Origin of the sequence: Caldibacillus sp. 210928-DFI.2.18, assembly GCF_020554505.1 — a bacterium.
GTDB classification, from domain to species: Bacteria; Bacillota; Bacilli; order Bacillales; family Caldibacillaceae; genus Caldifermentibacillus; species Caldifermentibacillus hisashii.
The window spans coordinates 57,672-104,497 of record NZ_JAJCHL010000003.1; the positions used below are offsets into that span (position 1 = coordinate 57,672).

At 37.4% G+C, this 46,826-nt stretch carries 32 protein-coding genes and 1 pseudogene (1 of these 33 only partly in view); 11 read left to right on the forward strand and 22 right to left on the reverse strand.

Going from position 1 to position 46,826, the window contains the following annotated elements; all coding sequences use genetic code 11:
- Together hisC and LIZ98_RS01725 are read left to right on the forward strand one after the other, a co-directional pair.
- Nucleotides 1–326, forward strand: the 3' portion of a protein-coding gene (hisC, locus tag LIZ98_RS01720; protein WP_227091696.1) for a histidinol-phosphate transaminase. 748 nt of this gene lie to the left of the window's left edge; only the last 326 of its 1,074 coding nucleotides appear in the window; its start codon lies beyond the left edge, outside the window; its stop codon occupies nt 324–326.
- A 205-nt stretch (nt 327–531) separates the two neighbouring features.
- Nucleotides 532–1,752, forward strand: coding sequence for an EAL domain-containing protein (locus tag LIZ98_RS01725; RefSeq protein WP_095141559.1), 1,221 nt, complete (start codon nt 532–534; stop codon nt 1,750–1,752).
- Between the two features lie 310 nt (nt 1,753–2,062).
- Here LIZ98_RS01725 and LIZ98_RS01730 read toward each other — a convergent pair whose 3' ends face one another.
- A complete protein-coding gene (locus LIZ98_RS01730) occupies nt 2,063–2,509 on the reverse strand; it encodes a DUF6114 domain-containing protein (RefSeq protein ID WP_227138850.1) in 447 nt (148 codons plus the stop codon).
- A 27-nt stretch (nt 2,510–2,536) separates the two neighbouring features.
- On the reverse strand, nt 2,537–3,136 hold the full coding sequence (locus LIZ98_RS01735; RefSeq protein WP_041845772.1) for a DUF6230 family protein: 600 nt from the start codon (nt 3,134–3,136) through the stop codon (nt 2,537–2,539).
- Nucleotides 3,137–3,367: 231 nt separating this feature from the next.
- On the opposite strand from LIZ98_RS01735, the gene LIZ98_RS01740 reads away from it, so the two are divergent.
- A complete protein-coding gene (locus tag LIZ98_RS01740) occupies nt 3,368–4,897 on the forward strand; it encodes a response regulator transcription factor (RefSeq protein ID WP_041845771.1) in 1,530 nt (509 codons plus the stop codon).
- Between the two features lie 134 nt (nt 4,898–5,031).
- On the opposite strand, the gene LIZ98_RS01745 is transcribed toward LIZ98_RS01740, so the two are convergent.
- Together LIZ98_RS01745 and LIZ98_RS18170 are read right to left on the reverse strand one after the other, a co-directional pair.
- Nucleotides 5,032–7,527: a YhgE/Pip domain-containing protein gene (locus LIZ98_RS01745; protein ID WP_227138851.1), complete on the reverse strand. Its 2,496-nt coding sequence runs from the start codon at nt 7,525–7,527 to the stop codon at nt 5,032–5,034.
- Nucleotides 7,528–7,983: 456 nt separating this feature from the next.
- Nucleotides 7,984–10,406: pseudogene (locus tag LIZ98_RS18170) on the reverse strand (Lon protease family protein).
- Between the two features lie 628 nt (nt 10,407–11,034).
- On the opposite strand from LIZ98_RS18170, the gene LIZ98_RS01760 reads away from it, so the two are divergent.
- The gene (locus tag LIZ98_RS01760; protein WP_227138852.1) at nt 11,035–11,856 is read left to right on the forward strand and encodes a purine-nucleoside phosphorylase; all 822 of its coding nucleotides are present in this window, start codon (nt 11,035–11,037) and stop codon (nt 11,854–11,856) included.
- Between the two features lie 150 nt (nt 11,857–12,006).
- Here the strand turns inward: LIZ98_RS01760 and LIZ98_RS01765 are convergent, their stop codons facing one another.
- Complete coding sequence (locus LIZ98_RS01765) at nt 12,007–13,392, reverse strand: MATE family efflux transporter (RefSeq protein ID WP_227138863.1); 1,386 nt, start codon at nt 13,390–13,392, stop codon at nt 12,007–12,009.
- 417 nt (nt 13,393–13,809) lie between these two features.
- Here LIZ98_RS01765 and LIZ98_RS01770 point away from each other — a divergent pair, with 417 nt between their 5' ends.
- The 5 genes from LIZ98_RS01770 (at nt 13,810) to menC (ending at nt 20,036) form a co-directional block, all read left to right on the forward strand.
- Nucleotides 13,810–14,292 (forward strand): ribonuclease H-like YkuK family protein, encoded by a 483-nt coding sequence (locus LIZ98_RS01770; protein WP_227202915.1) that lies wholly within the window; start codon nt 13,810–13,812, stop codon nt 14,290–14,292.
- Between the two features lie 446 nt (nt 14,293–14,738).
- A complete protein-coding gene (locus tag LIZ98_RS01775) occupies nt 14,739–16,136 on the forward strand; it encodes an isochorismate synthase (RefSeq protein WP_227138853.1) in 1,398 nt (465 codons plus the stop codon).
- 66 nt (nt 16,137–16,202) lie between these two features.
- Nucleotides 16,203–17,948 (forward strand): 2-succinyl-5-enolpyruvyl-6-hydroxy-3-cyclohexene-1-carboxylic-acid synthase, encoded by a 1,746-nt coding sequence (menD, locus tag LIZ98_RS01780; protein WP_227138854.1) that lies wholly within the window; start codon nt 16,203–16,205, stop codon nt 17,946–17,948.
- On the forward strand, nt 17,938–18,738 hold the full coding sequence (gene menH / locus LIZ98_RS01785) for a 2-succinyl-6-hydroxy-2,4-cyclohexadiene-1-carboxylate synthase (RefSeq protein WP_227138855.1): 801 nt from the start codon (nt 17,938–17,940) through the stop codon (nt 18,736–18,738). Before menD ends, menH begins: the two co-directional genes overlap by 11 nt.
- Nucleotides 18,739–18,920: 182 nt before the next feature.
- Nucleotides 18,921–20,036, forward strand: a complete 1,116-nt coding sequence (menC, locus tag LIZ98_RS01790; RefSeq protein WP_095141568.1) for an o-succinylbenzoate synthase — start codon at nt 18,921–18,923, stop codon at nt 20,034–20,036.
- 285 nt (nt 20,037–20,321) lie between these two features.
- On the opposite strand, the gene LIZ98_RS01795 is transcribed toward menC, so the two are convergent.
- From LIZ98_RS01795 to LIZ98_RS01825, 7 genes are all read right to left on the reverse strand, one after another.
- The gene (locus tag LIZ98_RS01795; RefSeq protein WP_227202917.1) at nt 20,322–20,570 is read right to left on the reverse strand and encodes a hypothetical protein; all 249 of its coding nucleotides are present in this window, start codon (nt 20,568–20,570) and stop codon (nt 20,322–20,324) included.
- Nucleotides 20,571–20,708: 138 nt separating this feature from the next.
- The gene (locus LIZ98_RS01800; protein WP_034768556.1) at nt 20,709–21,074 is read right to left on the reverse strand and encodes a Na-translocating system protein MpsC family protein; all 366 of its coding nucleotides are present in this window, start codon (nt 21,072–21,074) and stop codon (nt 20,709–20,711) included.
- Nucleotides 21,075–21,212: 138 nt separating this feature from the next.
- Nucleotides 21,213–23,801, reverse strand: a complete 2,589-nt coding sequence (locus LIZ98_RS01805) for a DUF2309 domain-containing protein (protein ID WP_375293558.1) — start codon at nt 23,799–23,801, stop codon at nt 21,213–21,215.
- Nucleotides 23,802–23,821: 20 nt separating this feature from the next.
- Complete coding sequence (locus LIZ98_RS01810; RefSeq protein WP_095142453.1) at nt 23,822–25,357, reverse strand: NADH dehydrogenase subunit 5; 1,536 nt, start codon at nt 25,355–25,357, stop codon at nt 23,822–23,824.
- A 748-nt stretch (nt 25,358–26,105) separates the two neighbouring features.
- The gene (locus tag LIZ98_RS01815; protein ID WP_034768551.1) at nt 26,106–26,927 is read right to left on the reverse strand and encodes an ABC transporter permease; all 822 of its coding nucleotides are present in this window, start codon (nt 26,925–26,927) and stop codon (nt 26,106–26,108) included.
- 7 nt (nt 26,928–26,934) lie between these two features.
- Entirely contained in the window at nt 26,935–27,636 is a 702-nt protein-coding gene (locus LIZ98_RS01820; protein ID WP_034768549.1) for an ABC transporter ATP-binding protein, read from the reverse strand.
- Nucleotides 27,633–28,001 carry a GntR family transcriptional regulator gene (locus tag LIZ98_RS01825; RefSeq protein ID WP_034768547.1) on the reverse strand — a complete coding sequence of 123 codons (369 nt, stop codon included), beginning with the start codon at nt 27,999–28,001 and terminating at the stop codon, nt 27,633–27,635. The genes LIZ98_RS01820 and LIZ98_RS01825 overlap by 4 nt, the downstream gene beginning before the upstream one ends.
- Before the next feature lie 840 nt (nt 28,002–28,841).
- On the opposite strand from LIZ98_RS01825, the gene rsgA reads away from it, so the two are divergent.
- A complete protein-coding gene (rsgA, locus tag LIZ98_RS01830) occupies nt 28,842–29,861 on the forward strand; it encodes a ribosome small subunit-dependent GTPase A (RefSeq protein ID WP_227139633.1) in 1,020 nt (339 codons plus the stop codon).
- Between the two features lie 453 nt (nt 29,862–30,314).
- Here the strand turns inward: rsgA and pulA are convergent, their stop codons facing one another.
- The 9 genes from pulA to LIZ98_RS01875 all read right to left on the reverse strand — a co-directional run bounded on the left by pulA (nt 30,315) and on the right by LIZ98_RS01875 (nt 45,895).
- The gene (gene pulA / locus LIZ98_RS01835; protein ID WP_227139634.1) at nt 30,315–36,683 is read right to left on the reverse strand and encodes a type I pullulanase; all 6,369 of its coding nucleotides are present in this window, start codon (nt 36,681–36,683) and stop codon (nt 30,315–30,317) included.
- A gap of 833 nt (nt 36,684–37,516) precedes the next feature.
- Nucleotides 37,517–38,773: a hypothetical protein gene (locus tag LIZ98_RS01840; RefSeq protein ID WP_227139635.1), complete on the reverse strand. Its 1,257-nt coding sequence runs from the start codon at nt 38,771–38,773 to the stop codon at nt 37,517–37,519.
- A 252-nt stretch (nt 38,774–39,025) separates the two neighbouring features.
- Nucleotides 39,026–39,271, reverse strand: a complete 246-nt coding sequence (locus LIZ98_RS01845; RefSeq protein WP_034768535.1) for a hypothetical protein — start codon at nt 39,269–39,271, stop codon at nt 39,026–39,028.
- 86 nt (nt 39,272–39,357) lie between these two features.
- The gene (locus LIZ98_RS01850) at nt 39,358–40,338 is read right to left on the reverse strand and encodes an aromatic acid exporter family protein (protein WP_227139636.1); all 981 of its coding nucleotides are present in this window, start codon (nt 40,336–40,338) and stop codon (nt 39,358–39,360) included.
- 203 nt (nt 40,339–40,541) lie between these two features.
- Entirely contained in the window at nt 40,542–41,642 is a 1,101-nt protein-coding gene (locus LIZ98_RS01855; protein ID WP_108897654.1) for an ABC transporter permease, read from the reverse strand.
- On the reverse strand, nt 41,639–42,892 hold the full coding sequence (locus tag LIZ98_RS01860) for an ABC transporter permease (RefSeq protein ID WP_227139637.1): 1,254 nt from the start codon (nt 42,890–42,892) through the stop codon (nt 41,639–41,641). Before LIZ98_RS01860 ends, LIZ98_RS01855 begins: the two co-directional genes overlap by 4 nt.
- 17 nt (nt 42,893–42,909) lie before the next feature.
- Nucleotides 42,910–43,842 carry an ABC transporter ATP-binding protein gene (locus tag LIZ98_RS01865; protein WP_227092504.1) on the reverse strand — a complete coding sequence of 311 codons (933 nt, stop codon included), beginning with the start codon at nt 43,840–43,842 and terminating at the stop codon, nt 42,910–42,912.
- A gap of 307 nt (nt 43,843–44,149) precedes the next feature.
- The gene (locus LIZ98_RS01870; RefSeq protein WP_227139638.1) at nt 44,150–44,779 is read right to left on the reverse strand and encodes a response regulator transcription factor; all 630 of its coding nucleotides are present in this window, start codon (nt 44,777–44,779) and stop codon (nt 44,150–44,152) included.
- Between the two features lie 33 nt (nt 44,780–44,812).
- Entirely contained in the window at nt 44,813–45,895 is a 1,083-nt protein-coding gene (locus LIZ98_RS01875; RefSeq protein ID WP_227139639.1) for a sensor histidine kinase, read from the reverse strand.
- Between the two features lie 507 nt (nt 45,896–46,402).
- Here LIZ98_RS01875 and LIZ98_RS01880 point away from each other — a divergent pair.
- Nucleotides 46,403–46,639 (forward strand): hypothetical protein, encoded by a 237-nt coding sequence (locus LIZ98_RS01880; RefSeq protein ID WP_227202919.1) that lies wholly within the window; start codon nt 46,403–46,405, stop codon nt 46,637–46,639.
- On the opposite strand, the gene LIZ98_RS01885 is transcribed toward LIZ98_RS01880, so the two are convergent.
- The coding region (locus tag LIZ98_RS01885; protein ID WP_227202921.1) for a hypothetical protein at nt 46,636–46,826 on the reverse strand (191 nt) is incomplete at its 5' end. The two genes, LIZ98_RS01880 and LIZ98_RS01885, sit on opposite strands and share 4 nt — an antisense overlap.

Below are 46,826 nucleotides of genomic sequence, written 5' to 3' on the forward strand. Positions count from 1 at the left end.
ATACTTCAACATTTGCTCAACAGGCAGCCCTCGCCGCACTTGAAGACCAAGACTTTGTCAAAAAATGTGTCCGGAAAAACGCTGAATGTCTGAGAGATTTTGAACAAACTTTACAGAGACTGAATGTTGAATATTACCCGTCCCAAGCTAACTTTATCTTTGTTCGAATGGCTTCACCAATGGAACTGTTCAACTTTTTCTTGAAAAAAGGTTATATTGTCCGTCCGTTTCCAAACGGGGTTCGAATCACCATAGGGACAAAAGAGCAAAACAAAGAAGTTTTAGCCGCCCTTGAAGATTATGTGAAAGGCCATGTTTTCAACTAGAAAACGAATTTTTGCAATCATATTTTTTGATATAACCGTGCTGCTGATTGGACGATCATTGTATGTCGAGGTTTCCTATTTAACTGTTGAAATTCATTAATATAAATGGACAACCTTATGAATTTTCAGGAAAATTTCGTTTAAGTAGCATCCACCTCCATACTGTAATAAAATGTGTTTATGAGAATACTGCGGAGGTGAGGCCATGGATCCGGTTGAAATTATGTTACATGAAAACCGTGTTGTTCCCTATTACCGTCCCGTCATTAGTGCCGAAACACAATTGGTGGTTGGTTACGAAATTGAAGCATTTTTTCATGAAGAGGATGGTACCGTACAAAGTATTGACTGGTTTTTCAAAGATTTGTCCATTCCTGATGAATTTCGTCTGGAACTAAGTCGCCTTTTACTGGAAAAAGCGATCGAATATCAAATGAAAACAGATCCTTCCATGTACATATTTTTCAATTATGATACGAACTTGCTTATGAAAGATCGAGGCGAATGTTTAGAAAAATTTCTAGACATATATACAAAAAAAGGATTCGATATAAATAAACTAATCATCCAGTTAAAGGAAGAGTTTAAAACAGAAGAAATGGATTCAGTCCGAATTTTGTTCAACTATTTTAAATCAATAGGCATTCGAATCGCTCTTGATGATATCGGTGAACGGAGCGGCAGTTTTGATCGCTTAGCATATTTGAAACCCAGTGTGGTAAAAATTGATGTTGGATTTTTAAAAGATAATGATTCGCCGCATCTATACAGAGATGTACACCATTCACTTTCATTATTATCCCAAAAAATCGGGGCAACTTTAATGTTCAAAAATATATCTACTTACCATCAATTAAATCATGCTTGGCGTAATGGGGGTCGATTTTATCAAGGCAATTACTTAATCAGAAGCGGACAAGAGTATGTTCCCATTGATTGCTGTCAAGAAAAAATGAAAAAAGACTTCCAGTTATTTGTTAATTATGAGCGAAAAAAAATTAAGGCGCAAATGACGTTAACAAATGCAATCAATCAACAATTAAAATCAATTTTAACGTCTATTCATTCGGATGATCCGCTTGATGAAACGATCTTGAAAATCGGAAAGGCATGCTCCGATTATGCATTTCGTGTGTATATATGTAATGAAGAGGGTTTGCAACTTTCCGCCAATGCTGAGAAAGATAATGACGGCAATTGGAGTTTAAAAGAGGAAATCCGTAATAAAAACTGGAGCTGGCGACCGTATTTTTTTGAAAATATCGCCCGGATGAACATAGAGAAAAAAGGCATTTTATCCGATTTATATACAGATATCGAGAAAAACGAACAAATCCGGACATTTTCCTATCCAATATCCGATACACTATATGTTTTCCTTGATATTCCTTATGCCTATTTATATGAGCAAGAAGGTCTATTGTAATATGATGAAACTTGGGGCTGTCCTAAAAGTACAACTTCTATAATTTTATTGCTAAAAGAATAGGTTCGGTTGACTTTCGTTTTGGTGGCGGACGCTTTCCGCGGGCACGGCCTCAGCCGCTTCGTCGCTCGTTTCCTCGCTCCTGCAGGGTCTTCGGCTCGCGCTGTTCCCGCAGGACTCTGAATAATCTTCCTCGAATTTGCATCGCACTAAGGAAAATGCGACTAGCATTTTCCGAGGAGGAGCCGCCACCCTCACTTCAATTAGCCTATACAAATTGGATTAATTTTTGACTTTCTGGACAGCCCCTTCATTCATTCTGCAGCTTTTGTTCAGTGGAACTTGCCGCCACTTCAGACAGCGTATAATTTGGATAATCCTTATCTCCCTCTTTCACCGGTTGATCGACAACTCTCCATGACAATAATAATGAGCCACCGATAATCCCCAATAATGTACCTACGAATAATCCCCCGAGGGCACCTAAAATCGATGCAATAGATAAAAAGATCGTAATAATACCAAAAATAATGTTTAATCTTGTATAAAAATAACTCAGAATTCCTATAATCGTCATTAGTCCCCCAAACAGAAGACCTAACACGACAAAATTTCCCGGGCGTAATGCCACTTCAAGCAAATGAATCGGCATATACAGAATAATTAAGCCAGCAAGGAGCGAAAATGTCGCTCCCCAAAACGGCCTGCTCATCCGCCATCTTTTAAATTTTTTTCTAAAGTTTTGAAATTTGTCCATCATTAACACTCCCAGACAAACAGGCTATTAATTTTTCACAAACTCAACTTTTAATCCCGGCAATGTGACCATTTCTTGGAATAAATAATGGGTTTCAATGTTACCGTTTTTAATTGTCACCGTACTTGCTCCTTGTGTAAACCCTTTCTTAACTGCTTCAGGATCATTGGCTTCTACATAGTTTTCCGAAATATCCATTTTGGTAAATACTGCATCCCCTTGTACGAGTGCAGCTTTTTGAATTAACCCTTTAATTTCTACCGGGGTACCTTTATTACCGGCGGAAATTTTGACGGTGTACTTCCCTAAAATTGGAATATCCACATTTTTCGAAATGACCAGATCTGTAATTTTTGCATTTTGAATATCATTGACAAATACCGGTTTTACGTGTGCTTGGGAATTTTTACTTGGATCACCATACAGGTCGCCATATAATTTAAAACCGGTACCTGTCATCTCAGTAAAGGAAACATTAAACTTACCAATTCCGCCAACCCCCGCTGCGTAAACCACACCGTTAATTCCTAATGTAAAGAACACCCCCCCTAACAAAATGAAGCTTGCCAATAAAGCGGAGAAAAACCATTTTTTAGAAGTTTTTCCTATTAAAATAGTCTCACTCATTTGAATACCTCCTCCCATTTTTAAATGAAACCGCTTGATGTTTTCAGTTTATTATAATTATTATAAAAATATATTCCTAACTTTGTCGGTAATTTATTTTTTGGACCTACAAAGGTAGGAAACAATCAGGATAAACGTGAATTGAAAAATTAACAACGTTTACTGTACCAAAAAATGATGAATATGATATAAATAGGTTAATAAAGGTTAGAAAAGAGGGGAGGCAAGAATATGTCACAATCACTGAATTACCATATGAATATGGTTATGATGCAAGGAATCAATCTTTTAAGGTCAAATGAAAAGCAAATTATTTATGAATGCAAAAAAATCTTGGATTACTTGAAAAATACTCATAAAAGGACGGCGGAGTCTTTTGAATTCGCTTATAACTATTTCCTGAAGTTTTTTCAATCTGAAGAGCAGTCTTTAGAAAATATTATTGAAGAAATTCGCTCGGAATGGATGAAAACGTTTTACCGTCCGCCCGAAACACACCAATTAATCTATATTTTAACTTTACTTGAAAACGCGGTGCATAAAGCAATTAAAGAAAATAATGAACCTTCTTTTCGCCAACCGTCCGTTCAGTATTTATTTGCAAAGATCTATGAAGACTTGATATTAATATCAAAAAAGGATAATTTTCATATTGATCATTTCTGCCATGAACTGGTCATGTCAAAACAGCTTCAAATTGATTGGGTAGCAAGAATTCAACATGAAGAAAAAGGATATCGTTTGAAAAATGTAATTGGAATTTCCGAGAAATCCATTGATCCTCTTTTATTTAAACGAATTGAGCCAACATGGTTCTGGATTTCAGAGTCCTTATTAAAAATTACAGGGGAAAATCAATCGATAAAACGCGATGTTTTTCCAGTCCCATGGCAAAATGAAACATTGATTTTTTGTATACGAGATAAAGATGTGTCATCCATTATACCGTTTCTTACCTATGCTATGCATTTACTGGAAATTGTCAACGAAGAACATTTTGGACCCAATGCAAACCAACATTGGAAAGATGCAGTTATTTTATTTAATGATTGGATTATGCGTTCGAAAAGTTTAAAAGAAGCTATTCCGAATATTTTGTACGGATATATCCAATATTTACCTTTTGAACGCTGTGCTTTTTTCTATTATTCTCCCGATCATCAGATGGGGGTAGGTGTGTATAGTTACCATTTTAACTATGAAGAAATCCAAAAGTTAAAAGTCTATGTACAACAAATCCCAACCTTATCAAAAAGTCTAAGTAAAGAGGCAGGAAGTTCTGATCTTTCCGGTCATTTCCAACCGATTTATATTGCAGAAGCTGCCGATGAAATTCCTGCGCAATATGTGGAACGATTCCAACTTAAATCGCTCGTTGTTGCACCGATCTATGTGCCTTCAGAAGGAAAATTAATTGGCGGTGTCATTTTAGATCAAGGTCCTTGGAAAACATTTAAATTGGATCGAAGTACATTTTCAGCATTATTGAAATTTGGCCGAAGTTCCGGGGAATTATTATCAAAGTTTTTAAATGGATTTGAGTGGGACTTAGAGCAAATAGAATTAATGAAATTATCTCAGCGGGAAATTGATATTTTGCAATTATTGGCTGAAGGTGCTTCCACGACTGAAGCGGCAACCTTGCTAAATTTAAGCGAATATACCGTTCGTGATTATATTTCTCAACTTATGAAACGATTAAATGCTAAAAATCGGACAGAAGCCGTTGTGAAAGCAATCCGGTTAGGATATATTCATTAAGTTATAAAGCTACAACGTTATATTTCTAACTATTATTTTTCAAGTCAAAGGGAAAAGTGGAATTATTGAAATTATAAAAAATTCAAAAACCAGTGTAATCCAAAACAGGAATACACTGGTTTTTTTCATAAAAATTATGTTGTTAACTGTGGCTGTTCATCGGATGTATCTGCATGGTTTTTATATTTAACTGTAAACACGATGAACGCCAAAACTGCAAATACAGCTAAATAGATTAGTAGGATGAACATATCTGCAAATACGCTTCCAAGATCACCGAGAATAATAATGTTACGGAAAGCATCAATCGAATACGTTAACGGTAAGAAGTTGCTTAATGTACGAATACTCTCCGGTAACATGTCAATCGGTAGGCTTGTACCTGTCGTCTGTACTTGCAATAGAATAAAGGCAAGTGCGATAAACCGTCCGATATTTCCTGCAGCCGCGACAAGAAAGAGCACAATCATCAGGAAAGTTAAGCTTACGAAAATGGAGAATAATATAAGCATAACCCCATTCTCTACATGCATTCCTAAACCGAATAATACGAATAAAGATAGGACAATAGCTTGGATAATCGCTAAAACTCCTAGCTTCAACGTTTTTCCAGCAAACAAAGCCAGTCCGGAAGCAGGTGCAACTGCCGGTTTCTCAAACGAAACAACCAGCGACATAATGAGTACCCCGACAAATAGCGCCAGTGATAAAATGTAAGGAGCATTTGAATCTCGGTAGTACGGATAAGCGTTTAGTACTTCACTATCAACATCGACAGGTTCAGCAAACATTTTGATGTTGTTATCGCTTACTTTTAATTGTTCCGTACTTTCGGCACCGCCTTGTAATCCTGTCATTAGTTCGCTGCTGCCGTCCTTCAGTTTCAACAGTCCTTCATCTACTTGAGTTACACCATCCGTCAGCTGAGTCCAACCTTCTTTAACTGATTGGTTCCCGTTACTGATTTGGCTTGACCCATCATGAAGTTTTGTCGCTCCGGCCGTCAGTTGAGACCATCCGGAAGCAACTTGAGCATTGCCGTCTTTTATTTGCGTTGTTCCGGCATGTAGGGCGGTAGCTCCAACCGTTAACTCTTTCCATCCGTTAGCGACTTGGACATTGCCGTCTTTAATCTGTGTTGCTCCGGCATGTAGTTTTTTCGCATTTGTTGCCAACGTACCAACTAGTTGTTGATTACCGAAAGATACTTGAGCAGCTCCTTGAGCAAGTTGGTTTGCTCCCTCGCTTACTCTTGTTTGCCCGTCAACTAAGGCGTTCAATCCGCTATTTAGTGAAACGAGCCCTTTGCCAAAATCACCTTTTTCAACATCGAGTCCATCACGTAATTTTTCTGCACCTTGTTTTAACTGCTCCAATTTCGCCTGTTTTGCATTTACCACTTCATCAGCTAGGCTTTGATTAAGCATAGTAATCATTTGATTTAAAGTTTGTTTAATTGGTGAGCCCTCAAGAACAGCTTGATTTATTCGTAATAAGCCATCCCGCAACTCCTTCATTTGGTTAATGGACTCCTCAACACCTATTTTCGCCTCTGCCACACCGGCAGCAAGCTGTTGACTTCCGGGTATTAATTGTTGTGTAAGCCCCGCATAAAGCTTTTCACTTCCGACTTTCGCCCCTTTTAATCCATTTAATACTTCCCCTGCACCGGCATTTAGCGTATTTGCACCGGTTTCTAAAGTTTTTGCGCCATTGATTAGTTTTGCAACATCACCTTGTTGGTCGGTAAGTGCTTGTACGAGTTGACCGGTACCGGCATTCAGTTCTTGGGCTCCCGCTGCCAGTTTGTTAATATCACCGGATTTTCCGGTCAAACTGTTTAAAAGTGTTCCGGTACCGGCATTTAACTCTTGGGCTCCGGCGGCTAGTTTGTTAATATCACCGGATTTTCCTTTTAAGTTGTTGAGCAGCTCTCCGGTTCCTGCATTTAGCTGTTTCGCCCCGTCTGCCAGTTTTGCAATGTCAGCTGATTTTTCATTCAAGGAAGTTAAGATTTGTCCGGTACCGTCTTTTAGTTGCCCGGAGCCGTCATTAATTTGTTTTGACCCGTCAGCCGCCTCTTTGAAACCGTCGTTCACTTGTCCAAGTTGTGCGAACAATGTTTTCGTGTAAGTCTCAGTCACTTTTGTATTCAACTGAGCTTTAATGGTTTCAATGGCACTATCGGTGACGGTTGCCCCCATGAAATGAAGTCCTTCATTTTGCCTAAATTTTAATTGGGCTTTTTTTGGTGACGGTTCCAGTACTGATGTTACATTTTCCGAAAAATCTTCCGGTATTTCGACAACCATATAATACTTGTTATCCTTTATTCCTCGGTCGGCCTCTTCAGATGTGACAAACTCCCATCCCAATGTTTTGCTCGCTTTTAATTCTTTCACTAAATCATCGCCGACCTGAATTTGGGAGCCATTTAATTCTGCCCCCTTGTCGTTATTCACGACAGCAACCGGTAAGTTGTCAATATTATCTTTCGGTCCCGCTTTAGAAGATAAAAGAATAGCTGCATAAGTTAACGGGACAAGGAGCATAAGTACGACGGAAATAAGGACGGTCTTCTTTTCTGCCAACTTACCCATTTCTGCTTTAAATAATTGAAATGCGTTCATAATTACCCCCTTTATTTGCTTTTTTTATATTAAATAGGTTAACAGTCTTAATTATTTGGGGTTATGATTACTAACTTTTTGTCTGCAAATCTGCTACAGTTTTTGCAACAAGAGTAGCAAATTCCCCTCCGACCATTAACCTATTTATTAACTAGTTCATGTGTCCCCCTAAATTCTTAGTAGTATTATTAGTCTATTAAAAAGATTACGAGAAAAATAGTCCTAATTTTATCGTAATTTTTTCTATTTCATACCTACAAAATTAGGGTAATTAAATGAAATTTCAATCAGTATGACGATTTGTTGAACAAATGGGCGCATGTTAACAATTTTCCTCATATTTCTAGTTTCCTGCTGCTGTACTTCCTGAATGGTTGGTTAATAGAGGAATAATTTAAGCGTTAAAAAAAGCCCAAAACCGACTTTATTCGGTTTGGACTCTACGAAAAAATCCACTTATTTCTTTTGTTCTTTCAATGATTCATACATTTTTTTAAAGCGGTCTTCAACTTTTGCGAAGATCGTGTTTGAAGGATATTGGCCATTTTCATCACGAATATTTCCGGCGCGAACACCTGTTAAAATTTCAATACCTTCTGCAATATGTTCAACCGACCAAACATGAAAACGTCCTTCCCTAACTGCTTCAACAACTTCATCTTCAAGCATTAGATTTGCGACATTTTGTTTTGGAATAATAACCCCTTGTTTCCCTGTTAAGCCACGTTCTTTACAAATATGATAAAATCCTTCAATCTTTTCATTTACACCGCCAATCGGTTGGATTTCACCCCACTGATTGACCGAACCGGTAACCGCAATCCCCTGGTAAATCGGGACTTCACCCAAAGAGGACAACAGCACATACAATTCCGTACTTGAAGCACTATCCCCATCAATCTGTGAATATGTTTGTTCAAAAGTAATACTTGCCGATAAAGGAATGGGTCGATTTTTTGCAAATTCTCCTGAAAGAAATCCGGTTAAAATCATCATTCCTTTATTATGAATCTGCCCGCTTAGTGCAGCTTCCCGTTCAATATTCATAATGCCACTTTTACCGACATAGGTTTGGGCTGTAATTTTTGTCGGAATGCCAAACACCGAATCTCTTGTGCCCATGACAGCCAATCCGTTAATTTGCCCGATGCGATAACCGTCTGTTTCAACCATAATCGTTCCATTCTTTATTAATTCTCGATACTGTTCAATCACATGATTGGAACGGTTTGACTTTTCCGTAAGAGCTTTTACTACATGCGGTGCATCAACATATTGACAATTTTCTCTTTTAGCCCAATAGCTCGACTCCACCAATATCTTGGAAATTTCTTGGAATTGGGTCGACAATTTTGTTTGATCCTCGACTAAACGCGAACTATAATTAATCACTTTTGCGATTGCACGACGATGAAACGGTAGTAACCCTTCTTTATCGGCAAAGTTTTTTACAAATCTTGCCATTTTCAGACAATTTTCTTCTGTCTTCTCCATCTCGGTGCCAAACTCAACTTTTACTTTGAAAAGCTTATGGAAATCTTCATCGAGGCAGAAAGTAAATCGTATAAATAGTAAGGACCGATAATAATCACTTTCAAATTGAGCGGAATCGATTCCGGCCTTAGTCCACTTGTCGGAATGGCTGCACGGTCTTCATATGGATTTTCGATTTGAATACTGTTTGTTTGCAATGTCCTTTTTAACCTTGTCCATGCATTAGGTTCTTGTAACAACTCGGTAGCTTGTAAAATTAAGTAACCTCCATTAGCAAGATGAAGAACACCCGGCTTAATAAAAGTAAAATCCGTGATCCAATTCCCTAGTGCACCTTGATATTCAACTTTGCCAAATAAGTTATGATAGGTTGGATGTGTTTCATAAATGACCGGAGCACCTTTTATATTCCTGTTATTCACAAAGAGATTAACCGTATAACGATTTAGTTTTTTCTCCGTGGACGTGCCAACTAGGGCATGGATAATGTTTTGGTCATCTTCGCCATCATCAAGAAAAAATGAATAATGTTCAACAACATCATAAAAATACGAATCGAAATACCGGAGTACTTTTTTATGATGCTGATATTTTTCTCTAAGCGGCTGAAAAAGACCTTCTATTGCATATGCAGCGGTTTCTCTCATAAATTTATTCATCGTTTTCCGCAACTGTTCATCCAGTTTACGTATTTGATAAACTGTTTCTTGGATTTTTTCTTCAACTAGCCTTTCCCGTTCTTTCAACATTTCTTTATTTGAGTCTGATAAGCTTTCATATTCCTGCATGGTAATCGGTCTGCCAAGATATAATGGAATAGTGTTTAACCCTTGGGGTGTCCGCTCTATTTTCACTTGATTTTGGAGGGCAAACTCATCGATTTTCTCCCATAGTTTCCCCATCTTTGTCCGGATCTCTTCAATAATATTTCGTTTATTCTTTTCAAATATCTCACTGTTAAAAGCCGATTTAAGCTCTCGTTCAATATCAATTAATAATATTTCCATCTCCCGTTGAAACTGTTGTCCGGTACCGGCAGGAAACGGAATAACCATGGGCATGTCAGGGTTTTCAAAATTATATACATAGCACCAATCATCCGGTACTTTTTGTTGTTTTGCTAATTTCGTAATACTGTCGAGCGTGTATGTCATTTTTCCGGTTCCGGCCGGACCAACAACAAACAGATTATAACCGCTTTGTTCTACAGATAAACCAAATTCCATTGCCTGTTCAGCCCGATTTTGCCCGATCATTTGATTTGGCATTTTTTCAAGATCATCGGTCGTTTCAAAGGAAAAAGATTGTTCATCAAAAGACGAGTGTAATTTTGTTACCGGTACACGGTGTAATGCTAAAACATTTTGATATTCTTCATAATTCATATAAAATCCCTACTTTCCAAATTATTTTCTTGGAAATCTTGGATGGACATGCTTCTTGAGGTAAATAAATGGTTTACAACGCTTACATACATCCTATTTATTCGACAAAGTTCTTCCTTTCTCCTGCCATTTTGAAAATCATTCACAAAAATAAAGAAAACTAGGCGACTGCCGAGCCTTTAGGCGTTGGCAGAGCCGTAGTCAGCGAAAATACATTTTCGCTTGCGAGGTAATGCTACCGAAGCTTCTCAAGTTCACCGAAAAAATATAAAATTTTTTCGGCTGCGATGTATTCCAGCGAAGCTTTCCTTGTGCACTTATGCGTTAGGAAAGTAGAAATTGAAAAATTTCTACTTTCCTATTAGCCGAAAAATACTATCTTCTGTCGAACATCATAAAGTTACACATACTACATTTTTGCTTTTTTTGACAGTCACCTCGTCCTAGGTTAAAATATCGGTATTTAATCAAAGCTTTGGTTAAAAAAGAACGAGCCTGGAAGCCCTCGGAAGCTACGGCCCTCTATGCTTACGGAGCATATTTTTCGCACATGATAAACTCCAGAAAATTTTTCGCTTTTTTTACTTTTTGAATCACGCAAAGAAATTCTGACATGAGGTGATGGACCATGCATCAAACGGAACATATTTTACAAGCCAAAAATTACATAATGGAAAAAATAAATCTCAAGCCGGAAATCGGACTCATTCTTGGCTCCGGACTTGGCGTGCTTGCCGAAGAAATTGAACATGCGGTAACCATTCCATATGATGAAATTCCCTATTTTGCAAAGTCATCCGCCTTTGGACATGCCAATGAACTTGTTATTGGAGAATTGATGGGGAAAAAAGTAGTTACGATGAAAGGGAGATTTCATTATTATGAAGGATTTACTTTGGATGAGGTTACTTTTCCCGTTCGGGTTATGAAAGCACTCGGTGTTGATTCTTTAATTATTACCAATGCCTGTGGAGCAGTTAATACGAGTTTTCAACCGGGAGATCTTATGCTCATTTCCGATCATATTAATTTGGTTGGGACAAACCCGTTGATTGGACCAAATAATGATGAACTCGGTATACGTTTTCCGGATCTCTCTCAATTGTATACACCTGAACTTCGAAATTTGGCAAAAAAAGTAGCCGCTGATTTAAACCTCCCTATTCAGGAGGGTGTATATGCATGGTGGAGCGGCCCAACCTATGAAACTCCGGCAGAAATCCGCATGATACGGACGTTGGGAGCAGATGCCGTCGGGATGTCAACCGTTCCTGAGGCAATCGTTGCCAGGCACAGTCATATGCAAGTATTGGGGATTTCATGTTTAACCAATATGGCCAGCGGAATTTTGAACCAACCGTTAAGCCATGATGAAGTTATTGATGTAGCAGGGAAAGTGAAGGTAAAATTTATTTCCTTGATAAAAGAGATTTTAAAAGAAATGAAATAAGGAATTGCCGCGGGACCCGTTTTGAAAACTTCCTTTCAATAAAGGAGTTCTTGTCTATGGGTCCCTTTTTTCAAAAATTTATTTCCGTTTTATTCTAATCGATAAAATCAAATGCGATTGAAAAAAAGATTTGCCCGCTAGCCTCTTCATTCACACTAACTTATGCTGATACCATTTTTCCCCGCGAAATCTTAAGTAAAAGACTATACCGCGGACAGACCACTCAATGATCATAGCAGCCCACACACCGATAATCCCAAACCCTAGCGTTATTCCTAAAATATAGCCAAGAACAACCCGGACAAACCACATGGAGAGCAATGCGGCTACCGAAGTAAAATTCGAATCCCCGGCTGCCCTCAATGCGGCAGGCATAATAAATGCACCTGACCATAATATTGGTTGAGCGATAGCTGACATAAGTACGATAATAAAAATCGTGTGAATAATTTCATTCGGTGCACTGAACATTTTCATCAACAATGGGAAAAGTGGCATTAACACGGCGGATGTTACAATATGAAACAGTGATGACAAACCAATGAAAGACATAGTAAATCGCCTTGCATCGCGAATGTTTCTCCTGCCAATACATTGCCCAACGACAGTAACAATCGCAATACTGAGTGCATTCGGACCGATTTGAAACAGTAACGTAATCGAACCGGCAATTGCATTTGCAGTCAAAGCCAGCGTCCCTAATTTAACGATAAATGTTTGGGTGATCAGCTTTCCGCCATTGAAAAATAATTGTTCAGCAGCAAACGGGATGCCGATAAACATCACCTTTTTTAAAATGGAAAAATCCAAGTGTAAAGCCTCTTTGATTCGAAACCGGATCGTGTGATTATATTTTATAATATAAAGTAAGGAAGCGGCCATCCCTATGATTCTTGCCGTGATAACAGAAATAACTAAACCTAAGACGCCTAAATCAGCAATTATGATTAGAATAACATTCAAAATCGTATTAACAAGATTCATTAGTAAAGAAAGCACCAGAACCGGTTTCGTTTCCCCAACTCCTCTTAATCCGCCGCAAACAGCTTGATAAATGGCGATGAAAGGATAAGAAAAACAACTCCCGATTAAATAAAGTTTCGCATTATGCAAAACATCGGCTTCTGCATCCCCAAACAACAAATTCAATGTGGGTCCATGAAAAATGATAACGAGGACACTAAGTAAAACGGAAAAAATGGTTACCGCTGATACTGCTTGTGTCGCAGTCTTGGTGACCATTTTCCGATTCCCGATACCTTTATATTGAGCAACGATGACCGTACCACCAGTAGCAATGGCAATAAATACGTTTACTAAAAAAATATTCAGGGAGTCAACCATATTAACGGCACTAACTGCAGCAACTCCGGCTGAGGCAACCATCGCCGTGTTCAGTAAGCTCATGAAAATTAAAAAGGCCTGGTCCACTAAAATCGGGATGATGATCGAGATAACTTCTTGATAGCGAATGGAGTCACCGGTAAAGTATTTATTTAGTAAATAGATCGTTTTTTGTTTTAATTTTGTTCGCATGCGGTTTTCATTTTGAGCCGGCAGTTGACGTCGGCTCTTTTGAACCAATTTTCTTTTATTCATTAATCAACACTTCTTTGTCACGTATTTATAAATAAAACCATTAATTTAATAATAGAACATGGACTATTTATTATAACATGTTCTATTATGGATTACAGGGGTTTTTATGAAAAATTTCGTAAGCTTTTGTCTTCAAAAAATTGGGCTCCCCGCTCCGTAAATCATCTTTCCTTACTGGATAACACATTTTCATGTAGTTTTTCAAAAGTTTACTTTACTGAAATGAAAAATCAGGTTCCTGTTGAATATACTAAAAATAGAACTGGCTATTTATACTGGCTATTTATATATGAAAGGAGTATGAGAAAATTCCCTGTTTTCAATGACAAATTTCAAAATTTGACAGAAAAAAACATGTCTTTTGAAGATGTGTTTCAACATATTATCCGGTTTATGCAAAGTGATCCGACCGGAAACTATCGACTTATGTTCGGTACAGATTCCCAAGTTCATAAAGATGACACGAGATTCATTACCGGAATTGTCATTCAGCGTGAAAGAAAAGGAGTCTGGGCATGTATTCGTAAAGTGATTGTTCCAAGGAAAATGACAAATTTACACGAACGGATCTCTTTTGAAACAACTTTAACAGAGGAAGTGGTTTCGTTATTTACTGAAGAAAAGAAAAACCGATTGATTGATATTATCTTGCCAAATATATACAGAGGAGCCAGTTTGATCATTGAAGGACATATCGATATAGGTGCAGGTCGGAAAAATAAAACAAGAAAGTTTGTAAAAGAAATGGTTTCCCGTATGGAATCGATCGGGGTAGAACCGAAAATAAAACCGGAAAGCTTTGTCGCAAGCTGTTATGCGAATCGCTATACAAAATAACGGTAGTGTACTTGGACTTGGTGAGTTTTTAATAGTCGCTATACAGATAACTGTATGAAACATCTAGTGTACCGGGATTGTTGGAGTTGCAAGCAGTTTTGCGAATTGATATAAAAAATAGCGGTATAACATCTGCTGTACCTAGATTGATGAGGTTTTTACAATTGATATAAAAATCATGCTTATCAGGAGTCTATCCGATCGCCATTGTGAGTACACACCGATATAATCAGAGAACGAGTCAACTATCATAAAATTGACGGATAGACTCCAATGTATTTACTAAAAAATTTCTGTGTGCAACGAATGATTTTTCTTACAATGAGATGCCTCCCCGGAATCCGCCACTTTTACTTTCAACTTTCCAATAAAAGCTAATCCTCCAATTATGAGCAGATTTAAGATATAATATTATCGATAATAATTCTAGATTGGAGCCTTGAGAAATGTTACTAGCGGAAAATCAAGCTATTGCACATTCTAATATAATCAAACAACTTGAAACAAAACAAAAAACACTATTTAGTTTAACGACACCGATTGATCCATTTGATCCGGTTGTCTTTTATAAACAGGGCACTCCAATTACAGAAGGAAAACGATTTTTCTGGAAGAGTGCTAATGAAGATTTTTATTTAGTTGGCGTTGGAGCTGCTTTACTATTTTCCAACCTGGCTAAAAAAAATCGTTTTGATGATATTCATCAATTTTGGAAAGATATCGTTCAAAATGCTGAAATAGAAGGTTCCTCGATAATCGGAACGGGACCGCTTCTTTTCGGCGGCTTTTCTTTTGACCCGGATACAGGAATAGAACAAGAATGGAGCGATTTTGGAGACACCTTCTTTTATTTGCCAAAATACATGCTGACAATCGTAAATGGTCAACATTTTTTAACCTTTAACCAAATCATGGACCCAGCTGGGGAAAACAAAACTTCCCTATATAAACATATAGAGGAATACATGAACGATTTATTGGCTCGGCAATCGACTGTTGCTGTTGAACAAGTCTCGATTACTTCATGTACGGAAATAGGACAAGCCGAATGGGTGAAAGCAGTTGAAGAAATTGTAAACCTGCTAAAATCCACCGATATAAAAAAAGTCGTTTTGGCAAGAAAAATGATCATTGAGTTTTCAAAATCGCCTTCCATTGCAACAGTTTTGGAACAACTAAGAAGAAACCAATCCGGTAGTTTCACGTTTGCATTAGAATCCGGTTCCAGCTGTTTTTTGGGGGCATCGCCGGAACGATTAGTGAAAAAAACCGGTGAAGAAGTATTATCCACATGTCTAGCCGGATCTGCACCAAGAAGCAAAGATCCGGGTGAAGACGAATGGCTCGGTAAGAATTTATTAAATGACGCAAAAAATCGATATGAACATCAGCTGGTTGTAAACATGATCAAAAATGCACTAAATCCCATTTGTACGAACTTAATTGTCCCGGAAGAGCCGATTTTAATGAAAACACCGGCCATTCAACATTTATATACACCAATTACAGGAAGGGCCAAAGCAGGACAATCGATTTTCAAAATGGTCGAACGGCTTCACCCAACTCCTGCTTTAGGGGGCGTACCTACGATAGAAGCATTGAGAATAATCCGTGAAAAAGAAAAAATGGATCGCGGACTCTATGCCGGTCCAATCGGTTGGACAGATTTTCGAGGCAATGGCGAATTTATCGTTGGCATACGTTCCGGCTTAATTCAAAATAACAATGCAATATTATATGCAGGTTGTGGATTAGTCCGGGATTCAAATCCGCAAGATGAATTAATCGAAACACGAATAAAGTTTCGCCCTATGCTGCATGCGCTGGGAGGAGAAGAAAAATAAATCATCAAGAAGCATTATTTTATCGATGAAATTGATTTATGAGTGGTTTGAGGAAGGAGAAAAACAATGAATCATCAAGAAGCACTAACCGAATATTTAGCCGCATTCGTTTCCGGTCTTGTTCAAGCAGGAGTAAAAGATGTTGTGATTAGTCCCGGGTCTCGCTCAACCCCTCTTGCTTTACTAATTGCAGAAAATCGCGATTTAAATGTGTATATGAATATTGATGAACGATCTGCCGGATTTTTTGCACTCGGTATGGCAAAAGCTTCCCAAAGACCGGTTGCTTTATTATGTACATCCGGAACCGCAGCAGCCAATTATTTTCCTGCTGTTGTCGAAGCAAATCTATCAAGAGTTCCGCTAATCATTTTAACGGCAGACCGGCCTCATGAACTAAGGGATGTCGGTGCCCCGCAAGCCATTGACCAAATTCATCTATACGGAAATCATGTTCGTTGGTTTACTGACTTAGCCTTACCTGAAATTGGACAAGAACAGTACACATTTAATACCGCTGTACGGGCGGTAAAAGAAGCAACAGGCCATTTACAAGGACCGGTTCACCTCAATTTTCCATTGCGTGAACCGCTCCTACCAATACTAGAACCATATCCTTTCACTGAAAAAATAAAAGAATTGAAGATTAGTCAAGGAAATCTTACTATATCCAATGAAACAGCACGTGAAATAGCTGAGCAAATCCAACAAATTGAAAACGGTCTGATTATTGTCGGTGATATCGATAAACCTGAATTGGCCGAGGCGATCCATCAATTCGCCCAATTAACCGGCTACCCAATTATTGCAGATCCGTTGTCCCAATTGCGTGGCAGCACAGCTACCGATTCTCAAGTCATTGATAATTACGATGCGATTTTGAAAAATGAACAAGCCGTAAACATGCTGAGACCGGACCTTATTATTCGCTTTGGGAGTATGCCTGTATCGAAACCGCTCACTCTATTTCTAAAAAAATGGCGGCATTCACCGCATATTATTGTCGATGGCGGTTCCGGCTGGCGTGACCCGCAAAACTTGGGAACAATGATGGTTCAATGTGATGAAGCAATATTCTGTCACACAATCAAGGCGTTTTTTATAGAAGCACGGCAGACACAATATTTTTCAACTTGGAAAGACTTAAATCATATTGCGAAGGAAACTATCGCTTCTTACTTAAAAGCAATGAATGATCTTGATGAAGGAAAAGTTATTTATGAACTAGCAAAAATGATCCCGGAAAACAGTACCATTTTTGCCGGAAACAGTATGCCGATTCGTGATGTGGATACTTTTTTCCATCAAACGAGAAAAAATATACATCTAATGGCAAATCGCGGAGCAAACGGAATTGACGGTGTCGTCTCCACGGCAATCGGAGCCGCTGTATACAGAAACCCACTTTATCTTGTGATTGGGGATTTATCGTTTTTCCATGATTTAAACGGGCTGCTTGCCGCAAAATTGAATGATATTTCCATCAATATTATTTTAATCAACAATGACGGTGGCGGTATATTTTCATTTCTCCCGCAATCCAAGCTTGATAGGCATTATGAACTGTTATTTGGGACACCAATCGGCATTGATTTTTCCTATGCGGTGAAAATGTATGGCGGAGAATATTGTAAAATAACCAATTGGGGAGAATTTGACCAAGCAATTGAAGCAACGACCAAAAAAAGCGGGATTCATGTTATTGAAGTTCAAACCAATCGGCAAGCGAATCTTGAATCCCATCGCAATATGTGGCGACTTATCGGGGAAGAAATAGACCGGTATTTTGAGGCGATGAAAAATGGTCATTAATCTAAACGGTGTCAACTATTATTACGAAATAGCCGGTCAAGGGGAACCTCTAATGCTATTGCATGGATTTACAGGAGATGTTTCAACCTGGAAGCTGTCCCGATTATCGGATTCCTTTAAAGTTATTACAATTGATATTACTGGTCATGGTAAATCGGACGCACCGGCCGATCCAAATAGATACACAATGGAAGCTGTGGCAAAAGATTTATGCGACATGTTAAATATTCTGGGCATCAACCGAATTCATTTGCTGGGTTATTCAATGGGCGGCCGGCTTGCTCTAAGTTTTACCATGTTCTATCCGGAACGTGTAAAAACATTAATTCTTGAAAGTAGCTCCCCTGGTTTAAAAACCGAGGAAGAAAGAAAAAACCGCATCCGGCAAGATGAGCATTTGGCAAATACTATTTTAGAGGACGGAATCGAGCATTTTGTCAATTATTGGGAAAACATACCGCTATTTAAAAGTCAAACCCAGTTGCCGCAACAAGTGCAAAAATCGATCCGCAAACAACGCTTAAAGAACTCCCCGCTTGGATTGGCAAACAGTTTACGGGGAATGGGCACAGGGAGACAACCTTCTTGGTGGGATCGTCTCCAGAAATGCGAAATCCCTGTACTTTTGTTAACCGGTGAAATTGATCAAAAGTTTTGCCAAATTGCCAAAGAAATGGAAGCTGACTTACCTAATTGTCAGCGCATTGTCTTCCCGAATGTCGGACATGCAGTGCACTTGGAAGACCCAGTATCATTCGAGCAATCAATTTTACGCTTTTTAAGTAAATAGAGTGCCTAAAATGTTTTTTGCTTGTTTCAGCTATCATTTGAGCAATCGGTTTTACGTTATTTATGCATTTAGAGTACCAAAAATTGGTTATTACTCGTTTCAACTATCATTCGTTCAAACGATTTTTTCAGCTAATTTAATTAGGTTTTTTATAGAACAAATTTCATAAGAAGGTAAATTACATGGAGATTGAAAAAGTAATATTAAGGGTTATTGAGATGCCGTTAAAAAAGCCTTTTACAACTCATCTTGCAACAGTTACAACAAGAGAGTCAATTATAGTTGAAGTAGTTGATAAAGACGGGTTATCAGGATTTGGCGAAGTGGTGGCTTTTTCCTCCCCATGGTATACGGAAGAAACGGTACAAACCGCCTATCATATATTGCAAGATTTCTTGATTCCAATCCTATTTCGCACAAAAATTGAACAGCCGCAAAACGTATCTCAATTATTTGCCAAAATTAAAGGAAATCATATGGCAAAAGCGGGACTGGAAACAGCGATATGGGATTTATATGGAAAAAGAAACAACCGATCCATTGCAGAAATGATCGGGGGAGAACGAAAGCAAGTTGCCGCCGGAGCAGTCGTTGCCGCTAAAAACAAGATAGAAGCGATTGAACAAATAGGAAAATTCCATGACCTTGGATATCAGCGAATAAAGATTAAAATTCAGCCGGGGCTTGATTATTCCTATATTAAGGTGATTCGCCATCAGTTTCCCGATCTTCCGTTAATGGTCGATGCTAATTCTGCTTATTCATTGGATGATGTAAAAAAATTGCAGGCTCTTGATGAATTTCAGTTGATGATGATTGAGCAACCATTGGGGGACGATGATCTAGTCGAACATGCGATTTTACAAAAACAAATCCAAACACCGATTTGTTTAGATGAAAGTATTGTCAGTTTCCATGATGCAGAAAGTGCGATTCAATTAGGCAGCTGTCAAGTGATGAATGTGAAAATTGGACGTGTCGGCGGATTGCAAAATGCACTGGATATCCATCATTTATGTAGAAAAAATCAAATTCAATTATGGTGCGGCGGCATGATTGAGTTTGGGATTTCAAAAGCGTTTAACCTTGCTCTCGCCTCATTACCCGGATTTACCCTTCCCGGCGATATACCTGCTTCAACAAATTATTGGGAAGAAGATATTATCGAACCGGAAATTGAAGTAAACAACGGGTGGATTTCTGTACCTAACAAAGCGGGAATCGGCTTTTCCATAAATCAAAAACGAATGCATGCAGTGACAGTATATAGGGAAATTTATCAAAAACGTGCTGTTTAGGAAACAGGGCCGCTTTGTGCGCGACGTACAAACTGGTTGGCAAAGGCTGTTCATCATTATTTTCATTCTTATTTGAGATTCGCATAATAAAGACGGCTAGGATGTTTCATCGATATAAAAGAGGATTTTTTATCAAAAATTCGCAATGAGATTTAGGCTCGTCGCCAAAAAATAGAGTTTCCCGCCTCTAAACGACGACGAGAATGGGTCTCGTCGCCAAAAAATGATGTTTTCCACCCAAAAATGGTGACGAGAACAGGGCTCGTCGCCAAAAATAAGCATTTTTCACCCAAAAATGGTGACGAGAACTGGGTTCGTCGTCAAAAAATAGAGTTTCCCGCCTCTAAACGACGACGAGAACGAGTTTCGTCGCCAAAATTGAGCATTTCTCACCTCAAAACGACGACGAGAATGGGTTTCGTCGCCAAAAAATGATGTTTTCCACCCAAAAATGGTGACGAGAGAACGGGGCTCGTCGCCAAAAAATAGAGTTTCCCGCCTCAAAATGACGACGAGAACGGAGCTCGTCGCCAAAATTGAGCATTTTTCACCCAAAATTGGCGACGAGAATAAGTTTCATCAATTTATATGCTCTTCTAAGTGCGAAACCAAGATAGAACAAAACAAACAGGCTGTTCAAAAGAAGAATCCACTTTTGAACAGCCTTTCTTTTTAGTCAAATTTACTTTGTAAGTCTTCCGCTAATTTAAAAACCATGATTCGTTCGCCGGTGTTTGTACTGATATCTGTGTAAAAACTTGTAACTTCATGACCGGTAATTTCAAAAATGATTTTTTTTAACTCATCTGCACCCGATTCTACCAAACTATTGCGATTCTCTTTGACAGACAGCAATCCTTCCTTATCTTTACAAAGTGAATATTCGGCTGGGGTTAAAATCCCACGCAACGAAACAATAATCATATCACGTAAAATATCTGATTTTACAGAAATGGACCCGCGTCCTAGATATGTTTTTTCCCAATGTGTTAAAGCTTTGCTGATCTCTGCCTCAAGCGCTCCTTTTGTTTTCTCCATCATCTTTTCCCTTTCTTTATCTATATCTCTAAACCATCATGATAAAATTATATCAAATAACGAAATGTATCCATAATTTTTTTCAAACTTCCTTTTTACTACATTTTTGCAAAAGGAGCAATGCTCAAATTTCAATCATCACGTCCAGCTTATCCATTGGCCGTCCGAATCGATAGAAGCAAGTCGAATCCAACCGTTAGTCAGTTTTTGTTTCAATAAAGAATTTCCTTCAAGTAAACGCTCGATGTATTTTCTTGGGGCTTGAATAACAACAAGCAATCGTAATGGTTCATGAAAATATTCACGATCTGACTGCATAACCGATTGCCATGGCAGACCTGTCAGTAAGTCACTGGCATTCCCCTGCATGACACCAATACCGGCAGTTACAGTCTGGGTTGTTTTATTTCCGCTTCCATAATAATGGGGTGCAACGGTTGAAGCATAGTATTGCAAATTTATCCACTGGGCAACCGTTACCGGACCGGATATAATGTTATTAAGGATGGTGCCGTCCTGGTCCTTCCGCCAATCATAATTGTGTAAGAACGAGCGCCCCTCCAGGTTACAAGCTTCAGTTAATTTCCGTTCACCGATAATAAAACTGGCATTTTTGGCTAACCCCCACTCCGGACGAACTTCACTCCAGTCTTCTGCTAAACGTCTTGCTTCCTTACTTGGGTCTCTATCATTGCGTTTATAAGACGGTATTTGACCTATTCGCTCTGCATTTGCTTCTTCATGAACTTGAGGAAGTGCAGCTTGAACTTGTTCAAAAGCCTCCTTTGCTCTCTCTGAAAGATTTGGTACATCCAACCAGCGTAATTCATCAAGTGATGTAATATGCTCAGCAGCCACAAACACCGTGTCATGTGGAATGACAATTCCTTCTTCAGCTAATGCTTTTCTAACTTCCTGATCGTTACACACTGAAGTTAATACTCTTGCATTAAACCCGCTTGACGCTCCCCCGCAAGCACCACAATCGAGACTTGCCGCATATGGATTATTCGTACTAATACTTCCATGGCCGCAAATAACGATAAGCGGCGCAAACTGGTCCATGAGTCCCATCGTCACTAATGCTTGCCGGGCAAAATGAATTTTTTCCTCCTTAGAAAATCCTGTTGGTATAGACTGTGTAGCTCTTTCCTTCCGATCCAAAGTAAGTTGGGTGGCAGGTTTCTTTGCCCATGATTTTCGCATTTTTCGTAAACTATTTCCGGCTCGTCGTGGCATAAAACTTCTCGCCAACGTTTGTAAACTTAACCAAGGACCGCTAATTTCCGGAAGTAACATACTTGACATTAATTGCTGTTTTAAGTTTTTAAAGGTATGTGAAAAGGAACCGGCTACCTGTTGTCTTTCTAAATAATTTTTTAACTCGGGAACAGCTGACGTTTCCCGAATTTTATATTGTGGCTTAAACATGACCGGCAAAGATGGATGAACATGGTCACTCCCAAGTTCACATGTTTCGATCGGTAGGCCAAAAAACCCGGCAGTTCCAATTGTTTCAAACGGACCGACTTTTTCCAATTTACGTCGGAACGGCTCCGAGCGAACATCGATACAAAAGACAAATTGCGCATTCGGTTTCGTTACATGATTATTAAAAGGATTTTTTCCAGTAATGATTCTCCGCAGCTCATCTTCATACGTTTCCTCCCATGCTTGTAACCATAATTGATTACGGACAATTTCATCAAAATGAAGTGCTAACGAGAGCCTCGATTTTATTTCAGAAAAAGACAAATGAAACCAACTATCGGCAGGCAATTCTCCCCAATTCACCCATGATTGTAATAGTTCTTCCATCATCCCTGTTTGGTTTTGTTTTTGCTCTGGTAAAGGAAGGTACTTTTTGATTAATAGCCATTCGGTCGTAAGTCGAACAGCCAAGTATTCGGTAAGCAAATTTTCCTCACCTTGAACATTTTCTGCTCGCCAAAGCATCATCCCCGCCCACCCCGGTAAACAAAGCAAATGAGCTTCCAAATAAGATTGAATTTCAGAATAAGGAATGCCAAGTTTTAACAAGGCTTCCTCAAGTGCAGTCGTTGCAGCTTCAGGGGTTTGTAATAATTCATCACGATATTGTTTAAAATTTGGATCTAATTGCGCAGAACTTCTCCATGCAAAATAAAATCCATTTTCCCGGTAAGGCATTGACAAAACTGCTTGAGAGCGATCCAAATACAATTTACACCACTTAATCATATATTGATTTAATAGATTCGCGGCTTTGAGGGTGCCAATTTGTTCCAGTTGCTGACTCAAAGTTTTAATAAATAATTTTTCTTCTATATCATGACCGAGCCGTACTAATTTCTTGGCCACTGATTTTATTTCCGGGCTCATATTCTTTTTCTTGCCATCACTGAAATCCATTAATGCTGGCAAACAAAATTTCTTTGCTAGATTATCGGGTAATTCTGTGACATTCCTCTCAAGCCATTGATCAAGCTTTGCAATTAAATGACCTTTATTAATTTTCCCGGATTCCCAAGCAGATTTAATCATTTGTTTATCGGGGAAAATATCTACATCGACAATCCCCTTTAATTTCCTTGCCACTTGTTCAAAAGGAAGAGATTCCATACCGTCCCAAGGATTCCGTGCCGCGAATTTATCAATCGGGCCGTAGGGGGAAATTACTTTTGCAGCAGAACTTACCAATTCAACAAGATTCAGACTTAGTAAATCCGCTTCTTTTTCAACTGTCATTTGTTTAGCTAATGTTGTACTCAACGGAAGCTCCCTCCTTGCAAAGGTATTTGTGCTAAATATTTTGGATGGCTTTCAATTAATTCTTGATCCGGTTCCCCTAATCGAAGCAACCAAAAATAAACTTTTGCATAAAGCGGTGAAGAACGGTGGCTCATTAACCAAGCACTAAATAAACTTCCAAGTGTTAAAATGAGTAAAACGAAAACACCGGCAATAAATGAGGATGTCCCGGCAACCGATTCATGAACTTCATGCAAAATTTCATGAAATCCCCCTTGTACAATCAAATATACCGCTCCCGTTCCGATAAACAGCAACCCGCCAACAAAACGACCCATTTGTTCGTTGCTCCTTGCAACAAGCTGAACCCATGAAAATGCAACCGACCAACCTAAAATAATGGCACTAACCAATTGATAAGAATGATTAGGAGAAGAGAACCAAATGGCAATTCCTGAACCTAAACCAAGTATAATTCCGATAAAAATCAAAACCGGTGAATGATGTCCGGTTGCCAGCTTTATCTTATCTTTATTTTGATCAAAAACAGAACCCGATTGCAGGAATAAGGTAGCTTTAAATAATCCGTGAAGCACCGCGTGGGTAATGGCTGCCGCATATGCCCCTAAGCCGCACTGAATAAGCATAAATCCCATTTGGGCAATCGTAGAACCGACAAGTTGCCGCTTGTAATCGACTTGGACCAGCATGATACCCGTTCCAATTAATATAGAAAAACTGGAAATAACAATTAGAACGGTTTGGGAAAGATTCTCTTGAACAAGGGGGGCAAAACGGGTTAACAACATTCCCCCTGAATTGACAATCCCCGCATGCATGATTGCCGAAACCGGTGTCGGTGCAACAACGGAATTTAGTAGCCATTTCCCAAAAGGCCATTGAGCTGCCGGTATAAGAACCGCTGTAACCAATAACAAGTTCATCCCGGTTTTTTCCCATGAATGTAAAATTTCTGTCTCACTAAGAGCCATTGATAAATGCCATTCACCGGTTTTTTCGCTTAGCCAAATGACCGCTGCCAATAGGAAAAGCCAACTAATCAAAAACATTCGACCGGAACTCAGTGCTGCTTTTTTCGCTACTTGCCATTCCCGCTTCAAACCAATTAGTAAAAATAATCCGAATAAAGTGGCGCCAAAAAAGAACAACAACAGACGGAGATCATCACTAAACCAAGCAAGTGCATTGGAAACAGTCGTCAGTGTAAAAAGAATGAAGTATTTTCGATAAGACCGGTCTCCAAATAAATAACGGACAGAGAACTTTTGTAAAATAAGGCTAATTGTTAGAACAAATGAGGCTAAAACCCACGATAAAGAGTCTAGTCGCCACGGTCCTATGACAATACTTTCATGTAAATAAAATATTGCCAAGAGAGCAATGATCGGCCCCGGTACAAGTAAACACAGGTGGATTTGTAAAAACGATAATGGTATTTTTGGATGCAACAGGATCATTCCGCTTATAATTGGGAATGCAATCATGATAAAAAAGACGTTCATGATGAAATTCGGTTCAATTTGTGCATGCATGGAAATCCCCCCTGTTGCGATATAATTTTTTTCGAAGCTGTCTATCTTTACAGTTCATCCTCATTTATTTCTTTCCTTTCCAACACAACTTTGACAAATAAAAAACCGACAATTTCATCCGTTGTATGGCATTCAATTACCATAAAACGTGGAAATTGTCGGTTTACGATTAACGAACCGGTCCTCGGTTTTTAATCCGTCTACCTATTATTCAATTAATCTGGGCAATAAAAATGACCCGATCTATAATATTATTTCAAATAAAGTACACCGTTCAAAAATGTAATTACCGTTACATCCTTTTTCATACCGCCAATTCATCATTAACGATATGCTAAAGGTTCATTACATTCAAAACATAATTTTATAAGTTATAATACTAATTCGAAAATCATCTGTCAAGTAATTTATTACATTCATTTTTTGTAGGTTCCTTTGCAGCTACTCTATTTCATTAACATGTTCCATACCGGATTAGATTTTTACTTGAGTTTCGCGCCCCAAAGACAGGTTGGGATTTCGTCGTCAAAAATGAGAGTTTCTCACCCAAAATGTCGACGAGATGAGGTTTCGCTGATTTATTTGTTTGACAAGGTGCGAAACTTAAGTTTTATATTATCTTTATCAGAATACCAAAATATAACGAATATTGTTTATATTTTAGATACAATCTGTTAAAATTCCGTAAATAGCCGATTGCCGGGCGAAAACTTCTCACCCGCTAACCGGAACATAAATAAAATTAGGATTACAAGTCGATTTTCTTTTCAATTAAGTAAGCTGTTCCTAAATAGAGTACAATCAATTCAATAATATTATATATACTTGATGCAATATTAAGCTTGAATATGCCTGTTTCTGAACTAATGCTCACCTCGTTACCTATACTTATTTCAAAATTATATAACTCTTCCATCGTTCCCATTTTAAATGTGTTAATATCAAAATAATAAGGAAACAGCTCAATAATTTGGACTTGGATAAATGCTAGAAGTCCGCTTAAAACTAAAAAGATAACAAACCATAAGCCGCCAATTTTTTTATTTCTAAACGTTACTCGGCCAAGTGCCATTGAAAAATAAATTAGAATAAAGAAATTAGCTAAATTGAAGATTCCACCAATAACACCGATAATTATTTCCTTCACTGAAACGACTTGACCTACAGCTTTGAACAGTTCGGAAAAATCAAACTCAGAAGTGCTAAAAATAGAAATCATCATTAAATTATATAAAAAGATGGCCAGCCCTAAAATAAAAAACCAAAACATTGCAACAAGTAACTTCGCCCCAACGATTTGATTTCCCGTTAAAGGAAGCGTAAAGGTTAAGTAACCACGATCTTCATATAATTCATTTTTGAAAGAGCTGACTATATATAAAAAGGTTGCCAAGCTCGTACCAAACAGGACGAGTACAGAAAGTGTCATGAAAATCGCTCCGAAATTCAAGAAATTTGAACTATCTCTTGAATACATATAAATTCCGGTAATTAATATCAAAACCAATGCTAAAATCCCTAATAAAATTTTGTACGTGCCTTTAATTTCATATTTCATTAATTTAACCACGTATAACTCACCCCTCACCAAATATTTCTTTATAAATTTCTTCTATTTGTTTAGCTTTTTCTTCCCTAAGTGCTTCTGCATTTCCAGTTAAAACGATCTGTCCATCTTTTAAGAAAACAACTTCATCAAACATGCTCTCCATATCTCTGACCAAATGTGTCGTAATAATCATTGAGCTATCTTCATTATAATTATTAATAATCGCATCTAAAATCTGGTCTCTAGCTACCGGATCAACACCGGCAATCGGTTCATCCAAAATATACAACTTTGCATTTCTCGACAAGACAAGAGCAAGATTTAATTTTTCATGCATCCCTTTTGATAAACTATCAATTTTCATACTTCTGTTCAAATTCATAAAAGCCAGCAATTCATTAAACTTTGCTTCATCAAAATCTGTGTAAAAATCTTTGTACATATGGCAGGCATCTTCAATTCGCATCCATTTATACAGAAAATTTCGATCAGGTAAATAGGAAACAGCAGATTTCGTTTTCACCCCGACTTTATTTCCGTCAATCAAAACTTCTCCACTCGTTTGCCTTAACAGTCCTGTTAAAATTTTTATCAGCGTCGTTTTTCCGCTGCCGTTCGGTCCTAGGATACCGACCACTTTTCCTCGTTCAATATTCAAGTTAACGTTGTCCAATGCTGTTTTGTTTGCATATTTTTTTGTCAGATTGTTTATTTCCACGATATTGCTCATATGCTCTCCTCCTTATTGGTCCATTCTGAAACCATTTTTTTTATCGCATCTATTCTAAAACCAAGACTTCCCATATCGAGGAAAAACTGATTTATCAGTTCGGCTGCTCGATCCTTTTTCAAGTTTTTTATTATATCTGTATCCTCAGTTACAAACGTCCCCATGCCTCTTTGTGTAAAAACCAGTTTTTCCCGCTCCAGTTCCTGGTAAACCCTTTGAATCGTATTCGGATTTACTTTCATCTCTTTTGAAAATTCTCGTACAGATGGCAATTTATCACCCCCATTTAGTTCGCCCGATGCAATTTTTGTTTTTATTAGGTTCATAATTTGAATATAGATTGGTAAATTACTATTGAATTCCATTTTTTCACCCCCAATACCTCCGTGTCTTAGTGTACTAATCAAATGGTACACTAAGACAATTTCCATGTCAAGAAAATCGAGTCATTTTTTCCCAAAGTCCACTTTTTATTTATTCCTTGACCTTATTGTTTGCCAAACTATAAGAAAAGCGCAGAGCGCCCGCTTAGCGACGTACAAACTGGAGCGCCCCGCAATGAGATAAAGGAAACACGGCGAGTGACGAGCCGATGTTGACTTATCGTAGTGGAGGGGAGTGAAGTTTGCTAGTCGCTGGCGCTCGGAGCTAGACAATAAAACTAATTCCAAGTTATTTACTTGTATTTTTATACTTTCTTATCTTTTAAAGAAAACTCGGCGATTGCCGAGCCTTTAGGCGAAAGCAAAGCCGCAAGAGCACTTATACTTAATTCTTAAAATTTCCAACTACGTCGAATTCGCTTCTTTGCTGGTAATTTATACTTTCTTAACGTATTAAAAAAGAGCCGACCATTTCCGATCGACACCTTTTGTATAGTTCATTTATTTGCGCTGTACTCCCAACGTAATAAGTAAAATGACAAAAAATTTCATTAAATCACTTTACTTTTCCTTAAGAGTCGAATATTATTAAAATACGAATTACCAGAAAGCGAGGGATGTTTTATGAAAAAGCAAGTTATGAAGGATAACAAGCAACTGAACATATTTGCACAGCCCTCGTATCTATTGTTTGTAATTCTCCTTTTTGGGAATGGTAGATATCTTATGGGCAGTGCCGGCTCATAGGGTTTTATTTTTCAAGGACCGTATGTGCGGTCTTTTTATTTTGCCAAAATTTACCTTTCCTAGGAGGAATCGAAATTGAACTTACAAGATTTAGGTTGGAATGAAACACTACAACAGGTTTTTACGAAATATCAGCAAGATGGATTTACTGTAGGGAGAATTACCCTTGAACATAAGAATATGTATCGAGTTATGACTGACAATGGCGAATATTTTGCCGAAGTATCCGGAAAATATCGTTTCGAAGCAATTTCTCGAGAGAATTTTCCTGCAGTTGGGGATTGGGTTATTCTTACTGAGCGAATAAATGAAGAGAAAGCCACGATTCACCACTTATTGCCAAGATTTAGTAAGTTTTCGCGAAAAGTAGCCGGAAATACAACAGAAGAGCAAATTATTGCAACTAATATAAATACAGTCTTCATTGTTCAATCTTTAAACCAAGATTTTAATCCAAGGAGACTTGAACGCTATCTATTAATGGCTTGGGAAAGCGGCGCAAATCCCGTTGTCGTGCTGACAAAAGCTGATTTATGTGATGGTATTGAAAAATATAAAAGTAGTGTAGAAACTGTAGCTTTTGGAGTGCCTGTCCATGTAGTTAGTGTGGTCAATCAAACCGGTTTAGAGGAGATTATGGAATACTTTGAAACTGGAAAAACGGTTGCTTTACTCGGTTCTTCAGGTGCCGGAAAATCAACTTTGACAAATTATCTTTTAGGTGAAGAAAAACAACTTACACAAGAAATTCATGAAGGAGACGGACGTGGAAAACATATTACCACTTACCGCGAGCTAATCTCGTTACCTAATGGCGGATTAATTATTGATACACCCGGAATGCGGGAACTCCAGTTATGGGAAGCAGATTCCGGTCTTTCCGAAAGTTTTAAAGATATTGAGGAACTTGCGAAACAATGCCAATTCCGAAATTGTTCACATCATAATGAACCAAATTGTGCTGTGAAAGCTGCTGTTCAAAGTGGTGATTTAGATGAAAAAAGATTGCAAAGCTACTTTAAATTACAGAGGGAACTCGCTTATTTGGAACGAAAAAATGATAAGCTTGCCCAAGTGGAAGAAAAATATAAGTGAAAAAAATAAATAATCAGAATAATCATAGAAAAAAGCCAATATAATTAAGTTATTTTCATAATTTTGCTCTAAAAAGTACATGGATTGGATGGCCAAACTTGTGAACATTTTGGTCTGGATAGCAGTAAGGTTGGATACAATTGGCAAGCCACCAATTGCTTTACCTAACAGAATTGGTAAATTGGAAAATGCGAGTGACCCAAAGAAAATTTGAAGAAGCTTTCAGTCAAGTTTTTCAACTGAATAAAAATGGAATTGGTGCTATTACAAACCAAAAGTATTTTGGTTTTAGCGCTAATTTCCATTTTCCTTGATTTGGAGCACCTTTGATATATCAATCGCCCTTTGTTAATGAGACCTATACTCAATAAAACAATTTTTTGGGGAAAACATTTATTTTTCCTTTGATTTGTGAAAAAGAGATCCCGTTTAAGTTGGGATCTCTTTTCGTTCTTAACGAATTGATTTAATATATCTTCTCATATAGAGTGCCATCCAACCGAATGCCAAGAGGATTACTCCCAGCACCAACAAATTGTATTCGTTTGTTGCTGTACTTGGAAGTACATACCCTTCTTCCGGCAAAACTGTTTTTGCAGTTAAATCTTGGTCAGATACAGTAAAAGTACTAAAATGTGTTGTGTTAACACTTACTTTTCCTTCTTTATAAACAGCACCCGGAACTAATTCCCATTGTTTTTTTGTTTCGTTAAAGTAGTAAACATTTAGTTCTTTCAAATGATCATTTCCTACCTCAAACGTAATGGTAACCGGTGCACTTAGATTAGTAATTTTCGCTCCGTTTTCATCTAATATGTTAAAATCATATACGGCACTCACTGCTTCTTTTATATCTTTCATCCGCTTCATCTGAACTTTAACCTTGCTGTCAGGAAAGACCGAAGCCGACATTTGAAGTGAAACATCTTCATTAGTTAATAGGATACTAACACCTTTTTCTTTTAATAAGCGAACTTGTTCTTTTGTTAAAACGAATTCAATATTTTTACCGGTTACTTCAACTATTAATATGCCATTTTGTTTTAATATTGTAATTGAATTATCGTCGATTGTCACCTTACCATTTTTCACAGTTGCATTCACTTTAACATTTTCCTTTAACTCTGACTCAGGTGTTTGTTGATCAGGATCTATCGGTTTTTGTCCACCATCCGACGGGTTTTCCGGATCTGTTTGATCAGAATCCCCCGGGTCTGTATCTCCCGGAACCTCAGGTTGTTCAGATTGATCACATGCCAAAATAATCGTTCCTCCAAGGTCTCTTGAAGGCATTTTAACCGTTATCTCACCTTTGTCATTTACTGTATAGGTTTGTCCGCTATACAAATCCGTTACAGAAGCACCTGCAGGATAATCAATCTTAAAAGTTGCCTCTTTAGCTTTCTTAGAAGTGTTTAATCCGACATAGAGAGAATCCCCTAAATACTCCCGTTTAAAAATAGAATATTGTTCTTCGTTCCCACCTCTAACAAATGTTCTTGTTCCTTTAGAAAATATTTTTGAATAGTCTTTTCGAATGTTTAATAGTTTTTTGTAATGATCATGAATGGCTACTGCTGTTTGATCGCCACTTTCATATTTATCCCACGGCATGGAACCTCGGTTTTGGCCAAACTGTTTTATAACATCGCCTTCTTTTTCCCAATCAGCCTTTCCGGATTTTCCTAATTCTTCTCCGTAATAAATGACCGGTTGTCCTTTAGAAGTAATTTGCAAGGCTGCAGCTACTAAGAGTTTACCTACGTCACCGTTAACGTATTCTGATAAAAACCCATTTTGGTCATGGCTACTTAAAAATTGTCCGAATGTTGCAGTATTGTCTATTTTTGCATTACGCTCCCTCAGATATTGTTCTACTCCTTCAATATTCCCGTTTAAAAATTCCTTCGCTTTTTCTTTAAAATCAAAATCTAACAGTGAATCCATTTGTCCTGAACGGAGGTAACCTCCATCATTATTTATACTTGCTCCCCAATATTCACCAATTAGTTTAAAGCCGGGATCAATTGCTGTTAAAGTGTTTTTAAACGCCATCCAAGTCGTTGGGTCGACATGCTTTACCGTATCGACCCGGAAGTAATCGATTGTATCTCCCCGATCCGTTCTTGCCTTTTCCAACCAAGCGGTTTGCCATTCAATGATTTTTGCACGAACGGCAGGATCTTCTGTTTTCAAGTCAGGCAAATGATCGAGTTCACCACGAACAACCGGGTCTTCATCAACATCACGAAGCATCCCTTCAAGACGAGCTCTTTCCACATCAGTCGGTAAATATAGTGCATCTTGTTTCCAAGTTTCTTCAATATCCTTCATTCCGTAACCGGCATGATTCAAGACGACGTCCACCATAATTTTAATGCCACGGTCATGGGCTTTTTTAATAAGTTCCTTAAAGGTATCTATATCACCTAATGTCGGGTCTAATGATGTGAAATCTTTTGCCCAGTAGCCGTGATAAGCAAATTGTTTAGCCTCTAATCCATCGACGGTTTTGAAATCTAATCCTTTATTAAAGTCAATATTATCAACAATTGGTGTAATCCAAATTGTATTAATCCCTAAATCTTCAAGGTAATCAAGCTTTTCTATAATTCCTCGGAAATCCCCTCCATGATAAGCTTCACTGTGGGTAGGGTCATAACCGTGCTCCGGATTATTACTCTTGTCCCCATCATAAAAACGATCGGTTAACATAAAGTAAATCCGAGCCTCATCCCAATCGAAGTCCAGCTCCCCTACCGATGTTCTTGGTGCCACATCAATTTCAACAGTTTGATCATGTTTATTCCCAAATTCATCAACAAGAGTTATTTTAATTTCTTTTTTACCGGCAACAACGGTATCAGCCGCAGCAATTGTTAATGCTTGTAATTGGGGATCAATATTTACTTTCGGTGGACCTCCTAAAGCTGTGAGGTCAGCATACATTTCTTGAAAACCAATCTTTTCCTCCGAGTCAATATCGAAAGAAAGAACTGCATTTTCATTATATGTGATCTTATTTGGACTAGTTTTTGCATTAATGGATACGCTAGGAATCGTGTACGTAATGGTTGATTTTCCATCAATTGTATTTTTCGGATCTGTCACTTCGCTAGTCGTACCATCTTTTGTAACCAGGAAGCTGTATTCATAACTTCCGGGTTCGAGATTTTGTAATGTGTATGAAAAATATTCATTTTTCTTATCATAAACCATCGAATATTCTTTTCCAGCAATTTTTACTTTTACATCATCAATGGTATCCATTGCATCATTAGCGAATAATGTTTCATCTCGATAATAAAAGGTTACATTTCCATCTTCTAAAATTGGCCCTTTTACTGTCGGAACAACATATTGTCCGGGAACTCCTGTAACAACGGTAACTTTTGTTATAATAGAATCCTTGTCAATTTTTATATTGTGATCATCGCTGTCAGGTGAAATTTTTGCCGTATTCCAATCTGTCCCTTTTCGGATTAAGAAACCGATTGATTCCGTTGTAGGAGAAATTTCAATATCTGCAATTGCCGTGTCACCTTCATATTTTTGAAAGTCAATTTGGTCATTTTTAACTCCGGTGTTCCAAACCCAAATGTTCCAATCTGTAAAATCTTTATCAGGTCTTACATATTTAAGACGGACATACCGCTTCACGTCTTCTTTTACAGTAACGGTCAACGTTGCTTTAGCTTCACCGGATGTGGCTGTAATGACAATAGTGCCGGGCTTTTTACCGGTAACTTTACCTGTCCCATCAACAACGGCAACGGATTCATCTGATGATGTCCATTTTATTTTTTCTCCTAACATTTCTTGATCAAATTGGTCACGTACAACAGTAGATAATTGTGTACTGTATGATTCAAAAACAGATGAATCTCCATGAATTGTTATCGTTTTCGGTACTAATTTAGTGACATAAACCTTAATAGTTGCTTCGACATTTCCTGCAGTTGCTGTAAGGATAGCATCTCCTTCATTTAACGCAACAATTTTTCCATTTACAACTTTGGCTACTTCATCATTAGACGAAGACCAAGTAACTTTTTCGCCTGTTAAGATTCGGCCTTTTTGATCTTTTACATAGGGCACGATTGTTTTCGTATCGCCTAGGTTTAAAGCGATTTGATCGATGTTAAAATCGATGGATGAAACTTCCGGAGTGTATTCTTCTTCCGCGTCATCATATAGAACCATCATTGAGAGCGGAGCAACAGATACTTGATTGCCATTAATTGTCCGGATTGTTTCTGTACCTGCCTTTTGATCATCAACGACCACTTTCCATTCAGAGTTAGAAGGCAAGGCAATTTCCTTTGTAGTATTATTAGCATTATAAATAACGATAATATTTTTCCAAGAATCGTTATTGGCAAAATTCTTCAATTCGAATACAACTATATTACCATCTGATTTTATCACTTGAAGATTTTGTTCAATAGCTTCTTTTGTATCTAAACGAAAGGCAGGGTGAGATTTTCTTAATTCAATCAGACCTTGGTAATAATCAAATACAGGCTTATATTGATCTTTTAGTTCCCAGCGAATCATATTGATGCTGTCTGGGCTTTTATAGCTGTTATGGTCACCATACTTACTTCTTAATATTTCTTCACCGGCATGAATAAACGGAATACCTTGTGATGTAAGTACAATGCCATTTGCAAGTAGACTACGTTTTACGTATTCATTATCTAAAACATTGTCTTCGGTAATGATTTCATGAGGACTCTTTGAAACATCGATATTTGCAACTTTCATAATCTTATCCCATAAATTTAAATTATCATGGGCTGTAACATAGTTAATGCTTTCAGATGCCCGGTTCGTAAAATCGTCAATGGCACCTTTTACTCCTTTGACAATATCACCTTCTCTTCCTGCGGCACCGGTGGCAAATCCTGCACTTGCATCATCACTTCCACCTTTAATTGCACTGCGAAAATTATCATTGAAAACAGCATATCCACGATCCTTTTGTGTTCCTTTATAGTTTTGTAAGGAAGAATCTAAGCTTGAAGTTCCTCCTGTCCAAGGCTCCCCATATATTAGAATAGATGGATCAACTTCCTCTTTTAATTCCTTCGTTAATTCAGTCATTGTTTGTTTATCGATTAGGCCCATTAAATCAAAGCGGAAACCGTCAATTCCGTATTCTGAAGCCCAATATTTAACAGAGTCTTTAATGTATTTTCGAACCATCGGCCTTTCAGATGCTACTTCGTTCCCAGTACCGGAACCGTTCGTAATTTTCCCTTTCTCATCCGTACGATAATAATATCCCGGAACGATAAGATCAAAAGGTGATCCTCCCTGTAATTGAGAACTTTCCGGGATATATGTATGGTTATAAACGACATCCATAATGACACGGATTCCTTGATCGTGTAAAGCTTGGACCATTTGTTTAAATTCTTGTACTCGTGCTGTCGGGTTTGTAGGATCAGTAGAGTAAGAGCCTTCCGGAACATTAAAATGAACCGGGTCATATCCCCAATTAAATTTTGGATCTTTTGAATTAGAATTATCCACGGTTAGCTCATTCACAGATCCGAAATCATAGACCGGAAGTAGGTGAACATGAGTTATTCCTAATTCTTTTAACGAATCGATTCCTGTTTTTATTCCGTTCGGTCCGGTTGTTCCTGTTTCTGTAAACGCTAAATATTTCCCTTTATTTTCCTCGCTTATTCCGGAGTTTTTATTAATCGAAAAATCTCTAACGTGAAGTTCATAAATGACTGCATCAGTGGCAGAAACGAATGGTGGCTTCACGTCAGGTTGGAAATTTTCAGGGTCTGTACTGTTAAGGTCGATGATTGCTCCTCGCTGACCGTTTGCAGATGTAGATCTGGCATAAGGGTCTACAGCATAATTTGTTGTACCATCTGCAAATTCCACTTTATACATATAATATTTATTTTTCAGGTCATCTTTCATTGTTACAGACCAAACGCCATTTTCCGCACGTGTCATAGGTGTTTCTCTTCCGTCCGTATGATCGGTTACGAATGCGCCGTCATATTTACCGGCATTTTCATAAATGGCAACGCTTACTTTTTTCGCAGTAGGTGCCCATAATTTAAATGTTGTTTTCTCCGGTGAATATGTATATCCAAGATCGTTACCTTCATAGTAGAAAGAATCATCATTCAATATATTACGCATAATAACTGTTGTACCTTTATAACGATCTGCTTCAACACGATAAATATTCTGAACGTTCACTTGTGTTGGATCTGTGATGGTCAGTGTACCTTGTGTGCTTGAAGTCTTTGTAAAAGTTGTAGGAATTTCTTGATTCGTTTCGTTTTCTATTAATCTAAATTGATCACTGTCTTTTAAATCTGTGTTTACTGTTAAATGGATCGTATCTTTTGCATCCATTAAAGCAACTTCTATTTTTACATTATCTACATTATCTACTAAACTAAAAACAGAATTTCCATCTTTTTGATTAGGGTTTAGCGGATCTGTTGTTGATTGGTCCCAACTTCTGTTATTTAAGATAAACTTATACTGGTGTTCCCCATATGACAAGTCCTTCAGGTTTGCTGTAAATACTCCATTTTCCAAGGTCATTTCAACGGCGGTATTTAAATCCCAGTTATTAAATGAACCAATTACAAATGCACGGGTCTCCCCTTGATTCGGGGAATAGTTAAATGTCACACTCCCGTCTGAATTAATGATTGGGCTTTGAACACCCAACGCTTCTGTGCTAACGTTTGCACTAATTATTGCACTTGAAAACAATTGTAGCACTAAGGTGAAAATCATTGTTAAAGAAAATAGTTTTAATCTCTTTCTCCACAAATCGGCTCCTCCTCCTTGTTTTAATGTTGATTGAGTGATAAGTTTGCCTATTTCCAACAGAAAACATAGTAGTACATTAATTAGGAAAACTAGTGCAAACGTTTTCACTACCCCACATATATTAGATTACCATTTTTTTTGATTTATGGCAATTCTATTTTTAAAAAAAATTATTAATTTGTTATATTTGTCATATTAGTAACTTGGAATTAACTGTTTTTTATTTCATGAACTAAAATTCGATTTCAAAATTGTATAAAGTAAACAATCAATATATTTATGTTCTTAAAATGATTAGATTTTCGCTTCGGATTACTATAACTAATGTAAGATATCTTGTGGTAAAAAATGGGCTATTTAAGAAATTAAAGTAGAAACAACTTCTAAAGCACAGGTAGAAAATCTTTTGGTATATAAGGTCAGAGCCATAGCATACAGCAAAGTGAAACAATGCTTTAGATCGTTACAGACACCTGATGCAGAAAATGACTTAAGAGTAGCAAAAAATTTGTATCAAGAATAAAAGCAAAGGAAAGTGATTTTTTTGGGGATTTATGATGAAATAAAATTACATGAAATTATTGCTTATAGCTTGGTTAATCTGATCTTGCAAATCTTGATGAAATCCAAATTTTTTATTTCCCCATATTCCTACTTATATATTATTATAATTTTGTTAAGTTTCCTGATATTATCTGAATCTCTTGGCATTAAAATTTATAAAGATTAGAAAAGAGCCTATAATAAAAAGGACGTTATTAAGATGAATCAAGATGTATAAAAAATTAAGCTTTCATCTTAAGCGTCCACTTCTATTTATATTCAAACATCAATTATACAGATTCCTCGAAAGTAATTTTTGGCTTATTAACAAAATGGGCAATTCTGCTTTTAAAGATTGGAAAAAAGTATTCTGCTTCTATATAATGCCTCGGTATACTGAAAATAACTTCTTGTCCATAATCATAAAATACAAAATGCCATTTTTTTAACGGAAGAAATAAGAACCTGTCTTGCTTTGCCAACACTTTCTTTTCGAATTTTACTTCAGCAATGCTTTGTAAATCGATGTACTCCCCTTCGTTAAACCAAAAATAATCCAAATAGTAACCTCTTATTCTTGTACGCACATTTTTTTTAATCTTTTTAGCTTGAAAATATTTTAATAAAAGCCATATTGGTGCAAGGATAACTGGAATTATAAACCAATCACTTACCAATACTAAAAAAAACGAAGATATAAATGATATCAATGCTATTGTATTATTCTTTTTGTCAAAAATCGGAATATAATCATAGAAGATTTCATCAATATTCTTCTGATGTTTTTCGCGAAGGAAGTTTTGAAAATCAGTTACGTGTTCATTGAAAGTTTTATTATCCCAAGTTTCAAAATCTGTATAATGATCGTCAAGTCCGACGAGGTTGTAAGAGGTTGGAATAGATCCTGTATGATAAGCTCCTATTAACATTCGCATCCAACCTTTACTTTTAAATACAGGGTCTGCGGACTTAAACCGAACCACATAGTACATCAAGTTCTCATCAAATTCATATTCCTTCCATTCAAAAGAACCCATAATTTCCACTTCACTCGGAAATTTTTCAATTCCATCTTCATGGTTGTAAAAGATAAACCTCGCCGCTTCAGTCACAAAATAATTTTGAAAAACGGGATCTCTTGGTAAAAGTTCAGGCTTATTCTCATTAATAATTATAAAGGCTTCCTGTGAACCATCTGTACTTTTTAAAATTTCCTCTATTTCTTTTATCCCTATTTCAAGACCACGCTTCCACATTAATTCGATGTAAATTAGTCGAATCTGATTATCTTTCCATTTTAAAATGTTCTGTAAGGCATATGCCTCTTTATCCGTGCAAAACGAAAAATATAACGTTAATAAAAATCTTAAATTATACCGTATTTTTAAATACGAATCCTTCCAAACTTCATATGCCAATTCTTGTGTATAGATTTCGTGTTTTTCTAAATAAATGGCAAAAAGCTCCTCAAGTTCATTGTGAATAAATTCTTTATTTAGAGGGTAATGCTCGGCTTTAAAGTATTGTTTTTCAATACCCATTGCCACAAAATAATGATAACACCACTCATACCAAGGATGAAAATACACTTGATGTTCCAGCAAAACATCAAGTAATATGATAGTAGGCTCCTTTTCTTCAAGGATTCGGTTTCGTTCCTCATACTCCGGTACAAGCGAAACATGGTCATAAAACTGATGAAAAGTCTTCTTATAAAGGGAAATAGCTGATTCTGTATTTAAAACCAATAGAAAACTTAACACTTTTATCGCTGCTCTTAGTGAATAGCGTAGAATGTTCTATTCAATAACCGGAACCATATCTTCATGTATAAAAATACAAGCAGCTGTAACTAGAGCATATGATGGATTGTCCCATTCATCCTCACATAACGGTTTTATTTCGGCTGCTTTTTCCAGAAGCAAACACGCATCTTCCAATTCCAATTGATATTCCCATTTCTTCAAAGCTTCTATAGCTTTTTTTCGAATTCCTAAATTTTCTTCTTCCAATTGGTCGAGGATTACCTGCATTTCAGCATTCATCTTAATTATCCACCTTTTGCATGTCATTCAATCTTGATTTAATTTTCTGTAAAATTCCAGTCATAGATGCCTGTTCTAATCCCTATTCAACTTTTCTTATCGCTAAGCAAAATCCCACTTCGAGTATGAAATAATTTTCTTTTAATCATTAAATAGTTTTCAATTTCGTTCATTAAGTAAAATAAGTTTGCTCGCGTCTCAAACTCTTCTCTTGTTGCTGGCAATTCCGTTTTTCGTACCATCTCCCAACAATCTTCCAGTTTTTGCAAAGACAGTTCAGTTGTATCGCCGGAGTGCACATTTTTACTCAAAAACGCTAAAAAGTCAGCAAACATTTCCTTTTGTTTTACCTGGAGCTCCAATGATGAGACAATCGGAAGCATTCGTTTTAACAGCTCCAATTGCCTTTCCCGCATTTCCAAATAAAATAAGTCCTCATATTGTTTCCGAATCAAATGATTTTCGACATCTCTCAGAGCAATATTTTTTGCTTGATTGATAATATCTTCCGCTTCTATTAGTTCTTTTCCATTCCAGTTTCGCTCATGGTTTCGCAAATAAGCTGAAAACTCATAAAGGATAACACTGAACCGCTGCTCAATTTCTTCTTTAAAATTCTGGATATCCTCTTTGACACTTGGCATGTAGCTATTTACTAAAATAGCAATCCCGATTCCAATTAAAATGATATAAAATTCATTTAGCATAATTTGAAAATTCGTCTCCTTCAATGCATAGAGATGGAGGAAAACGACCATACTTGTGACAAAGCCACCTTGAATATGAAATTTGACCAGCAAAGGAACAAATAATAGAATAAAAACTGAAAAAACAATTGGATTATAACCAAAGACCTCTAAAAACAATCCGCCAAGAAGTAAAGACAACAGGCATGAAAAAAACTTGCCTTTAATTGTTTCCAACGACCTTTTCCTAGTTCTCTCAATACACATAATCACAATAATCCCGGCAAATGTAGAAAATTGTAATTGAAATAAATCAGCCAACCAAATGGCAAGTCCTGCACCCACTGCTGTTTTCAATGTTCGATAACCCATCCCAGTCATCCAAACGCCTTCTTCCTATTAAAAAAGTCTTTCCCGATTGGTTTTTTGGAAACTTTATTTTACTATGATAACAGATTTTTAACATATGGCTCAATATCCAATGAACTTACCGGTGGTTCAAAATTCTTTATAAATCCTCAAATCAAAAAAGCAACCAGCGTATGATTCCGGTTGCTTTTTTTCTACTGGTTAAAGCCAAGCATTTAAGTACTTCTCTTTTCCATTACATTAATGCCAATTCCAACAAAAACAACGCCCATTAAGATTAAAATACTCATTGGCTGCAACAATTCACCCCAAGACTCTCCATAAATGGTGGCTCCTTTTAAAGCTTCCATCCCGTACTTAATCGGCATGAAATCCGCCAATTTCAATAAAACCGGTGAGGATACAATCTCAAGCGGCCAGTATGCACCGCCAATCATTGCCATACTGACCGAAATCAATGGGATAAGGGCATTGAATTGCTGGATATTTTTTACAACACCTACAAGAAACATAGATAACGAGACAATTGAAAATACGTATGGTATTAATACAATCAATGTTTTACCGAATCCTCCATAAAAATTTACCCCGGCAAAATAACGAAATACAAAAAATAATAAAGCGACTTGAATGTAACCAAGTAAAAAACTATAAGCAAGATTTCCTGCATACATTTGCCATTTTTTTAACGGGGATAAAATCAGCCGGTCCCAGACCCCCTCCAGTTTTTCTTGCAAAATATGAAGCACATTATAGGAGATCGTATAAATGACAAAAAACAAGGACATTCCAAAGAGAATTTGTAATTGGTTATCGATAATGACCGTCCCTTTTCCCCGGAAGGAATCTGTATGAATAGTAAAAAGAGAGTTATCATTTTTTATTTGTTTGATGATCTCTTTGCTTTTTTCATTGTCGGCAACTTGCTCATTGATCTGTTTTTCAATTGAGAAATCGGAATAGACGGATTGTAAATAGTTTCTAATCAGCGGTAAGTCTGATGTTTTTGCGGCAATGACAATCTCGTACCCATCTTCCATCAATTTCACGGCTGCACCTCGGTCCCCTTCACTTACCTGCTTTTTCGCCTCGGCTTCCGTCACTATGGTGAATTGGAATAATTTTGAATCCTTGAGCTCCTTCCATAAATCAGTTGTCTCAAAATGATCTATATCCGTATAAATAGGGACTGCTATTCTCGAATATTGCGAACCACCTATGAAAAAAGCAAAAAGCATACTCATAGCCGTCATTCCGATAAACAGTAACGGCTTCCTGAAAAATAAACGAAACTTAGTTTGTAAAATACTGATCATATCGCTTCCCCCCTCTTCGGAAAACTAAACGCGGCAACTGACAATAAGACTATTCCAAAAACGATTAAATATAACACATGCTCAAAAATTCCCGTTATACCGGAGCCTTGCAACACTTTCAATAATGCAGTCATTCCTGCTCCATTCGGCGTTAGATTCCCAATAAACTCAATAATTGGTGAAACTTCCGCTAATGGTGTAAAACTTCCGCCAAGTAATGAAAATAAAGTGACGAGAATGCTGCTGAAAAAACCGGATGCTGACTCGCTGTCTATTCGGTAATTTACAGCTGTCAAAAGTGCCGCAACACCACCAATGGCAAAACTTAATGATAAATTTAGAACAAGAAATGCGGCTAAGTCTCCCCAATATACATGAAAAATAAGGGCAGATACCCCGTATAAAATCAATTGTTGAATGAACGCAATTAACATCGTCGAGAAAAAGATACCGATGAAGTAAGACCATCTCGATGTATTTGATAAAATAATCCGATTAAATACGTGTAACTGTTTTTCACGATAAGCAAAGGAGCTAATGTTTGATGCCACATACATGATAAACATAACACTCATTCCAACCGTGTAATATTGCATCGAATTGATCGGTTCTTTTTTAGACACCGTTTCTATCGTTCCGGTTATCGGTTCAGTATCCAATTGAATGCCATTTTTTCCAACAATCGTCATCGTTGTAAGCTGTTTTTGAAATTGTCTAATAACATCTTCAACAAGGTTCGAGGTGCCTTGTTTTCCTTCATTTTTATAAAGCTGCAAAGAAATTTCTGCCGATTTGTCAAGAAACACTTTCGATAAAAGATGATAGGTGAATTTTTCCGGTATTTCAATAATCGCAGTATAGTTATCGTCCTTTTTCACCTTCTCAGCTTGTTCCGGTTTGATTATTTCAACTTCAAAGTACTTTTTTAATTCCTCACTGCCAAAAACATCTTCTGTTAATATCGCAACGGGTAATAAACTTTGTGCACCGGTCTTCATTGACGTTTCCGCTTCTGTCGGTAGCCCGGCATTTTCTATATCCTTTATAAATTGTTGTAAATCTTCCTGTTCATTATCATTATTTATAATGGCTACTTTTGCGTGAATATTTGGTGAATCACCTTTAAGAACCCCACCAAGCGCAAAACCTAGTATTGCAATTAAGACAATCGGCATTAAAAGAAGGACTAATAGTTCTTGGCGATTTCTTATCATTACTAGTAAATCTTTTTTTATAAAAGGAAAAATCATCAATATCACCCCCTGCACTAATCCCTAAGTGCCCTTCCCGTTAAATGAAGGAATACATCTTCAAGCGTTGGTGCCTTCACTTCTATCGAGATTAATTTTGTTTTCGTTTCTTCTGCGTAATGGGTAATCGCTTGAAATAGATTTTCTTCTTTTGGAACGATGATTGAAATTTTTTGATCTTGAACTTGTACTTGTCTGATATGGGGATCTGCTTTTAACACTCGAGTTAATTCATCTTTTATTCTTTCAACTTTAATAATAATTGTATTTTCCGATGAGAGAATATTTTTCAATTCTTCTTTTGTTCCTGAAGCAATGATATGACCTTGATCCATAATGTAAATTCTGTCACATAAAAATTCGACTTCCTCCATGTAATGGCTCGTATAAAGAACGGTCATCCCTTGCTCCCGATTGAGTCGTTTAACTGTTTCCAATATATAATTTCTTGACTGCGGGTCGATTCCTACAGTCGGTTCATCCATAATGATCATCTCCGGTGTATGCAATAATGCGACACCTATATTCAATCTTCTTTTCATACCGCCTGAAAAAGTTTTTACAAGATCCTTCCTTCTATCGGTTAAACCAATTTGTTCCAAAACTTCATTTATTCGCAGTTTCAATGTTGTTCCTTGTAAGCCGTAGATTTTGCCAAAAAACTGCAAATTTTCTTCAGCGGTTAAATCGGTATATAATGCGATTTCCTGAGGAACAACACCAAGGATATGCCGAATTTTTTCAGGTTGTTTCACGATACTTTCATTATGCAAGCGAACGTCACCGGATGAAGGTGTAATTAGTGAAGATAGCATTGAGATTGTCGTTGATTTTCCTGCACCGTTTGGTCCTAATAACCCGACTATTTCACCTTTTTCTAAATACATATTCACACCGGAAACAGCTTGAACGTTCTTATATTTTTTTGATAAATCCATTATTTGTAACATGGAATCCCCTCCCGTTTTCTTTATTTTAAAAGAACATTTTTAACTGCAACACTGTCGGTAGTCATTTTTTAGGTTGGAAAAGATGACTTAAGTCATTTTGTAAAACGGCTTAAAATACGTCACTTTTCTATTGAAAAAATAAAAGCTACCCTTTATTTAAGGCCGATGCAACTCTTTGTGCATGAGACCTTGTAAGGCAGCTCTTATGATATGTCGTTTTTACTTTATCAGTGAAATAACTATCAGCATAAATAGGACAACTGTTATGAGACCATAAGGCTTACGTTAGCACTTGTGTAAGGCAGCCTTATGATATGTCGTTTTTAACAGCAAAAATCGCCAGTTGGGTGCGATCACGCAACTCCAATTTTTGAAGAATTTGTGTAATATGGTTTTTCACCGTTCCAATGGATAAATAAAGTTCTGCGGCAATTTCCTTATTTGTTTTTCCTTCACCGACTAGTTTGGTAATGGCAAGTTCACGAGACGAAAGGGGAATGTCTAGTTTTTTCTCAGCCTTGTGTAAAAGTCGCGGCATCATTTTTGCAGCTACTGCTTCATGAATAGGCAACCCGCCACGAATACAGCTATAAACAGCTTCAATCAAAGTCTCACTGTCGGAAGTTTTCAATAAAAATGCATTTGCACCGTATTTTAATGCTTGAATCGCATACTCGTCATCATTAAATGTTGTTAAAATTAATATTTTCACCTGTGGAAAACGTTCTTTTATGATTCGAGTTGCTTCAATTCCGTTCATTACCGGCATGCGGATATCCATCAAAGCAAGATCAATCATTTGTTCCTCAACACATTTTATAGCTTCCCGGCCGTTACTTGCTTCTGCCACAACGCGAATATTACCATCCTGTTCAAGCATTAATTTTAACCCTTGCCTGACGATAGATTGGTCTTCCACGATTAAAATGTTCCACATATTTGCCTTCTCCTTTTTCTCAAAGCCCGTTTTTTATCCTTGTTCTGTCACCGGAATCATTCCTTTTACAATAAAATGTCCTTCCCTTTGCTGGATTGAAAGTTTACCGTCCAATTCTTCAACCCGCCTCCGCATATTTTGTAAACCAAAACCTTCTTGGAACGTTTTGTTCTCGTGTACTTTATTTTTAATGGAAAATTCAATATCACCTACCGCATTTCTTCCCAATTCAACATATACTTCCCTGGATTGTGCATGACGCATAGCATTTGTTAGTCCTTCTTGAATGACACGATAAAGAACAACACTTTGCTCATTGGTCAATTTAACAGATAAAATTCCTCGCTTCGTTGTTAATTGAACAAGAATATGGCTTTCCAACTCTAATTTCTTTATCAATTGCAAAATCGTGGCCATTCCTTCAAGCTCTCCGGTAGTGAGCGTTCTCACGGCAAATCTTGTCTCCGCTAGACAATCTTTTGCCAAGTCTTTTAGTTCCTTATATTCTTCTTCTCCCTTCTCCATTGATAAAATTTCCAATTGCATAAGGAGTGCAGTAAGCTTATGTCCGACCGAATCATGAATTTCACGAGCAATTTTTGTCCGTTCTTGAAACCTTGCCTCCTCTTCAGAAAGAGCGGCCACCCTTTTTAAGCGGCGATACTCTCCCAGCAGTTCTTCATAGATTTTTCTTTGCTCTTTTAGCCCCGAGGCAAGACCGTTTGTCCGGTTCGCAATATAGTAGAATAGTAGAGAAAGTATAAACCATACTCCTGAAAGCTTGCCAATGATTAAAAAGCTAAGAAGAGATATACAAATAAGTACCGATAACCATTTGAATTTATTTTCTTCTAAATCAAAAATCGCCATTACTGAAAAATAGAATAGCAAGGCCAACACATACGGGTTTATTGTAAAAAAGTAAAGGGCCAGCAATAATAAAAGATTTAACAGGAAGAGCATAAATTGTCTTTTTGTAGAATTCTGAAAAAAATACACGGCCATGACTGCGGCACAAATTAATAATGATCGAACAGATGGTACCGTCCCTTCTGAAAAAAAGAACAAACCCCAAAGTACGATTAATACTGAAGTACGGATAAGAAATGCTTTCATAACACGCTCCAAGTTTTTCTTTATATTACTACTATACCAAAAATCCGTCAAAAGCTTTCTAAATCATCAAATCAGCTTTTTGACAACCCCCATCTCTAAAGAATTGGCTTTCTCGTTCGGCTGTAGCGGTTCTCTTGGAAAAAATATACATAAGTCCAGTTTCTTGTCACAAGAAGGGTCATCCGCATAAAATTTGGGACGAGATGGAGCTTTGTCGACAACAATAGGTGTATTATTTCGCACAAAATTTGGGACGAGAAGCGCTCTCGTCGCTAAAAAATAGTGGTTTTCACTTCAAAAGGGTGACGAGATTCAGGCTCGTCGCCAAAATCAAGCGTTTTTCGCCTAAAAATGGTGACGAGAAAGAGTCTCGTCGCTAAAAACGAGCAATTTTCGCCTCAAAATGGTAACGAGAAAGAGTCTCGTCACTAAAAACGAGCAATTTTCGCCTCAAAATGGTAACGAGAAAGAGTCTCGTCGCTAAAAACGAGCAATTTTCGCCTCAAAATGGTGACGAGAAAGAGTCTCGTCGCTAAAAATAGGAGTTTCCTGCCCAAAAACGACGACGAGAAATGGTCTCGTCGCCAAAAAAAGGGGTTTCTCGGCTCAAAACGACGACGAGAAATGGTCTCGTCGCCAAAAAAAGGAGTTTCTCGGCTCAAAATGACGACGAGAAAGAGTCTCGTCGCTAAAAAAAGGAGTTTCCCGCGCAAAAACGACGACGAGAAAGAGTCTCGTCGCTAAAAACGAGCAATTTTCGCCTCAAAATGGTGACGAGAAAGAGTCTCGTCGCTAAAAAAAGGAGTTTCCTGCCCAAAAACGACGACGAGAAAGAGTCTCGTCGCTAAAAAAAGGAGTTTCCGGCCCAAAAACGAAGACGAGAAATGGTCTCGTCGCCAAAAAAAGGGGTTTCTCGGCTCAAAACGACGAC

Bases quoted from the DNA above. Each gene is read 5' to 3' on its own strand.
- LIZ98_RS01770 (WP_227202915.1), top strand. From the start codon at position 13,810: ATGTCTTTTGAAGATGTGTTTCAACATATTATCCGGTTTATGCAAAGT.
- LIZ98_RS01845 (WP_034768535.1), bottom strand. From the start codon at position 39,271: ATGAATGCTGAAATGCAGGTAATCCTCGACCAATTGGAAGAAGAAAAT.
- LIZ98_RS01880 (WP_227202919.1), top strand. From the start codon at position 46,403: ATGGTGACGAGAAAGAGTCTCGTCGCTAAAAATAGGAGTTTCCTGCCC.
- LIZ98_RS01860 (WP_227139637.1), bottom strand. From the start codon at position 42,892: ATGATTTTTCCTTTTATAAAAAAAGATTTACTAGTAATGATAAGAAAT.
- LIZ98_RS01870 (WP_227139638.1), bottom strand. From the start codon at position 44,779: ATGTGGAACATTTTAATCGTGGAAGACCAATCTATCGTCAGGCAAGGG.
- LIZ98_RS01800 (WP_034768556.1), bottom strand. From the start codon at position 21,074: ATGGAGAAAACAAAAGGAGCGCTTGAGGCAGAGATCAGCAAAGCTTTA.
- LIZ98_RS01730 (WP_227138850.1), bottom strand. From the start codon at position 2,509: ATGGACAAATTTCAAAACTTTAGAAAAAAATTTAAAAGATGGCGGATG.
- LIZ98_RS01820 (WP_034768549.1), bottom strand. From the start codon at position 27,636: ATGAGCAATATCGTGGAAATAAACAATCTGACAAAAAAATATGCAAAC.
- LIZ98_RS01805 (WP_375293558.1), bottom strand. From the start codon at position 23,801: ATGACAGTTGAAAAAGAAGCGGATTTACTAAGTCTGAATCTTGTTGAA.
- LIZ98_RS01850 (WP_227139636.1), bottom strand. From the start codon at position 40,338: ATGACTGGGATGGGTTATCGAACATTGAAAACAGCAGTGGGTGCAGGA.
- LIZ98_RS01875 (WP_227139639.1), bottom strand. From the start codon at position 45,895: ATGAAAGCATTTCTTATCCGTACTTCAGTATTAATCGTACTTTGGGGT.
- LIZ98_RS01775 (WP_227138853.1), top strand. From the start codon at position 14,739: ATGTTACTAGCGGAAAATCAAGCTATTGCACATTCTAATATAATCAAA.
- LIZ98_RS01735 (WP_041845772.1), bottom strand. From the start codon at position 3,136: ATGAGTGAGACTATTTTAATAGGAAAAACTTCTAAAAAATGGTTTTTC.
- menD (WP_227138854.1), top strand. From the start codon at position 16,203: ATGAATCATCAAGAAGCACTAACCGAATATTTAGCCGCATTCGTTTCC.
- menH (WP_227138855.1), top strand. From the start codon at position 17,938: ATGGTCATTAATCTAAACGGTGTCAACTATTATTACGAAATAGCCGGT.
- LIZ98_RS01745 (WP_227138851.1), bottom strand. From the start codon at position 7,527: ATGAACGCATTTCAATTATTTAAAGCAGAAATGGGTAAGTTGGCAGAA.
- LIZ98_RS01825 (WP_034768547.1), bottom strand. From the start codon at position 28,001: ATGGAATTCAATAGTAATTTACCAATCTATATTCAAATTATGAACCTA.
- LIZ98_RS01855 (WP_108897654.1), bottom strand. From the start codon at position 41,642: ATGATCAGTATTTTACAAACTAAGTTTCGTTTATTTTTCAGGAAGCCG.
- LIZ98_RS01765 (WP_227138863.1), bottom strand. From the start codon at position 13,392: ATGCGAACAAAATTAAAACAAAAAACGATCTATTTACTAAATAAATAC.
- LIZ98_RS01725 (WP_095141559.1), top strand. From the start codon at position 532: ATGGATCCGGTTGAAATTATGTTACATGAAAACCGTGTTGTTCCCTAT.
- menC (WP_095141568.1), top strand. From the start codon at position 18,921: ATGGAGATTGAAAAAGTAATATTAAGGGTTATTGAGATGCCGTTAAAA.
- LIZ98_RS01865 (WP_227092504.1), bottom strand. From the start codon at position 43,842: ATGTTACAAATAATGGATTTATCAAAAAAATATAAGAACGTTCAAGCT.
- LIZ98_RS01760 (WP_227138852.1), top strand. From the start codon at position 11,035: ATGCATCAAACGGAACATATTTTACAAGCCAAAAATTACATAATGGAA.
- LIZ98_RS01740 (WP_041845771.1), top strand. From the start codon at position 3,368: ATGTCACAATCACTGAATTACCATATGAATATGGTTATGATGCAAGGA.
- LIZ98_RS01810 (WP_095142453.1), bottom strand. From the start codon at position 25,357: ATGCATGCACAAATTGAACCGAATTTCATCATGAACGTCTTTTTTATC.